We start from the raw sequence: 57,671 nt of genomic DNA, 5'->3' as shown, positions 1-57,671 counted from the left end.
AGGGAAGTCCCGTGAGAAATCCCGGAACACCCAGCAGAAGCGCTGCAGCAGCTAGAAATGCAGAAACGGTCAAAACTGCTGAAGAAATAAAAAGAGCAGAAGAAACTAAAAAATAAGAATTAAGAAAAACAATCAAATTTATTTAACCTCAATTATGAAAAAATTAAGTGTATTATTTGCAGCAGTAACGATGTTTTTGGCTGTAGGAGTTGCAAAAGCTCAAAAGATAGCGTCTATGGATTATGAAGCTGTCCTTGCTGTAATGCCGGAAACTAAAAAAATGACTGCCGATTTAGATACTTTCAGCAAAACTAAAGGCGATGAGCTTCAGAAGCAGGCAGAAGCATTCCAAAAGGAAGTGCAGCAATATCAGCAGGTTGATGGGCCAAAAATGACAGAGGCACAAAGAACCGCTAAAGAAGGAGAGTTGCAGAAAAAAAGCCAAAATTTGCAACAGCTTCAGCAAACCGCTCAGCAAGATCTGGCTCAAAGAAGAGATACTGCGGTGAAACCCATCATCGAAAAACTAAACAATGCGGTGAATAAAGTGGCCAAAGCAAACGGTTACGACTTCATCATCGATTCCAGCGCATTGATCTACAAAGGTGGTCCAGATGCCACTCCGCTGGTGAAAAAAGAATTGGGACTTTAAGAAAATATTTCAGTCGCAGAAACCATCCTGAATCCGGGATGGTTTTTTTAATTTTGTAAAATGGAAAAAGAACTCTCATCATTAGTAAAAGTGCGCTTCAGTGATTGTGATCCCATCGGTCACCTCAACAACGTGAAATATTTGGAATACATGCTCAACGCAAGAGAAGACCATGTGGAAGACGGTTATGGCTTCACTTACGAAGAATATACCCGGAAAACTGGTTGCACATGGATCACCATTCAAAATGAAATCGCCTATCTGAAGGAAGTGCACTACAATGCAAAAGTGGTCATTTCAAGCAAAACCATTGCAATCAGTGATCGCCTTTCAAAAGTGGAAATCTTAATGAAAAGTGAAGACGGAAAAACCATCCACTGTATTTTGTGGCTCACCGTAATTTATTTTGACTTGAAAACCCGGAAATCCGCAGTCCAGCCGGAAGCCACTCAGGAGTTATTCAGAAAATTCCTGGTCGATTTGCAGGAAAAGGATTTTCAAAGCAGGGTGGCCACTTTAAGAAAACAGAATAAAGCCCTTTAACAATGATGAAAAACCTAAAATTAAAAAAGATTCTGGTCATTGGAGGAAACGGTCAGTTGGCCAACTGTTTTCGTAAAATCGCGCCCGAATTTGAAGACCGCTACGAATTCAATTTTACCGATTCACAGAATTTAGATATCACCGATTCTGCAAATGTTTCCGATTTTTTTTATGATTATCAACCGGATTTCTGCATCAATGCATCCGCATACACCGCGGTGGATTTAGCCGAATCCGAAGCGGAAAAAGCATTTGCGGTAAATGCGGACGGAGTAGCCAATTTAGCCGAAGCGTGTGAAGAAAACAATTGCATATTGATCCATATTTCGACCGATTATGTGTTTGATGGCGAAACCAATATCTCCTACTCGGAAGACGATTTCACCAATCCGCAAGGGGTTTATGGAGCCTCCAAATTGAAGGGCGAAGAACTTGCGCTGGACATTCATCCAAAAACGATCATCGTCAGAACTTCATGGCTCTATTCGGAATTCAACAAGAATTTTGTGAAAACCATGCTGCATCTGTTTTCAACAAAGGACGAGCTGGGAATTGTTTCTGACCAATTTGGTCAACCAACCAATGCCAATGATTTGGCAGAAGCCGTAATGAAAATGATCGAAACTGAAAGGAAGACTTTTGGGATTTTCCATTTTTCGAATGAACCCGAAACATCCTGGTTTGGATTTGCCTCCAAAATTGCTGAATTTTCAGGTTCCAAAATTAAGCTGAAAGCCATCACCACCGCTCAGTTTCCAACCGCCGCAAAAAGGCCAAATCGAAGCACGATGTCTTTGGATAAAATTGAAAAATATTACGGAATTGAACCAAAACACTGGGAAAATTCCCTGGAAGAATGTATCGAAATCTTAACAAAAAACAATTCATGAAAAAGTTCACGTTCTTGTTTTTCATGATGAGCGCAGTTTGGGGTTTTGCGCAAAATGTCATTTTAAACAAAGTTGAAAAAACCCACTCCAATTCAGACCGGTTTTTCTACAAAATTGATCCTGAAATCATCTCTGCCGAATATCTCGGTGAACTTGAAGTTCAGGGTTTCTCTGGAAACGATGCCGAAGTTTTCGGCAAAGTCTATAAAAAGGCGAAAGAAATAGGTGCGAACGCATTTTCATGGAAACCGTTCGAATCTGTGGATGAAATGAATCAAAAGTTTGATCCGGTGCATTACAGATTAAACCTGTATTACGTTGCACAGGGCAATCTTCCCAAAGAAGACAACGTCATTTACCTGATTGCTTCGGCGGTAAAAAAACAAACGATTTCCATTGATGGGAAGAAGGTGGATTTGGAACCCAGAACTTTCCGAAAATTGGACCTGGAATCGGCAGGAATTACCACTATTTCTACCCGAAAATTTTTGGGATCCACCATCAAAGTTTCTGCCCAGCAAAACCAGCCGGTTCAGTATTTTCAGTTGTCGGCATTTTCAGTGAATAATAATCCGTACGGAACAGCGGGAATCAATTTGAAATCGGGCGATATCATCAAACTAGAACAATCTTTTGGCCAGTTTTTGACCACGATTTATGACTTTTCGGAATAATGGTTATTAAGTGAATTTGAATTTTTTATATAAAGAATTATGAAAGTAGATATTTTAGCGATCGGTGCCCATCCAGACGATGTGGAATTAGGCTGCGGCGGAACCTTGGCAAAACTTATTTCTGAAGGAAAAACAGTGGCAATCGTGGATTTAACGCAGGGAGAACTGGGAACGCGGGGAACCAATTTTACCAGGGCCGAAGAGTCTGCGCAAGCGTCAAAAATCCTGGGAATTTCCGCCAGAGAAAACCTTAAGATGAAAGATGGATTCCTCTTGAACAACGAGGAACACCAAATGCAGATTGTGAAGATGATCCGGAAATATCAACCTGCGATTATTTTCGCAAACGCGATTGACGACCGACACCCGGACCACGCAAAAGCTGCCAAACTGGTTTCTGATGCCTGTTTCCTTTCAGGTTTGGTAAAGATAGAGACCGTTTCGGAAGGAGAAAATCAAAAGCCGTGGCGTCCAAAACAGGTTTTCCACTACATCCAATGGAAGCATATAGAGCCCGATTTTGTGGTGGATATTTCAGATTTCATGGATAAGAAAATCGAAGTTTGTCTTGCCTACAAAACCCAATTCTATGATCCTAAATCTAAAGAACCGATGACTCCGATAGCGACTAAGGATTTCCTGGAAAGTCTGACTTACAGGGCACAAGATTTAGGGCGGCTTTCTGGGGTGGGATTTGCTGAAGGATTCACTACCGAGAAACTTTTGGCGCTAAAAAATTTCGAGGGAATAATTTTGTAGTCTTCGCAAAATTAGTATATTTGCAAACCAAAACGGTGATTGTAGCTCAGTTGGTTAGAGCGTCGGATTGTGGTTCCGAAGGTCGTGGGTTCGAGACCCATCATTCACCCAAATTAAAAACGCGCTGAAATTCAGTGCGTTTTTTTTTTTTGGTGTGTGGTCTCCACAAAAAAACATCCGTTTCGGGATGTTTTTCATTTTATTGAATTTCGTCGTCCGATTCAATGGTGAATGAACGTGATTTGTAGTCCTTGTCATGCTTTTCAGAAATCACATCTTCCCCTTTTTGGCTGATGATGAAATCTGTGGATTCTTTGAACATTTCTTCAAAACTCTTGAAATCTTCTTTGTAGAGATAGATTTTGTGTTTTTCGAAAGTGGCCTCCCCATTCTCGCTGAAATTCTTCTTACTTTCGGTTATGGTCAGGTAGTAATCTCCCGCTTTGGTTTCGCGCACATCAAAGAAATACGTTCTTCTGCCTGCTTTCAACACCTTTGTGAAAATTTCGTTTTCGTGGCGTTCCTTGTAATCACTCATTTTTCGATATATTTTGAAATCTTGTGAAACAAATATATAAGATTTCTTTTAATTGCAAAATAATTTTTAACTTTTTGTTAAGAAAATTTAAAAATCAATGCGAATTTTAAAGACTAAGCCGATGCGGTATTCTCTATTTTGGTGAGATTCAGGATTTTATCAGCCTTGTTTGCGGTTGATTCACGGTGAGTGATGATGATGGAAGTAGTGCTTTGGAGTTCGTTTTCAATATTTTGAAGGATATTTTCTTCGGTTTCCGTATCCAAAGCAGATAGTGAATCGTCAAAAATCAGAATTCTCGGCTCCTTAATTAAAGCTCTCGCAATTGCGATTCTTTGTTTTTGTCCTCCGGAAAGCATTACGCCTCTTTCACCGACCATGGTTTTGTATTGGTCTTTGAATTCCACGATATTTTTGTCCACATCAGCTTTTTTGGCGTATTCTTCCACCAGTTTCAGATTAGGTTTATCTATGGCGAAGCCGATATTGTTCTCAATCGTATCCGAAAAAAGGAAACTTTCCTGTGGAATGTAACCGATGAATTTCCGGTAGTTTTCCAGATTGTGGTCTTTCAGGTTTTTTCCGTCGATCAGGATTTCACCTTCAGTTGGATCAATCAATCTCGCCAGCAAAAGTGCGATCGTGGATTTTCCACTTCCGGTTTTCCCCATGATGGCTAAAGAAGTTCCGGCCTCGATTTTAAAGCTTAAATTTTCTAAAGCTTTGATTCCGGTATTGGGATAAGTATAGGAGACATTTCTAAATTCGATGTCACCTCGGATCGGATAAATTTCATGATTGGTGTTAATGATTTCGGATTTCATGTCCAAAAATTCATTAATTCTCGCCATGGAAGCATCTGCTCTTTGATTCACTGAAGTCACCCAACCGACCATGGAGAAAGGCCATATCAAAATATTGATGTAAAGGAAAAAGTCGGCGATTTTACCCACAGAAAGTTCATTCGCCATATATCTTTGACCACCAATCAGTAGAATGACCACATTCAGCAAACCGATTACGAAAAGAATGATGGTAAAAAAGTAAGCTTCTGTCTTTGCCAAATCCAGTGCCTTATCCTGATAATCTTTGACCTTGATTCCGTAATTATTTTCAATGTATTTCTCTTTCGCAAAAAACTTAATCACCCGAATTCCGGAAAAACTATCCTGCACAAAAGTCGAAACCGCGGACTGGCTTTTCTGCATAATCTTGGATTTCCGGTTGATGATGGAACTCACCTTATAGATCACAAAAGACAAAATCGGCAATGGAAGAAGGGACCACAATGTCATGGAGACATTCGTGTGGAGCATGTAAATACTGGTGATAATAAGCAAAACCAGCAAATTCACCACATACATCACTCCTGGACCGAGATACATTCTCACCGCCACCACATCTTCACTCAAACGGTTCATCAGATCGCCGATCGTGGTTTTTTTGAAATCCGTCAGCGAAAGTTCCTGGTAATGGTTGTAGATTTTATTTTTGAGTTCGTATTCAATCTTTCTAGATGCCACAATGATGGTTTGCCTCATCATGAAGGTGAAAAAACCAGTGAGTAAAGACGATCCCACGATGATGGCAACATAAATCAAAACCTGCTTGTTGAATCCGATTTTATTGGTTTGCGAGATTGCATCGACCGATTTCCCCACGAACTGAACTTTGTAGATGTTGAAGAAATTACTCGCAACAATAAACAGGAATCCCCAGAACAAAAGAATTCGGTGTTTCCAGAAAAAGGGATTTAGGGTTTTTAGCGCATTCATAATTTGCTTTCGGCAATCATCAGTATTGCGATGCAAAAATAAGAAATGTATTTTGCTTATGGCGAACAGGAATTTCTTTTAGAAGTTTAATTGAAGATTTCTTTAAGTGCATTTATTTCGAAAAATCTGGCTCAACGGTCCTGTTTCAAATTTTTCTTCAGTGGTTAACATGTTTACCGTTTTCCTGCGTTACCTAATCTGTCCGTGCATCTCCACGGATTTTTAATGATTATAGGGTTTGTGATTTTATATTTAATATTCGATATTACGTAATGTGCCGCTCTTTCAACACTGAAGAGCTCCAAATCTTTCTTCCATCTTCCGCTTCCCATATCCCAAGTTTTCTTATCTTTGCAGCCATAAAAAGCTCTTTGAAATGTTAGGAAGAAGACAAATCCGCGAAAAAGTTGTAGAATCGCTATATTCTTACCAGCAAAACCCCCTTAAATATGATGTTTTAGAGAAAAATATGTTCTCGGAAATCGAGAAAATTTATCACCTCTACATTTATCAGCTGAATTTTTTGGTTGCATTGAAAGATTTGGCAGAAAGACAGATTGAAATCGGGAAAAACAAATACCTGAAAACTGAAAACGAAATCAATCCCAACCAAAAGTTCATCAACAATCAGATTCTGAAAAAAATTGAGGAAAATGATGAACGTCTCGATTTCACTTCCAAGCATCAGGAATTGAAATGGGATATCTACGATGATTTATTGGTGAAGACTTTCCAGCGAATGACTTCCGGAAAACGCTACCAGGATTTTATGAAGGAAGAAGGTTACTCATTCGCAGAAGATCAAAAATTCATCGGGAAACTGTTTTTGAGATACATCGCAGAAAACGAAGATTTCCATGACCACCTGGAAGAAAAGGAAATGAGTTGGGCAGATGATTTCCATATTTCAAACTCCATGATCCAGAAGACGATCGGCTATTTCCGCGAAGATGAACCCAGCCACACTTTGATCAAGATGATTAAAGATGACGAAGACCGCGAATTTGCATCCAACCTTCTGAGACAAACTTTAAACCATTGGGAAGAAAGCGAAAAGAAACTGGAAACCAAACTCGAGAACTGGGATATGGACCGGATTTCTCTGATGGATAAAATCATTTTGATCGCCGCGATTACTGAAATCGATTTTTTCCCACTAACTCCTGGAAGAGTAATTATCAACGAATATATCGAGATTTCCAAAGTCTTCTCAACCGACCGCTCCAATATTTTTATCAATGGAATTTTAGACAAATACACCAAAGAAGTCAACAGAAATTAAGGAATGGACTAAAAGAAGGACAGTAAATAGACTTGTTTGCTGTTTTACAGGCCATCCATATTTTGAAAACATTACAAAAAATAATAATGAAAAATTTAATTAAAGTATTACCGCTCATCGCAGCACTGACTTTAACAGGCTGCAAAAAAGACCAAAAAGCCGATCAACTCATAGAAGACACCAATCTGGTGGAAGCTCCTGCTGCAGCCACACAAGAGGAAATGGTGAAAGAGGCACAATCTAATCCGCTCACCACGCTGGCTTTGTCAGAATCCAATTTCGAATTCGGAAAAGTGAAAAAAGGAGAGCATGTGCAGCACGTTTACGAAGTGACCAATACCGGAAAGAATCCGCTGATCATCTCACAGGTAAAGCCGGGATGTGGATGCACTGTACCAGATTATACGCATGAGCCGATCCTTCCTGGACAAAAAGGATCAATTACCCTGAAATTCGACTCCTCTAATTTTGATGGCTTAGTCAGTAAACAGGCAGAAGTTTATGCCAACGTGGAAAAAGCACCGATCGTAATTACTTTTTCGGCAGATGTGCAGCCTAAATAAACCAAATAAAATTTCATAATGATAACAATATTTTTACAGGCAGCAGGAGCGCCAGAAAGCTCCATGATGCCTACACTTTTGATGATGGGCGCCATGTTCGTGGGATTCTATTTTCTGATGATCCGTCCACAGATGAAGAAGGCGAAGCAAGAAAAAAACTTCCAGGAATCACTGAAAGTGGGAACCAGAGTGGTTACCACCTCCGGAATGCACGGAAGAATCTCACAAATCCAAGATGATGGAGTTATAATTGAAACGCTTTCAGGAAAATTAAAATTCGAAAAAGCAGCAATTTCCAGAGAATTTACACAGCAGAGATTTCCGGATAATAGTGAGGAAGAAAAGAAGTAAAAACTTCAAAATGATATTTAAAAGCAATCGGTTTCGGTTGCTTTTTTGTTTTCATAGGTTCGCAGATTATGGCGGTCACCAGTTCATGAGTGATATGTTCAGAATCCACATGACTTTGAGATTTGCGGGAAACTCGAAACGTCATTTCTGCAGTTAATTCATATTACGAAAAAATCAAAATCAGCAAACTCGCCACAAAAATCCTGAAAATCGTGACCAAAGGATAAACCTGCGCGTAACTCTGGATCGGAATATCGGAATCCAAATAATTAGTGCTGAAAGAAAGCGCCGCCGGATCAGTATAGCTTCCGCTCATTATTCCCGCCAGTTGAAGGAAATTGATCTTCATCAAAAACCTTCCTACGATGACCATCGCGACCAAAGGAATGAACGTAATCGCGGAACCGAAAAGCAGCCAATTCCAGCCGTTGTACTTGATGAAGTTTTCGTAGAAACCTTCACCTGCATGAATTCCGACCGCCGCAAAGAACAGGCAGATTCCGAAATCTTTCATGAAGTAAATCGCACCATTATTGATGTAAGAATGAATGAAAGATATGCCGCCGTATCTGGAAATCAAAAGCGCCACAATCAAAGGTCCCGCTGCAAAACCCAGTTTGATGGGAACCGGAAGACTTGGAATAACAATGGGAATAGAACCTAAAAGCACCCCCAAAAACAGCCCGCCAAAAAGTGACAGAAAATCCGGCTCCAGCAATTTCTTTTCGGAGTTTCCGATAATTTTCTCTACTTCCGCAATCGCCTCGTCAGAACCAATCACCCGCAATTTGTCGCCATAGTACAATTCTAATGACGGTCTCGGTAAAATTTCTCTGCCCGCTCGGAAAACCCGTGTTACCTTTAAATCATAGGTGTTGAACAAATCGAGTTCAGCCAGATTTTTATGGATAGCAGAATCTTTGGTGACGAAAATATTTTTTTTGCGCAAGTCTGAATCCGATTCAATGAACAAATCGGTTGAAGGACGCCCCACTTTTTCAATAAATTCGTCCACCTCTTTTTCAATTCCCACCAACATCAGAACGTCTCTCTCCCGAAGTTCCATGTCCAAAGTAGGGGATTTCACCGCTTCACTTCCGCTGTGTTTCAGTCTGGAAATCACGATTTCCTTTCCCAATTCCTTCATCACCTGGTGAATCGTTTTTCCAAAAAATTCAGGATTGGTAACGCGCATTTTTTTATGGATCAAAGGCAGTTCGCGATTGATTTTCGATATCCTGAACTGCCGCATTTCGGTATCGTTATGGATTTTGAGCAAAAACTTGGAAAAGATAATGGTGCCTATAATCCCGAAAACTCCGAGCGGATAGGTGATCGCATAACCGATGGTCGGATCGTTGAAATCCCTTTCAGGAAAGGAGTTTTTAATTTCCTCAATGGTGTTTTTAGCTGCTCCCAATCCTGGAGTGTTGGTCACAGAACCACTCATGATCCCCACCAAATCTTCGATTTTCAAACCGGTGAACTGATACAGGATGACCGTGACAACTCCACCCAAAAGAACAGTGGAAACGGCGAGAATATTAAACTTCAACCCCTCATTTCTAAAGGACGAAAAGAATGACGGACCTACTTGTAATCCAATTCCGTAAACAAATAAAATCAACCCGAAATCCCTGATGAAATCCAAAATCTGCTGATTGATTCGATAGCCAAAATGACCTAAAAGCAATCCGGTAAACATCACCGCAGAAACGCCGAATGTGATTTTTCCCAATTTCAATCTGCCGAAGAAAATCCCCATTCCGATCGCAAGCATAATCGCCACGATGGATTGCGTAACGGTGGGGTTTTCAGCCGGAAGCAGTAATATTTTTAGCCAGTCGAACATAGCGGATATTTTATACAAAATTAAGGTTAAAAGCGATGATTGCGTGTGAACCGAAAGTGAAGTTTGTCAGTTTGGATGTTTTACTTTTTTAAAAGCTGAAGTCCGATTCCACAATTCAGGCAGTCTTTCCTCTGGCAATAGTTTTTGTGGTGAAACAGCAACGCCTGACTTTCTAACGCGCTTTCTACGGGAATTTTTAATGATTTCCAACCTTCGATCACGGTGTTTTTTTCGGGGGAGATATTTCGGTAAAAATCCAGTATTTCATCGTTGATGTTTTCATTAAAATTTTTGTGGTAAGTGTATTTTACGGGTAAAATTGCGTTGATTAAAACCAGATCAACGAAATCTTTAGTTAAAGCCTTTTCGCCTTCTACAGGGGAAATTTTCCCAAAATTAAATCGGTTGTTCCAATACTCGCTTGCTTTTACATTTTCGAAAATTTCATAAATCTGAGTTATTTTCTTCGCAGAAATTAATTTGGAAAACAGGTTTTGATTCAAATGATACAGTGAAGCTAACTGCGATAACCTTATCGTAGGGAAATTCGGAGGTCGAAGTTTTGAAAACTTGGGGTTAAAGGTGATTTGCGGCAGATTAAATTTAGCGCTCAAAAAATCGAATTCCCTTTTCCAGACCTTCATTTGTTCGTCTTCGGGATTTTTCAACCAACCGCTCATCCCGAAAAACAATGCTTCAAGTTGGGTTAAATTCTGCCGGATCTTATTGACGGTGATGAAATCCAGACTTTCCGCTATCTGTTTGAAAATGGGTGCATTAACTTTTAAACCAAACGCATAAGCAAGATTTTGAAACAGAACCGCTTCGTAATTATTTTGGTTCAGTTTTAGGGATTCCTCGATCTCGGTGGATTTTTCATCAAGTTTTTTCAGCAGGGATTCTTCCCAGAAATGAAACGGAATTTTTTCCGGGACAAAAATCCTTTCACATGCGATGAACTGGTTTTCTTTGAGCATCGACTCATATTTCCAAAGCAGGGATTCGTCGATGTATTCTTTCAGTTCCAGGGTTGGAATATTTTTCTGTTTCAATTCCGCAATTTCCACATCGTTGATGAAAACTGCATGAAGTATGAGGTTTTCAAACTCTGGATTTCCGGAATGTTGGTGAAAAATCCAGTCTGAAGACTTTACATGCAATTCTATGTTTCCTGCTAAAACTAAATCTTTCGTTTTAATTTTACCTAAAAGGAAATCCGGTCCGGAATCAAAATTCCACTTCCCGAAATTGAGGATTTGCAGCTCATTTCCTTCCACGTCCTTAAAATCAAAATTTTTAAAAATCTTGAAATTCCATAGGTATTGAATCAACTTTTCGTTCACTGCGAAAAAATTTACTTTAAAGATAATGAATTATATGAAAATGAAAATGCCGCAAAATGCACTAATTTTCATTGGTGGATTCGCGGCAATGCTCCGAATAAAGAGTAATCTGAAACGATTACGTTTGTGCTTTGAAATGTTTTAAGGTTTCTTCATACATCTTTTCATAATGGGGCAAAATGTTTTTCAGGTCAAATTTTAGCGCCTGTTCTTTGGCGTTGTGTTTCATTTTTGCCAGGAGTTTTTCGTTACCCAATAGTTTGATGGTGTAGTTGCTCATCGCTTCCACATTTCCAATTTCTGCCAGATAGCCGGTTTCACCTTGAATATTGACTTCCGGGATTCCACCTGCATTGGAAGAAATAACAGGCGTGCTTGCAGCCATAGCTTCCAGTGCCGCCAAACCGAAACTTTCCTGCTCGGAAGGAAGTAGGAAAACATCTGAAAGCTGCAGAATTCTGTACAGGTCGTTCACTTTTCCGAGCAAGCGGATTTTGCCGATGAGGTCTGGATTTTCTTCCATAAACGCGTTGACCTTTTCCATATCTGGACCTTCGCCGATGATGATGAGTTTGGATTTTATTCTGGAATTTACATTCTTAAAGATCTGCAAAACATCTTCCACACGCTTTACGGGGCGAAGATTCGAAACGTGGATCAGGATTTTTTCATCTTCGTTGGCAAACTGATTTCTTTGGCAGCAGTCGATATTGTTGAAATCATTGTTGTCTATGAAGTTCGTGATTACCTGTATTTCTTTTTTAATGTTAAAGAATTTCAGGGTGTCCGCCTTTAAACTCTCGGAAACGGAAGTCACCGTGTCACTCTGGTTGATGGAGAATTCCACCGCATGCTTGTAACTGGGATGTTGGCCGACCAAAGTGATGTCTGTTCCGTGTAGCGTGGTGACCAAAGGAATATCTTTTCCTTCCTCCTTCAGCATTTGTTTCGCCGTGAATGCCGCATACGCATACGGAATCGCATAATGTGCGTGGAGCAAATCCAGTTTATAGAGATTCACGACGCGGTAAATCATCGAGCTCAACGCGATATCATACGGTTGATATTGAAAGAGTGGGTAAGTCTGGACATTGACTTTATGGAAAAAAATATTGGGATTCGTAATGTCTAGACGTGCAGGAAGCGCAGAACTGATGAAGTGAACCTCATAACCTTTGTTGGCAAGCGACATTCCGAGTTCTGTGGCTACGATTCCGCTTCCGCCGTAGGTTGGGTAACAGAGTATTCCGATTTTCATGAGTATGTTTTCTTAAACTAAATTATTAATTAAAAATGGTGTTATTCCATATTGTGTACCAACCATTTGTCCTTTTAGTGGTGGATTTATCTTCTTCAGCATTATTTCTTTTTTGCATCCAAATCAATTCCCATTCCCGCTTTCAGTTGATCATTCACCAAAACAGGCAGTCTTCCCCAGATTTTAGTTTTTCCGTTCAGCGCATTTGCAGTTGAAATCATCGAATCCTCGTTGTTTTCATAAGCTACTAAAACCGTTGAAACATTGGAGATATCCACGTCTTTCAAAGCGTAAGCGGAACCGAAAACGTTTAGAATCACATTTTGATTTTTACTTAAATCAGCTAAAATCTTTTTTGAGGAATCGGAGATTTTATAGGGTTTATAGGCTGAAGAATTATCTTTATGTAAACCCACGATTACTTTAGAATTCGTAGGAATTGTTGAGATTTCTTCCGGCTTTTTGATGATGACGGTGGCCCCCAAATTCATTTGGTCTAAAAAAGTTTGATAAGGTGCTTCTTCGAGTGGGACAAAGTAGTAGGTTTCTTTGCAGCTCAAAGGCAAAAGTTTCTTTTCGTCCTTCAGCAAAGTCAAAGCGTTCGAATACATTTTCTGCACAATTTTCTTGTGGGAATCATTGTTCAGATCGTAATTGATATTTTCCGGATTTCTCGGTTGGTATTCATTTAAGCCTAAAAAGTATTTGGTCAAAAGAATTTTCTTCACACTTTCTTCCACTCGGTTTGGGGAAATTTCATTTTTGTCGATGGCCATTTGAATCAACCGTTTTCCTTCCTTCACCCCATCCGAAAAAAGCATGATGTCGTTTCCTGCCTTGAAAGCGAGTGCATCCAGTTCTCCCGGTTTATAGCGTTTTGCGACCGCGCCCATGTTCAAAGCATCGGTGATGATGAGGCCTTTAAACCCAAGTTTTTCCTTCAGCAAACCAGTGATGACATTTTTTGAAATAGAAGCCGGAATATTTTTGCCGGATTCTAAAGCGGGAACGTATAAATGTGCCACCATCACTCCGCCGATTCCTTTGTCCATCAATGCTTTGAATGGAGCGATTTCCACTGAGTTCAAGCGATTTAGATCGTGGGAAACCACCGGCAAATCCAGATGGGAATCGGTATCGGTATCGCCATGTCCCGGGAAATGCTTGATCGCCGCTAAAATCTGATGATCCTGTAAACCTTCGGAATAGGCGAGTGCGGAAGTTACCACATTCGAAACTTCTGAACCGAAACTTCTGTTTCCGATAATGGGATTATTCGGATTCGTGTTCACATCAACAACAGGTGCGAAATCCCAATTGATGCCCATTCTGTGGCAATCTTCTGCAATTTTTGCGGACATTTCCTTGATTAAACTTTTATCCTGAATCGCTCCCAAAGTCATCGCCCAGGGAAATTTATGCGCCGTAGCAATTCTTTGGAAAAGTCCCCATTCCGCATCCATACCGATCATTAACGGAACTTTTGATTTCGATTGGAATTCATTCACCAAGTCAATTTCTCGCGCCGCATCATCCTGCATCAGAATCAAACCTCCTATTTTTTCATTCGTTACAATATTTCTGACGTTCTCTATATAATCTTCGCCTTTGTTCGTATAAAGCGCAATAATGAAAAGCTGTCCCAGTTTTTCATCCTGAGAAAGTGAGTTGTAGGTTTTTTCTACCCAATCGTTTGCTTTCTTTAAATCTGATTTAGAAAGGTTTTTTGGTTGATATTGAGCACTGATTTTAAGGCAAAAAGAGAGGAATATAAATAAGGTGATTTTACTTTTTAAATTTTTCATTATCTAAGTTTAGAGCATCGAACAAAAATACAATTTTTAAAATTCAATTGGCTGCAAATCGTGGCATACATCTTGACTTATTCACTATAAACAATGAAAAATTTTAAACAATGAGAAAATATCTTTTACTTTTCGGAATGGCAATCGCAACAGTGGGAACACTTTCCAGCTGTGTGGATAGAACAACAACCGTGGCGCCGCCGCAGCAAGATAATGACACCTATCCAATCATGGGAGATGTTTCGGGTAGCTTTAATGCGGCAAACCAGTACACAATCAGTGTGGGAATCACCAATGCCGCGACCAATGTGGTGCTGGTTTATAGGAGATACAATACCGGAAGTTCCGGTGCTCCGGTTTGGCAAATCCTACCGGATACGGTGAATTTGACCAATAATCGTTCTATTAAATACAGTTTTCTTTTCGACACTAAAAATGTGGAAATTTATGCGGACACTAATTTTGATCCCGCGACAATGACCTCCGCCGAAGCTAATTCTTACATGAATAACCAGACTTTCAGGATTGTTCTGATTCCGGCATCACAGGGGAAAAATGCAAATTTGGACTATAGCGATTACAACAGTGTCATTAAGTTTTATCATATTGACGAGTCAAAAGTGAAAAGTTTCTAATCACTGAAAGCCATTCCTGCAACCACAAAACCTGGAGGTTTTCCTTCAGGTTTGTTCCGTTGATAATGGGACTTTGCATAAAAATCAGTAATTTTACTTTCTCTTTAAAATGAAAAATTATGAGCGTACATATCGCAGCAAAAAAAGGTGAAATTGCCAAAACGGTTTTGCAACCTGGAGATCCACTTCGCGCAAAGTTTATTGCAGATAATTATTTGTCTGAAGTGAAGTTGGTCAGTAAAACCAGAAATATTTATTATTACACGGGGCTTTTTAAGGGAAAGGAAATTTCGGTGGGAGCAAGTGGAATGGGGATTCCAAGTATTGGGATTTATTCTTATGAACTCTATTCGGAATTTGATGTGGAAACCATCATCAGAATTGGAACTTGCGGCGCATATACCAATGAGCTGAAATTGTTTGACGTTTTGAATGTGCAAAATGCGGCGAGCGAATCCACCTATGCAAAATTCGCTTGGGGAATCGAAGGAGAACTCATTGAGAACCAGGGAAAATCCTTTGAAAAAATCAATGAAACGGCAAATGAACTTGCGATAAACATCAAGTCGGTGAATATTCACACGAGCGATATTTTTTACCGGAAAGATCCGGCAATTCCCGCGGTGGCTGAAAAATACAATTGTCCTGCCGTTGAAATGGAAGCTTTTGCTTTATTTGCCAACGCCAAATATCTTGGCAAAAACGCCTCCACGATTCTCACTGTTTCAGACATCATTCCCACGCGCGAACAGATTTCTGCAGATGAAAGGGAAACTGCGCTTAGAAAAATGATGGAACTCGCTCTGGAATCAGCATTGAAGCTTTAATCCGCTATTTCGGTTGAGGGATTGTCGAAATTTTTATTGTCCTCATCGATTAAAAGGTGCCCGAAGAAATTTTTCTTCACCTCCAAATAACCTTTGCTTTCCTCTGTAGAATGAATCTGCAGAGGAATTCTTTTATTGAGGTGAATATTGCTACTTTGTACTCCTTGCAGTTTTTCGGGATTGTTGGTCAGAAGGTTGATGTCTTTGACGCCTAAGATATTTAAAATCTCTATGGCTTCATTGAAATCCCGGTCATCTGCCGGAAGTCCCAGTTTCACATTGGCTTCCACGGTATCAAAACCTTTTTCCTGAAGGGAGTATGCGCGAAGTTTGTTGATGATTCCAATGTTTCTTCCTTCCTGCCTCAAATAGACGATGATTCCTCCGTGCTCCTCAATGTATTTCATGGCGGTATCTAGTTGCTGCCCACATTCGCATTTTCTGGAATGGAAGACTTCGCCAGTGATACATTCCGAATGGATTCGGACATTTACAGGTTTGGTGAAATCGGTATGTTGAGCCACAATCGCCATATGTGGCATCCAATCGGATTCATTTTCTGCAAAGGCGATGATTCTGAAAGACCCATAATCTGTAGGTACATTGGCTTCAGCTTGGATTTGTAACATGAAGGTTCTTAATTTTTACTCGAAGGTAGTGAATCTTTTGGAAAGTTGCTTGCCAAAAGTGAAATGTTGGTCTTAATGCTTACCAGATACCGGTTAAGTACCTGATCTTCATCGTGTTTAAGATGTTTTCTAAGACTTTGAATTTTTTTGTAGGCCTGTTCGTATTTCCGCTGAGATCTGTCCATGCCATTGATATTGTAGGCTTCCATCGCATCAAGATAATCCTTAAGGTGAAATTTTAGATTTGCGATTTCCTTGTTCACCGCTTCATTTCTGAATTTTGGAAATGTAGCTATCAAATTAGAAATCGCTGAGGAATAGACAATGATGTTTTTCTTGGTATCGTAACTGGCTTTAACCGTTTTGCTTTGTCCCTGATTGGTAAGGGAAGATTCGGTTACCGGAGAAAGATTTACCTTTTCTATTGAGCAAGAAACAGCAAGAAATATGATGAAAGAGAAACCTACGTTGAACTTAGCCATTTTTCTGATTTTGATAAAGGACCGGGTTAAGACTTTCATCGTTATACATCTTCATCTGTTTGTATACTTTCATCTTAACTTTACCGCTCTCAATATCAAAAATCAACTGGTTTACCGCTTCACAGAGATCCTTTTTCTGCTCGAGCAAGACATTCAGCTTTTCTGTGCATTTTACTCTGTGTTCTTCAGTGGCGGACTCTCTATTGGCTTCTAGTGCCATGTGATAAACTTTCAGCGCCAAAATCGATAACCGGTCAACTGCCCAAGCTGGAGTTTCCGTGTTGATTTTTGCATCGGAATTTGGAGTGATATTAATGTGTTTTTGTAAGAACCAGCTGTCGATAAACTCCACTAAATCAGTTCTTTTCTGATTAGAAGAGTCTATCCTTCTTTTAATTTTTAAAGCTTCAACCGGATTGATATTTTCATCACGAATAATATCTTCCAAATGCCATTGAACGGTGTCAATCCAATTCTTTGCATACAAAAGGTGTTCCAAACTCCCATTTTCAAAAGGATTGTTTACCTCGGAGTCCACATCATCTTTCACATGATAGTCCGAAATCGACTGATCAAAAATCTTCCAAGCTTTTTCGCAAAAATCCATGCTCGAAATTTTTTAGTTGGTTTTTTCTGAATTAGACTTCGGCTCGTCTGCCGGTTTCTTGTCTTCTTCTTTTACCGCATCCTTAAATTCTTTGATTCCGGAACCTAGACCGCGCATCATTTCAGGGATTTTCTTTCCACCGAAAAGTACGAGCAAAAGCAGTGCGACAATCAAAAGGTGTTGCCAAGAAAGCGCTAATATTGTTAGTGTAAACATTGTTGAAATTTTCTGTAAAGTTAAAGTTATTTTTTAATTTACCCAACCCATCGGATCAACCGGGTTACTTCCGTACCAAATCTGGAAATCAAGGGTATAAGTACTGTCGTAATCTTCCGCAACGGTCCCGATAGAAGTTCCCGCCGCAACATTTTGATTTGCGGAAACCATTGTGGAAGCTAGATTTGCATAAATGCTGAAATAATCACCGTGTTTTACGATCACGGTTTTGGATCCATCACCGGAAGCAACCACCCTAGAAACGGTTCCAGGAGCGATGCATTTCGCCACAGTTCCTTTGGCTACTGCAATTTTCACTCCATTGTTTTCCTCCACGATATTCTTGAAAACCGGATGCGGCTGCCTTCCGAAACGGTGGGTAATCGTACCCGAAACCGGCATGCTCATTCTGCCTTTATTGGCGGCGAAATTGCTTCCCACTGCGGAGTTCACCCCGAAATTGGTCATTACTTTGGTTTCGGCGGCTTTCTTTTCGTCTTCATTTTTCTTGGCCAAATTTGCTTCTGCTGCACCTGCTGCTGCTGCTTTATTTGCTGCGGCTTTTGCGTTTGCTGCGGCGTCTGCAGCTTCTTTTGCCGCGGCTAATCTTCGCGCTTCAGCCTTTTCAGCGTCTGCAGCTTTTCTGGAGTCTTCTGTTTTTTTGGCATCTGCGGCAGCAGCAATTCTGGCTTTTTCTGCTTCCTCAGCGGCTTTCTTGTCTGCGATATCTTTTAATCTCCTTGCTTCTTCATCAGCTTTTTTCTTTTCTAGAGCCAAAGCTTCCAATCTCGCCTTGTTTTCCGCCTCAATCCTTGCTTTTTCTTTCTCGGCGGCTATTTTGGCTAAACGGATTTTTTCTGCTTCTTCCTTTTTTCTGGCCTCTTCATTGGCTTTGGCAATTCTGATTTCCTCGGCAATAATTGATCGGATCTGCCCTTCAAGTTTTTTGGATTCCGCTTGTTTTTGTTTCAATTCCGCGGTTAGCTGCACTTCATTTTTCTTGAATTCTTCCAAAAGTGCTTCTTTCTGCTTTCTTTCAGCCTCTATGGTGAGCAAGTCTTTTTGCTGGTTGGTGAGGATGGTTTCCTTATCCTTCACAGATTTTTGTCTTAGTGCGATGAACTGCTTTAACTTTTCGGCGGCATCAGAAATTTCTGCAGCTTTTTTATCCTGGTAATCCGCATAATCTTTTAAATACTGAACTCTTCGCAGCGCTTCACCAAGATTTTTGGAGGATAAGATAAAGGTCACTTTGTTTTGTACCCCTTTGTTTTTGTAGGCTTTAACTAAAACTTCCGCATAATTTTTTCTTAAGACCGCAAGTTCCCGATTCTGGCGGTTAATTTCCAGCTGACGAAGATAAATATCGTCTTCAATCAGCCTTTTTTCTTTCTGGGTATTGGAATAAACCTTTTCGCGAAGCTGAATTTTTTTGTTCACATCGTTCAGATAGGCAATGGATAGTTTTGATTGTTGCTGAGTTTTTGCCAGATTGGAGTTGATTGCGGCGATTTGTTTTTTCAATTCCGCATTTTGCTTTTGAAGTTGTTCCTTTTTCTGGGCAGACAAAATTCCGAACATGAAAATTCCCATTAAAAAGCCTATTTTCTTAATCATCTAATCTCAGTTTTCGTGTAATTATTTGGGACGGAATAAGGGGTGTCCATTCTAGAACTGTCAAATTTCGTATTTTCCATTAAAATCTGACTTGTTTTTGCACCTTTTATAATTATTTTAACATTTTTTGGCATTTTCATATTTTCAAAATACTCATAGTCTGCATACGTGATCTCTAGATTGTCGCCCGTCTTGGTTTCATTCAGGTTGACCCTCATCAAATCGAAATCGGCTGAATAATCCAGGGAAACTGCATATTCCGAGATTTTATCTTTGTTTTCAATCCTAAGATTTTTCGTGGAACTCAAGTTGTAGCCCTGCGCATTTTTGGTGAGCACGAAATCTTTCTCATTTACTGGAATAAACGTTCTTCCCAGCAATAAATTTTGCAGTGAATTAAAGTCAATGAAATTCACATTCATCAGGTTGTTCAGATAGGTGAAATCGGATTCGATATAAGTTCTGTTCCACTTTTCATAACCGCGGATTCCTTCCGGAGTTGCAATTCCACGACCGACATTAAGAATGATGGCAACCATATTCATCCAAACTTTTTGGCCGTTTTCAATATAGATGGTTGCGTCTAAAGTTGGGATGAAATTTCCCGTTTCCACGCTGACTCTGGAGTTGATTTTCACCTGCTGGAAATCCGGTTTTGCTTTGATTTTGTTAAAGAATTCAGTGGTGGAACTGATCGGCGTAGTGGTACTGATTGGTGCTTGGACCGCGGATTTCGTCTTACATGAGAGTACGAATGTCAATGTCAACAGCGCTAAAATATATTTCTTCATTTTTCTTGCGATAAAGGTTGTGGCCAAAAGTTTTGCAATATTAACGCCAAACCACACAAATTGTTTTGTGTGGCCTGGCTTGAGATTTTTGTTTTAAGTTTTTGGAAATGGTCGGAAGCTAATTTCTTTTTAATCGACATCTTTCGAGAGGAAATCCAAAACGGAGAAATCACCCAGGGAAATTTCTCTTGCAACCCCGAAATATTTTGCGGAACTGCCGATCATGGAATTGCTCAGGTTACCGTGGTCGATTACCGTGTTTTCCTGGATCAGGGAATTATCGATATTGGAATTGATGATCGCCGTGTTGTTGCCAATCGAAACATAAGGTCCGATTTTAGAGTTTGAAATAGTTACTTTCTCACCGATGAAACATGGCGGAATGATGAGAGAATTCTCAATTTTTGCGGATGCGGGAAATTGGGAGAATCCTTCTTTTTCGTAGTTTAGAACTTTTCCGTTGGTTTCCACCGTGGCGTTCTTATTTCCGCAGTCCATCCAGTCATCGACTTTCCCCAGAGAGAATTTTGCGCCTTTTTGTCGAAGGTTTTCAAGTGCGGTAGTCAATTGGTACTCACCGCCTTCCTTGATGTTGTTGTTCATGATGAAGTTGATTTCATCCATCAGTTTTTCTGCAGAATGGAAGTAGTAAATCCCAATAATTGCCAAATCCGAAACAAAAGTTTTTGGTTTTTCCACGAAATCGGTGATAAAACCATAATCGTCTAATTTCACCACTCCAAATGCGGTGGGATCTTCCACTTTTTTCACCCAGATTACGCCATCAGAATTTTTATCCAGTTGGAAATCTGCTTTAAATAAAGTATCCGCAAAAGCTACTACCACATCTCCCTGCATTGATTTTTCCGCGCATTTGATCGCGTGTGCAGTTCCGAGCGGTTCATCCTGAACGTAGATACTTCCTTTTGCGCCTAATTTTTCGGCAATTTTCAGCAAAGATTCTTCTACTTCAGCGCCGAAATCACCGATGATGAAAGCGATTTCGTCAATTTTTTCTCCGGCTACTTTCGCGATGTCTTCCACCAATCTTTGCACAATTGGTTTTCCGGCAATCGGGATTAGTGGTTTTGGAACAGTTAATGTGTGTGGTCTTAAACGGGAACCTCTTCCCGCCATCGGAACGATGATCTTCATGGTTTTTTTAACTTTTTTTAAATTGTTGGTATATTCTGAAATTATTTTGAAGTACTTCCAAAACCGCCTTCGCCTCTTTCGGTTTCGTTCAGTTCTGAAACTTCTTCCCAGATTGCACTTTCATGTTTGGCGATGACCATTTGAGCGATTCTGTCGCCGTCATTGATGGTGAAATCCTCTTTTGACAAATTTACTAAAATCACCCCGATTTCGCCGCGGTAATCTGCATCCACAGTTCCTGGAGCATTCAGGACGGTAATTCCGTTTTTAATGGCCAATCCACTTCTGGGGCGAATTTGTGCTTCATGATTTTCCGGAAGTTCAATGAAAAGTCCGGTCGGAATTAATTTTCTCTCCAATGTTTTGATCGTGATGCTTTCGTCAAGATTTGCATAGAGATCCATTCCTGCAGAACTTGCGGTTTGGTATTTTGGCAAAGCGTGTTTGCTTTTATTGATAATTCTAATTTTCATGCTAACTGTTTCTTAATTTGCGCAAGTTGTCTTTTTCCAGGTAAATAACCAGGGCTAAAAATACGATTAATAATGTGTTTCCTAAAAATAAATTTCCATCAAATACATAATAGGACAAAACGGAAAACAAAATGCTCAACCCCAAATAACCCAAAATTTTCCTGATGTTATAAGAAACCGGATAATAATATTGCCCCAGAAAATAGGACACCGTCATCATGGAAAAATAGCTTAAAAAAGTAGCCCAGGTTGAAGCCCAATATCCATATTTAGGAATAAAATAGAAGTTCACCAAAATGGTGACCAACGCCCCTAAAACCGAAAGATAGGCTCCATAAATCGTTTTATCTGAAAGTTTGTACCAAACCGACATGTTGAGATATATTCCCAGGAAAACAGCGGCCATCAAAACGATTGGCACTATGGGAATTCCTTCATTATAAGCCGGATTTGAAAGGTAAAGTTTACCAAGCCAATCCAGATTTGCGCAAAGAGCGAGTAAGGTCACACTGTTGATAATCACAAACATGTCCATCAGTTTCGCATAGGAACGGCCGGAGTTTTCATTTTTCGCATGAGCGAAGAAAAAGGGTTCGATGCCCAAAAGGTAGGCCTGTCTAAATAAAGTCAAAAAAGTAACAATTTTGCAAACCGCACCATAAATCGCCATTTGCTCGGTATTGATGCCGTCTGGAAGCAGGTATTTTAGAAACTGTCTGTCCATGGTTTCGTTGATGACGCCAGCTAAACCGGCGATGGTGATTGGCCAGGAATACGCCATCATCTTTTTCCATAAATCCCAGCTGAATGCATGGAGACGAACCGATTTTAATTCCGAAAACAGCAGCAAGAAAGTAACGGCGCTCGCCACGAGGTTTGCCACGAAAACATACCCAATTCCAAAGTCTTTGTCATAGCTGAATCCAAATATTCCTTTTTGGCCGAGTGTGGGTAAAATCACGATGAATAAAACAACCAGCAGGAAATTGATGATTCCATTAATGATCTTGATGGCGGCATATTTTTTTGGACGTCCCGTTTTCCTTAAAATCACGAACGGCATGGTGGAAAGACCGTCTAATCCGAGAACGAACAGCATCATCGTCAAAAGGTCAACCTGGTCGGGAGTCTTGAAGGCGATTGCCAGATCCTGCCGGAAAATGTAGCAGAAGAGCATGAAAAGAAACGAAGCTCCCACCACGCTGATTGTGGAGGTAGAAATCAGTTTTCGGCTGTCGTTTTCTTTTTCGGCGAAACGGAAAAAAGTCGTCTCCATACCGTGAGACAAAAGCACAATGATGATTCCCGCCACCGAATAGAAGTCGATAAAAGGAGCCAGTGCTTGCGGGCCAAAAGCATGGGTTACAAAAGGACTTATTATGAAAGGAAATAACCGGATTATCACCGTGCTTAATCCATAAATTGCAGTTTGTCCGAGTAATTTCTTATACAATTGCTAAATATTTTTCGCAAAGGTAATTATTAGTTTTATTTCCTCACCAAACGATTGGGGAGTTTGCTTTGGTGAGTGGTGGTTTTTATGACTAAATTTACACTGAAATAAATCCAAAGTTAGAATTCATGAAAACCCTTATAAAAAATGCCACCATTGTGAATGAGGATCAATATTTTAAAAGTGATCTGCTCATCGAAAACGACATCATTTCAAAAATCGGGACTTCTATTTCCGATGTAGGAGTCGACAAAGTGATTGATGCCACCGGAAAACATCTTTTGCCGGGAATTATTGATGACCAGGTGCATTTTCGGGAGCCGGGACTCACCATCAAAGGCGATATCGAAAGTGAATCCAGAGCTGCGATTGCGGGCGGAATTACCAGTTTTATTGAACAGCCGAATACTGTTCCCAATGCGGTTACTCAGGAAATTTTGGAGGAAAAATACAAAATTGCGGAGGAAAAATCTTTTGCCAATTACTCCTTCACCATGGGCGGGACCAATGACAATCTGGAAGAAGTTTTGAAAACCAATCCGCGAAATGTAGCCGGAATTAAGCTTTTTCTGGGATCATCCACCGGAAATATGTTGGTGGACAATCCGGAAACCCTGGAGAAAATATTTAGCGAGTGCAAAATGTTGATTTGCGTCCATTGCGAGGATGAAGGAACAATCAGAAGAAATACCGAAATTTATAGGGAAAAGTATGGCGATGATATTCCGATGAAATACCACCACTTGATCAGAAGTGAAGAAGCGTGTTATTTGTCATCGTCAAAAGCGGTTGAACTTGCCCAAAAAACGGGAGCGCGACTTCATATTTTCCATGTTTCTACTGCGAAAGAACTGGAACTCTTTAGAAATGATATTCCCTTAAGCGAGAAAAAAATCACTGCGGAAGTCTGCATCCATCATTTGACTTTCACGAATGAGGATTATGAAAAGAAAGGAACTTTGATCAAATGGAATCCCGCCATTAAAACAGAAAAAGATAAAGAAGCACTTTGGAAAGCGGTTCTGGATGGTAGAATTGATGTGATTGCCACGGACCACGCGCCGCATACTTTGGAAGAAAAACAAAACGTTTACACCAAAGCACCTTCCGGAGCTCCCATGGTGCAGCATGCATTGGTGGTGATGTTGGAAAATCACAGAAAGCGGCACATCACCCTTGAAAAAATCGTGAATAAAATGTGCCATAATCCGGCCATTCTTTTTGAAATTGAAAAACGGGGCTTCATCCGAGAAGGTTACAAAGCCGATTTGGTTTTGGTGGATTTGAATGCCGAATGGACGGTTTCCAAAGAGAATATCCTTTACAAGTGCGGTTGGAGTCCACTGGAAGGAACCACATTTCATTCAGAAGTCACCCACACTTTTGTGAATGGTTTTCTGGCTTATGAAAATGGGAATATTTCCGCGGAAAAACATGGGGAAAGATTGTTGTTTGACCGGTGATTTCCGTAACAGGACCACTAATTTGCAGTTGGTTTTAGGGGCTGTTTTCCTTGCGGATTTGTCACAGATTTAGCAGGAGCTCAGGACTTTTACTAGGACTTTGCTCATGTCCAAATAGAATTGGTTTATATTTTTGAATCTAGAAATCAAACCATAAAGCCTGTGAAAGCTATTATTTTGGGATTGGTTTTCAGTAATGCTTTCTTACGTTATTGCACTATGGTTTTTTGTTAAAGGAATGATTTCCAGTTCGGTAAAATTATGATATCTTTGGAATCCGTTGTCGATAATGGTAAAATGGAAGTGAGGAACTGCTTTGACATAAAATCGGATTTTAGTGAAGTTTCCGCTGGTGAAACATTTCGGCAAAAATTTAGACACATAAATAAATATCAACTCCAATTAAATTATGATCAGGAAAAAATTATTGATGCTTTCTGCTGTAGCAATCATGTTTTCTGCAAACGCGCAGGAATACCAATGGAAAGAAGCTAAAAGCGGAGGTTACACCTACAGGTATGTGACCAATGATCCCACTCAGGCACGTTTCTACACGCTGAAAAACGGACTTACCGTAATTCTGAGTCCCACCAAGAAAGACCCGAGAATTCAGGCTTTTGTGGCGACAAAGGCAGGAAGCAAGACCGATCCTTCCACGAATACCGGTTTGGCGCATTATCTGGAGCACATGCTTTTCAAAGGTACAGATCAATACGGATCGCTCGATTGGGCTAAAGAAAAACCGGAACTCGACAAAATAGATGCGCTTTACGAGCAGTATAACAAATCGAAAAATGAAAACGAGAGGAAGGCAATCTACAAAAAGATCGACTCGGTTTCCGGAGTCGCATCCAAATACGCCATCGCCAACGAATACGACAAAATGATGACTGCGATGGGTGCTCAAGGGACCAATGCATGGACAAGTTTTGAAGAAACGGTTTATACCGATGATGTGCCTTCAAGCTCTTTGGATAAATATCTCGCCGTTCAGGGTGAACGATTCAGAAACCCGGTTCTTAGGATTTTCCATACCGAGTTGGAAGCGGTTTATGAAGAAAAAAACCGGTCTTTGGACAGCGATGGAAGCAAAGTTTTCGAGACCCTGTTTTCAAATCTTTTCAAAAATCACAATTACGGAAAGCAAACGACCATCGGTACGATTGAACATCTGAAAAATCCGTCCCTTGTAGAAATCCGTAAATATTTCAATACCTATTACGTCCCCAATAATATGGGGGTGATCATGTCTGGAGATTTTGATCCGGATCAGGCCATTGCAAAAATCGACAAAACGTTCTCTTATATGCAAAGCAAGCCGGTTCCGAAATACACTTTTCAACCGGAAGAACCGATCACGGCTCCAATTGTAAAAGAGGTGATTGGTCCGGATGCTGAAAATATCGGCATTGCATTTAGACTTCCTGGAAACAAGGATAAAGACGTGCTTCTGGCGGATTTGGTAGGGGAGATCTTAACGAACGGAAAAGCAGGATTGCTGGATTTGAACCTGGTGAAGCAGCAGAAATTATTGAGAGCCAGCGCGTTCACTTTTACCCTTCAGGATTATGGAGTTCTTTGGCTGAATGCGGCTCCAACTACAGGACAAAGTTTGGAGGAGGTGCAAAAATTGGTGCTTAATGAAATCGAAAATCTTAAAAAAGGAAATTTTGATGCCGATCTTTTGCCATCGATTGTAAACAACATTAAGAAGCAAAAAATCCAATCTACTGAAAAATATGGCGACCGTGCTAGACTTCTGCAAAGCGCTTTCAATGACGAAATTGATTGGAAGGACCAGGTGGCTTATGTAAACGACCTTTCCAAAATCAAAAAAGAAGACGTGGTTGCCTTTGCCAATAAATATTTGGGAAATAATTATGTTGCAGTTTTAAAAAGAAAGGGCGAGAACAAAGATTCCCAGAAAATTGACAAACCTGCCATTACTCCGGTAGAAACCAATGCAGACAAGCAATCCGCTTTTGTAAAGTCGGTGAATGATTTACCGGCAACTGCCTCAGAGCCGGTTTTCCTGGATTTTGATAAAGACATTCAAAAATCCAAATTAGGACAAGCGGAAGTTCTTTATGTTCCCAATAAAGACAACCAGCTTTACAGATTACGCTATCGATACAAAATCGGTACAGGAAACGATTTGAAGCAGTCTTTGGCGGCGCAGTATCTTCAGTTTTTGGGAACCGACAAAAAATCTTCGGAACAGATTTCGAAGGATTTCTACAAAATTGCTTCCAGTTTCAGTGTTGCAGCGGGAGAGGAATATACTACAGTTACAATTGAAGGTCTTCAGGAAAATTTCGACCAGGCTGTGAAATTGTATGAAGATTTGATACTAAATGCAAGACCAGACGAAACTGCACTTGCTGCTTTGAAAGCGAGAATCTCCAAAGCAAGAAAAGATGCAAAAGCCAACAAAGGCGCCATTCTGCAAGGTTTGACGAGTTATGCGCTTTACGGTCCCAAAAACAAATTCAACAACACATTTTCTGATGCCGAGTTAAACGCAATTACCGCACAGGAATTGGTGGACAAGATGAAAAACCTCAACAATTATGAGCAAACCGTCATTTATTATGGTCCGGAATCATTGAAAAATCTCACTGCGAAATTGGAGAAAGTCCACAAAGTTCCTGCAAATTTTGTGCAACCGAGTCCGCTGAAAACGTTTGCGCAAATTCCACAAACCAAAAATCAGGTTCTATTCACGGACTATGATATGGTTCAGGCTGAAACGAGATGGATCAGGAACACTTCCAAATATGATGCGGCAAACACGCCGATTGTTAATGTTTTCAACAACTATTTCGGCGGTGGAATGGGATCGATTGTCTTCCAGACTATTCGAGAGAGTAAAGCATTGGCATACAGTACGTACGGATTTTATGTGCAACCAACAAAGCAAACCGATGAATATTATATGATGAGCTATGTCGGAAGTCAGGCAGATAAATTCAATGAAGCCACTGTGGCGATGAACGAGCTTCTTACCAAAATGCCAGAACTTCCGGTAAATTTGGAATTGGCGAAATCTTCTGTGAAGAAAGATATCCAAACCGAGCGAATTATGCAGGACGACATTATTTTCAGTTACTTGACTGCGAAACAACTTGGATTGAAGGACGACATTCGTAAACAAGTTTATAGCAGTGTAGATAAAATTTCAATGGATGACCTGAAGAAGTTCCACGCCACAAATATTTCCGGAAAACCTTATACCTATGCCTTGGTTGCATCAGAAAAAAAGGTAAATATGGACGATATGAAGAAATTGGGCGAAGTGAAGAAAATTTCTTTGGAAGAACTTTTTGGCTACTAATTCCCAGAAAAATCATTTTGAACTGCTCCAGAAATTGGGGCAGTTTTTTTTGAACCTGGTCGCAAATCCCAAAAGGTTATTTAATTTAAAGATTCAAATCCAAAAGATGATCGGGATTTCCTGGTGTAATATGTTTTGCATTAAAGAAAATTATTTGCATCCATTGTTTATCCGTAACTTTAAACCTGAAATCTACCTGTCGGCAGACAGGCTTTAAACCTCAACTAAAAATGAAGTACACAGAAGGAATGCTCCGGGAAGGAGCGCTAAAAGATAAAGTCGCCATCGTAACCGGAGGCGGAAGTGGATTGGGAAAAGCCATGACCAAATATTTTCTCGAACTCGGCGCTAAAGTGGTGATTACTTCCAGAAATCTGGAAAAATTGCAAACTACTGCGAAGGAACTGGAAGAACAAACCGGCGGAAAAGTACTTTGCGTTTCATGCGACGTGAGAAACTGGGACGAAGTGGAAGCCATGAAAGATTCGGTGATCAAAGAATATGGAAAAATCGATATTTTGCTGAACAATGCCGCCGGAAATTTCATTGCGCCTACTGAAAGACTGACTCATTCCGCATTCGATTCAATTCTGGATATCGTTTTGAAGGGAACAAAGAACTGTACACTTTCCATCGGGAAATATTGGATTGAAAATAAAATTCCGGGAACAGTGCTCAACATTGTCACTACCTATTCTTGGACCGGATCTGCTTATGTAGTTCCATCCGCTTGTGCGAAAGCCGGAGTTCTTGCTATGACCAGAAGTTTAGCGGTGGAATGGGCGAAATACAATATTCGTTTTAATGCGATTGCGCCGGGTCCGTTCCCTACGAAAGGTGCCTGGGAAAGACTTTTGCCTGGAGATTTGGCAGAAAAATTCGATATGCGGAAAAAGGTGCCATTGAGAAGGGTTGGCGAACATCAGGAACTGGCAAACCTAGCTGCTTATTTGGTTTCCGACTATTCGGCTTACATGAATGGCGAAGTGGTAACCATTGATGGAGGGGAATGGCTACAAGGAGCGGGGGAATTCAATATGTTGGAGCAAATTCCTCAGGAAATGTGGGACATGCTGGAAGCGATGATTAAGGCGAAGAAATCAAATTGAGAAATATTTATGCCAAAAAAATAAAAAACGCCCTGAAAATCAGAGCGTTTGATCAAAATTTGTAGACCCACAGGGAGTATTTGTTTAAACCAATAAAGCAATGTACGTCATCATTTTATTGACAGTAAGTAAGTTAGCTAATTTTATAAAAGGATAAGGCATCGTATAAACTATTAAACAATCCCCGATTTAGTCCCTGATTTTAGAAGTAGGGACTAAAAATTTATACTTCAATTTTCTTCGTAATACGTATTTTTTCCTATCCTTTATTGCATATCTGGGCTAGTATGAGCAAAATAAAGTGCAACCGGTCTCTATTTTACCTGTTGCACTCCACTAATGAAGACTTATCAATAACTTGTTTAATAAATTCAGCGTAAGTTCCGCACCCCAGCTCATATCGCTGTCGTAGTGTGTGGATATACCAAAATTCTTTGTAACGATGTATTTGAGGCCAGCCATATTCCTTATCAGTATTCACCATGAATGCCCCGCGCAAACGCGGCGTTGGCGGAATATCTTCACGCTTTAATTGGAATCTTACAATACCGTCTGTAAATATTTCTGCCTGCAAATCTACCAACAGCGGAAGTTTGTACATGATACCAGCACTGAAAGTTTTTCTCTCATTTTTAGTGCTTGCCTGCCCAAATAAGTTTTCTCGATATTCTCCCTGTCAAATTTTCCAACAATTACTAAAATAAGAATTTATAATAAGTGATAAATTTTTTACTCGATGCGTTCGTTAAAATTTCATCCGTTGTATCCTTACAGCGTTTAAAATTGCCAATAAGGCCACACCAACATCTGCGAAAACAGCTTCCCACATTGTTGCCAAACCTCCTGCTCCTAAAACTAAAACAACGGCTTTTACGGCAAATGCCAGAATGATATTCTGCCAAACAATTTTTTTGGTCTGCTTTCCAATATTAATAGCCATTGCAATCTTAGAGGGTTTATCATCTTGGATGACGACATCTGCGGTTTCAATTGTAGCATCGCTTCCCAGGCCGCCCATCGCGATACCCACATCACTCAAAGCAACTACCGGTGCGTCATTTACGCCATCACCTACAAATGCTACAGATTGGTTTCTGGCTTTTATTTCCTTCACTTTATTGACCTTATCTTCCGGTAGCATGTCTCCAAAATAATCTGTAATACCAATCTGTTTTGCGACTTCTTCTACTACAGTGGTTTTATCACCACTCAACATGGTTACTTTTACTCCTAATTTCTTTAATGCATCCACTGTCGATTGTGCATCTTCTTTAATTTTATCGGAAATGGTGATATAGCCCGCAAATTTACCTCCATAAGCCACAGCAATAAGGGTATCTGCAACCGATTTGTGATCCACTGTATAGGGAACGGAAAATTTATCCATGAGTTTAAAATTACCAGCAAGGAAATCTTTTCCATTAATAGTTGCTTTCAGGCCATGCCCTGAAATTTCCTCCACATTTTCCATACTTACAGCATGATCAATCTCACCAGCGTATTCGTGGACTGCTGTAGCAATTGGATGTGTAGACTTGCTTTCAATAACATTCAGATATTTGAGTATTTCCTTTTCATCAAATCCAGGTTCTATGAAGAGTTTCTGGACTTTGAACACTCCTTCCGTCATGGTTCCCGTTTTGTCCATTACGACATTTTTAATCTCAGCCAAAGTATCCAGGAAATTGCTTCCTTTAAAAAGAATACCATTCCGACTTCCGGCACCAATTCCACCAAAGTAACCTAACGGAATCGAAATCACTAAGGCGCAAGGACAGGAAATAACCAAGAATATTAATGCTCTGTAAAGCCAAGTTCGAAATTCATAATCCTGTACAAAGAAATAAGGCAGCAAACATATTGCTATGGCAAGAAATACAACAATTGGAGTATAAACTTTTGCAAATTTTCTGATGAAAAGCTCGGTTTTGGCTTTCTGTGCCGTTGCGTTCTGCACCAGTTCCAAGATTTTTGAAAGTTTGGAATCATTATAAGCAGTGTTGATCTGAACTAAGGAAACGGAATTTACATTAATCATCCCGGCGAGAACGACCTCGCCTTTCTTTTTAGTATCTGGCTTACTTTCACCCGTTAATGCCGCTGTATTGAAGGAAGCTGAATCAGAAACAAGTTCGCCATCCAGAGCCAGTTTTTCCCCTGGTTTCAATTGGATGATCTGCCCAATTACCGCTGATTCTGCTTTGATGGTTTTTGGAACGTTGCCCTCTAAAATAGTGACTTCATCTGGTCGTTGATCCAGCAGGGAAGCAATGTTCATTTTGGCTCGCTGCACAGCCAGCGTCTGAAAAATTTCACCCACTGCATAGAAGAGCATTACCGCAACGCCTTCGGGATATTCGCCAATGGCAAAAGCGCCGATTGTTGCGATACTCATCAGAAAGAATTCTGAAAAGAAATCGTTAAAACGAATACTTTGTACCGCCTCTTTTATAACGGGTAATCCGACGGGAATATATGCCAAACTGTAAAGCGCAATTCGGATCCAACCCTCAAACCCTGCGGGCTTGAGCAAATGGTCCAGCGCGAGGCCAACTATAAGTAATACGAACGAAATTATTGCAGGCAAGAATAACTGAAGGGTTGATTTATCGGTATTATCATGGCTGTGACCATGATCGTCTTCTGCGCCACCGCTGTCATGATTATGACCATCATCGGCAGAATGTACATTTTTTTTATCCGTTGGTTTCTTTTGAATATTGTACGCCTTATCGGTAGTCGCACAACAAGATTCTTCTAGTAAGTTTTCCGCTCCTGCATCTTTATATATTTTACCTTCCTGAGGAGTGCAGCAGAGCTGATTGCCGTTTTCGTCGTAGATGTGGATATGTGGTTTTTTATCTCTCATTATATTATCGATTTATTAAATATGTTTTAAAAATTTTATATTGTTTGGGAAAAGGGGCATTTAAAGTTTGCGCAAATTAATTATTTAGAGGATGCAACAGAAGTGCATTTATTGACCGCTGCATTTTTCACAGATTCCCTTTACCACTAAATTCGCATCCTCTGAGATATAACCTTCGGGCAGATTAATAGTTGGTATTTTATATTCCGTCAGACAAATGGTTTCATTACAAATATTGCAATGAAAATGCAAGTGCAAATCTTGGTTGATTGCACAATTACATCCCGGTTCACATAGTGCATATTTAAATATTCCCGTACCATCTTCTACTTGATGCACAATTCCTTTTTCTTCAAAGGTTTTTAGTGTTCTAAATAGTGTCGTTCTTTCCGCTTTTGCAAAGTTATTTTCAATATCTGTGAGTGCTACAGCGACCTTAGTTTTCGCCATAAATTGATAGATCAAAAGTCGCATTGCCGTTGGTCGAATGCCATTCTTAGTTAATTTTTCCTCTATTGCGTTCATTCTAAAATTTATTAAAAATAACTACTAGATATTAATGCTTTATGAAAATTATTAAATATCATCCTCTATGCGTACATTCCTAAAATCATAAATAATAAAAATCCACCAAAAAATGCGGCAGTATGCCAAACGGTTTCCCTTTCTTCGTGTGCTTCCTTCAGTAATTCTTCGGTAACTAAAAATAGTAAGGCTGCAAGGCCAAAAGACAACACGATTTCCATCGCACCGTGGCTCAAATTATTAAGAAGTGTAGCCCCCAGAAGCGAACTTATAAAGAATAGTGAGGCTAAAATTCCGATCCAAAATATTTTTTTCCCATTAGAGAAATTTTTGCTCCCTAATTCGGAAGCCGTAGCGATACCTAAGGATAACAACTCTAAACTTAAAGCAATTGCCAATAGTATTCCCGCTGTATTACCTACATGAAAAGCAATACCCAGAAGTAAACCATCGATAAAAATATCTACGCCAATCGCTATTAATAAACCCCACGGAATATTGCCAGAGGAATTTTCTATTGTGTCACTTTTGGATGTTAATTTTTTTACAAAAATCATCAGTAAAAAACCCAGTGCAAAGCCAATAATGGTTTGCACTGCTTTATGGATTTTTATTACGTCAGGTAAAATTTCTACTGCGACTACAGAAAAAACTACGCCTGCTGCGAAATGAAGTATTAAACTCCGCACATTACCCGATGGCTGTTTAAAGATGGCAATTCCACCTCCTATCAGCATAGTGGCGACAGGAATAAGTGCGAATAATAAAATGTTTGAAAGGCTGATCATTTCCTTATTTTTTTAGATTTTTATTATCATTCCTCTTCTTCCATATTATTCATTTTGGAAAGCAGATCATAGGCACCTTTTAAAACCACTTTACTGGATTCATTAAATTTTTCAGGCAAAGTAACTGCTGTGAAACCATTTTCGCTTACACCTGTTTGCACCTCTACTTTGCGAAAGATATATTGTTTTTCTTTTTCTGTCCCATCTTTGTCTTTAGATTTTTCTACTGTTTTCTCTAAAATAAAAATAAAATTTTTACCTCCCGATCCTACAATTGCAGCATCTGGCAATGCGGGTGTTTGTGCAGAACCAAGTTCTATAATGGCATTTACAAACATTCCGGGTAAAATATTTTGAGAGACGTTTTGAATTCGCGCTAAAACATCTACAGTTCTGTCGGTGTGTATGTCTTTTCCTATTAAATAAACTTTTGCAATCTTTTCTTCGCTATCACCTGTAGCCTGAAAGCGAATGGTTTGCCCTTCTTTTATTTTTGCAATATCTTTTTCAAAAACTTGCACTTTGACCATCATATTACTTGTATTTGCAAGGTCTGCCACCACCTCATTAGTCCCAACGTATTTGCCGATATTAGTATAAACTTTCGTTACATATCCACTTTGTGGTGCATAAATATTTGCACGGGAAGAGATATTTCCTTTTGCAACAGATGCTGGATTAATATTGGCAACTTGTAATCTCGCTCTTAGTCCGGCAACTCTTGCTGCCATACTATTGTACTCGCTTTGTGCACGTTGTAGAGATTTTCGGGCTGCAATATTTTCTTTTACTAATTCTTTTTGCCGTGCGAGATCTTGTCTTAAATAGGACATCTGGCTATTGCTTTCCATGTAGTCCTGCTGAATTTGTAGAAATTCTGGGTTTTCTATGGTTGCTACTACTGTTCCTTTTCCAATGTATTTTCCTTCAATCACATTCATTGATTTTACATGACCTCCAAAAGAAGAGGTGATGCTCGTCAAATTTTGTGGTGGAACTTCAATGGCACCAGAGGCTTTTATGTAATTGGATAAATTGGTATTGGTAATGTTTCCCAATTCCATACCGACACTTTTATACTGTGCTTCACTGAATTCTACACTATTTGCATCGTGTGGAACTTCTACATTTGCAGTTACAGTAGTTTCTTCCTTTTTATCGGAATTACAAGCTGATAACAAAAAACTTAAGACGATGATATATAAATATTTTGATTTATTCATGATTTTTGAACTTTGATTATTTATTATAAACCAGAAATTAATTCTAATTCTATGGCTATTTGATTGTATTGATTTAAACTTTCGATGTACTGTTTTTGAACTTCTACTGCATTATTAATGGATTGACTCACTTGATAATAGTCCATTTCACCCACCTCAAAGGCGCGCTGTGATTTGGAAATGAGCAACTTTGCTTGTGGCAATGCTGTTTCTCGGTAAAAGTCAATCTGTATTTGCAATCGTTTTAGATCAGAAAGCAATGTAGAACCTCGCTGGGAAAGACTGAAAGAAAATGCATCTACCTGTGCTTCCTGCAACTCCTGATGAATTTCGGCGGCTTTTATTTTTGCCTTCTGCGCCTTTGCAAAAATAGGTATGCTTATTCCCAGTTCTACACCTTGAAATCTTTTACCAACTCCATAAAACTTCGAGACCCCATTTTTCTCAAAATTACCCACTAAAGATTGATTAAAATAACCCACACTAAAATCTGGCAGCAGTTTACTTTTTTCAACCCTTATTTCTTCTTTAGCAACTTCTATTTGGCTCTTCAAAGCAAGCAAGTCTGGATTTTTATTAAACATTTTTCCATCTGCAGAAAGATCTAAAAACTTTTCGGTAAGAGTATTATCCGCGATATCTTCGATGGTTTGGTTTGCGGTATATCTTTTCAATTGCTCCAAATGAATTTTTATATATTCTTCAGTCTGCAATTTTTGAGAAATTGCTTCCTGCAATCTAGTGTTCGCATTGTATTTTTCTAAAATATTAGTTTCTCCAGTTCTAAATCTTATATCTGCAGCACGAAGTATTTTCTCATAGAGCGTAATTAAATCTTCATTCAGCTTTTTCTGCTCTTTTCTGTAAAGTAAACTGTAGTATATACTTTTTACCTGATACGTAATCTGATTTTTATAGATACCTGCCTGCATTCGCGATGCATTTATATTAGCATCTGCAAGCTCTGTCAATCTTTTCAAATAAATCGGATTCGGAATGTTTTGGCTAATGGTAATATTATTATCGTAAGCAATAAGACTATTGTACTGTCCAAAAGTTAGGTTAATGTTGGTTTTGCCATAATCTCTGACCGATCCTTTTAATGCAGATTGGTATTCTTCACCCAATCGAGCAATTCTGGTATTTGGATTGGATCCTATTGAGGCGGTAACTGCAGAATTCAAATCAATTATATTTAAAGATGCAGATGAATTCGTAATGACTTGTCCTTTTACTCCATTATTTAATCCCGAAAAAAGAAATAAGAGAATTACAGTTGTTGTGCCCACAATTTTTGATTTTTTCCTTTTCCACCCAGAAGGTTTTATATTCTCAGCGTATGCGTAAAGCACTGGTAAAAGCACCAATGTTAGAAAAGTTGCAGTAATTAATCCGCCAATAACAACTGTTGCCAATGGTTTCTGCACTTCTCCTCCTGCTCCAGTTGCGAGTGCCATTGGTAAAAACCCTAATGAAGCAACTGTAGCTGTCATTAAAACAGGTCTCAATCTTATAGCTGTTCCTGCCAGAATTCTCTGTTTTACATCTTTCATACCTTGTTTTTTAAGTTGATTGAATTCCGTTATTAAAACGATTCCATTTAAAACTGCGACACCAAATAAAGCGATGAAACCTACACCCGCAGAAATACTAAAAGGTAAACCTCTTAACCAAAGGGCAAATATTCCGCCTATGGCTGACATTGGTATTGCGGTAAAAATTAATAAAGAATACTTTATAGAGCCAAATGCGAAATAGAGTAGTAAGAGAATTAAGCCCAACGCGACAGGTACAGCAATTGACAATCTTTTATTGGCTTCTTCAAGATTTTTAAATTGACCACCGTAGGTTATAAAATATCCAGTCGGCATTTTTATTTTTTGGTCAATCTTCGCCTGAACATCTTTTACTACCGAGGCGATATCTTTGCCCCTAACATTGAAGCCAACAATAATTCGTCTTTTGGCATCTTCACGTTGTATTTGGTTAGGTGCAAGTTGATAACTGATGTCTGCGAGCTGCTCCAAAGGAACTTGATTTCCAGTGCTGGATGTTACAAAAAGTCTTTTTACATCTTCTATACTTTGTCTTTCGTCATGTTCTAATCTTACAACGAGATCAAAACGTTTTTCACCTTCGAAAACAGTACCTGCAATACCACCAGCAAATGCGGTATTTATCGCGTTATTTATTTCTTCAACATTAAATCCATATCGCGCAATATTATCTCTGTTCAATTTTATGGAAATTTGCGGCAAACCACTTACCTGTTCTATATACAAATCTTCCGCACCATCAATTGATGGGATTAGCGCACCGATTTTCTTTGCTAAATCTGAAAGTGTTTCTAAATCATCACCAAAAATCTTGATTCCCACATCTTGTCTTACTCCAGAAATTAATTCGTTGGTTCGCAGTTGTATGGGTTGAGAAAAACCGAAAGTTACACCCGGAACCTGCTCTAAAGTTTTCTGCATTTTCTCCGCTAATTCTTCGCGTGTATCTGCACTAGTCCATTCATTTTTAGGTTTTAATAAAATAGTAATATCTGTAGCCTCTATCGGCATTGGATCTGTAGGGATTTCAGATGCGCCAATTTTTCCCACCACTTCTTTTACTTCCGGATAAGTTTTCATTAATAAACTGGATGCCTGTTCTATTTTTTCTACAGTTTGATCCAAGGAACTTCCCACAAGCAATCTTGTTTCCACTGCAAAATCACCTTCTTCCAATGTTGGCAAAAACTCACCTCCTAGAGAATTAAAAATGACTACCGACACTCCTAGTAGTGCAATTGCAATAATGAGAACAGCCTTCTTAAATCGAAGCGCACCATTAATTAAAGGATTATAAGCGCGCTGAAATTTATCCATCATTTTATCAGAGAAGTTCTTTTTATGAGTAATATTTTTACTTAATAAAAGTGAACTGATCATCGGAACGTAAGTAAGCGAAAGAATCAATGCTCCAAATATTGCGAAGGAAACTGTTTGTGCCATCGGGCGGAACATTTTGCCTTCAATTCCTACCAAAGCTAATATTGGCAAATAAACAATTAGAATAATTAATTGACCGAATGCTGCCGAGTTCATCATTTTCTTGGCAGAACCTGAAACCTGTGTATCCATTTCTGCCTGCGAAATTTTTCCTGCTTTTTGCCTTGCTAACTGATGCATGGTTGCTTCCACAATAATCACTGCTCCGTCCACAATCAATCCAAAATCTATGGCTCCAAGACTCATTAAGTTTCCAGATACGCCAAAAACTTTCATCATGGAGACCGCAAAGAGCATTGCTAAAGGTATTACGGAAGCCACAATTAAGCCTGATCGAATATTACCAAGGAAAAGAACAAGGACTAATATTACGATTAAAGCACCTTCTACTAAATTCTTTTGAACAGTACTCATAGCCCTATCCACAAATTCACTTCTATCTAAAAAGGGTTCTATTTCAACACCTTCGGGTAAAGTTTTCCGTATTTGGTCAATTTTTTCCTTTACTCTTCCCACTACTTCAGAAGCATTGCTCCCTTTCAACAACAAAACTATTCCTCCCACAGCTTCCTTGTCGTTTCGGGTAAGTGCGCCGTAGCGTGTTGCAGTTCCAAACTGAACTTTTGCGACATCTCTAATGGTAATAGGTAAACCATTTTCAGAATTTTTGACCACAATCCGTTCGATATCGGCAAGACTTGTAATTAAACCTTCGCTTCTAATAAAATAGGCATTTGGTTTTTTATCAATATATGATCCGCCGGTATTCTGATTATTTTTTTCAAGCGCTGTGAAAACATCAGATATAGATAAGTTGTAACTCCTTAATTGATTTATATTTAAGGCTATTTCATATTGCTTTAGGAAACCACCAAAACTATTTACTTCGGCAATTCCCGGTGTGCCCAAAAGTTGTTTTCTAATAATCCAATCCTGAATTGTACGCAATTTTGTAGCATCATATTTATCCTCAAAACCTGGTTTAGCATGTACGGTATATTGGTAAATTTCGCCTAAACCAGTAGAAACTGGCGCCATTTCAGGATTGCCAAGACCAGCAGGAATAGAACTTTTGGCTTCGGGAAGCCGTTCTGAAACTTGTTGACGAGCCCAGTAAATATCTATGTCGTCATGAAAAATAATGGTTACAACAGATAAACCAAAACGAGAGATAGACCGCACTTCCTGAATTTCAGGAATAGTGGACATAGTTTGTTCAATAGGGTAAGAGATGAACTGTTCTATTTCTTGGGTTGCCAATGATGGACTTAATGTTATGACCTGCACCTGATTATTTGTAATATCCGGGACGGCATCTATAGGAAGAGTTCGAAGGGACATAACGCCCCATATAATTAAAGCTATGGTGAATATTCCCACCACCAGCTTATTCTTGATAGAAAATTCAATAATGTTATTTAGCATTGGAAAAATAAATTAGATTAAAACGTAAAAAAGACGGCACTTTGCGATGAAAATGCAGTTTTACAAAAAAGACATGCTTTTTTGCTTAATTTATTAACCTAATTGAGGGGGTTGCCAAATGCCGGAAGGAATCCCCGGATTGAATAAAGAATGATAAGAACTAATTTTTTTGGAGTAGAATATTGCTTCTTTTGGTAAGAAAAACCATTCTATTGAAACTATACTTAACTGAGCACCGCAACAACTGCATGTGCAAAATGGTGAACAATAATCTGCATGTTTCTGTTTTTCGGATTTTTTGTCGTGTTGAACTGTCGTATGTGTACCCTTAGTCGATGCCGAAACATCACTGCAAGGAGCAGTGAGCAGAAATGCACAGAATATTGCAAATATGAATGACAGAGATCGCACGGTGCAAATATAGGAAAAAATTGAAAAAGACATTTCTTTCGTACATTGTTTTTTAACAATTATGCAATTGGCAGATATCTTTCCTATTTATATAATTGGCTGTTACGGATACAGAAATGAGTATAAACCTATAAGCAACAAAAAGGCACATTACTGCACCTTTCTGTTCTTTTAATATCTGAACGAAACCTTACTTTTAATAAGTTAGTGTAAATCCTGCTCCCCATCCCATATCACTGTCATAGTGGGTCGAAAGCGAGAAATTCCTGGTTAAAATATATTTTAGACCCGCCATATATTCCTTATCGGTATTTACCATAAATGCACCGCGCATTCTAGGTGACAACGGAATATCTTCTCTGGACAACTGTAACCTTACATTTCCGTCCGTAAAAATCTCGGTTTGGAAATTAACGAGCATTGGCAGGGTGTAAACAAAACCAGCAGAAAATTTGGCTCTTTCGTTTTTGGTGTTTTTCTGTCCGAACATGTTTTTTTCAATTTCGTGACTGCCCATTGTTCTGTATCGGTAATCAAAGCCAACGAACGGCATGAACCACTGCATTCGGTCTACATATCTTCCGATATGTGTTTCTACTTCGTAGCCATGTTCACCGTTATAGCCCAAACGCCATTCGGTTCCTATATTCCATCTGGTATTGTGAACCATCACCTGGCCATCATTACCATTAGACGCAAAATCATTTTCTGCAAATAAGTGAAGCATGTTGCTTTCGCGCTGAAGCTTTTTGTAGGCGGCATTTTTATCAGGCAGTTCAGGATTCTGATAGTCGCCAACGGCAAAAACACGGTTCATTCCTGCCATCATGTGGTATAGGATATGGCAGTGGAAAAACCAATCTCCGTCTTCTTTTGCTTCAAATTCAATGATATCGCTTTCCATCGGCATGATATCCAATACATTTTTCAGTGGAGACTGTACTCCATTGTCATTGATTACACGGAAATCGAAACCATGAAGGTGCATCGGATGCCTCATCATGGAATTATTAACGAGTTTGAGGCGTAAAACTTCTCCTTTTTTTACCAGTATTTTATCACTTTCGGCCAGGACCTTGTTATCCATACTCCAAACGTAACGGTTCATATTTCCCGTGAGGGTAAAAGTCATTTCGCGAACCGGCGCTTTTTTAGGGAGTGAGGTGTCATAAGGAGATTTTAACATATTGTAGTTGAGCGTGGTGATTTCCGAACTGCTCATGTTGTGCACGGAATGATCGTCGACCATCTGCATTTCTGAATGATCTTCGGCTTTGCCGTCTCCCGTAACTTCCGGATACATCACACTGTTCATATCCATTTTCTGCAGGCTCATGTTCATGCCCATATCCTTCATATTTCCGTTCATATCCATCATATCGTTCATCATTTTCATTCCTTCGAAATACTTCAGTTTCGGTAGGGGTGCAACCAGCTCTTTTTTACCTTCACCGAGAAAAACAGACACCGATTTTGTACGGTCTTCGGGGGTTGCCATAAACTCGTAAGAAAGATCCTTTTGAGGAATGGTAACCACCACATCGTAGGTTTCTGAAACCCCAACTATTAAACGATCTACATCCACGGGAACAACATCGTTTCCATCGTTTGCCACGACAGTGATTTTGCCGCCTGCATAGGTAAGCCAAAAGTAAGAGGAAGCTCCTGCATTAGAAATTCTCAACCGAACTTTATCACCTGTTTTAAACTGTGACAGTTGCTGATCCCAGGTTCCATTAATTAAAAAGCGGTCGTAATATACATCACTAACGTCCATTGCAAGCATTCTTTTCCATTCGTTGGTGAGCTTTGTTTTGAAATGACCTTCTTTAATGGCTTCGGAATAACTTTGTGTAGTATGTTTTTTGATGGCAAACCAATCATTTGCGTTTCGTAACATTCGTTGAACATTGTTAGGATTTATGTTTGTCCATTCACTTAATATCAGGTTTACAGTGGGAAGATCATCAATTCCTTTCCGGTAGGTGGGATCTTCATTCCGTTTTTCCAGAATAAGAGATCCGTACATCCCAATCTGTTCCTGAAGGCCGGAATGCGAATGGTACCAATGCGTTCCGCTCTGGATAATCGGAAAAGAATAGGTATAGATAGAATGGGGCGGAATTGGTTTTTGGGTAAGCCATGGAACGCCATCTTCTTTATTCGGCAAATGCAGGCCGTGCCAGTGGAGGGAAGTTTCTTCATCCATTAAATTATGAACCACAATTTCTGCGATATCTCCTTCAGTAAAGTTCAGCGTAGGCATGGGAATCTGTCCATTAACTGCGATTGCTCTTTTTTGTTTTCCGGCATAATTCACGAGCGTATCTTTTACATACAGGTGATAGGTTTTCTTTTTTCCGTCAGTATATTTAATTTTTGGAAGCGGCAAAACAGGTTTTGTTGAATCCATACTTTCCATATTCATTTTGCTGTGATCCATTTTTGAATGATCTTCCTTAAGCACCAGGTTCATTCCACATTTCGGACATTTGCCCGGTTGATCTGAACTCACTTCGGGGTGCATCGGACAGGTATATTTTTTTTGCGTAGCTTCATGCTGATGATTATCTGAAGTGGGATCTGCCTGTTTATTGACTGGGGCAGTGTGCTGCTCACTTTCGTTTTTTGGGACGAGGTTCATCCCGCATTTCGGACACTTTCCGGGTTTATCAGAAACCACTTCGGGGTGCATCGGACAGGTAAACGTTTTGTGCACCATTTCTTTCTGAGCGGCGTCCGTCCTAGGCTCCACGTGTTGATGCACGGGTACTGAATCGGTTGCTTTTGCAGCAGCTTTAACGTTGGGTGCCGTAGGTTTTTTGACCGCCGCTTTCGGCTTAGCTGCAGGTTTCGCCACTGCTTTTGCAGGAATGGCCTTAGCTTTCGGAGGTGTCACCTTTTTTACTGCTGCCTTTTTGGCGGGAGCGGGAGCCGGTTGTGGTTTCTTCACCACGGGTGCTGGCTTCGCCTGTGGCTTTTTTACGGCAACGGTTTTCTTCACCAGACTCATTCCGCATATAGGGCAGTTACCGGGTGCTGATTTCACGACCTGCGGATGCATCGGGCAGGTGTACACAGTTTTGGTGCTCTGTGAATAACTGTTTATGGACATTGCCATAAATAGAAAGAGCGAAAATATATATTTCATCTTGTGATTATTTAATTTTTAACAAACTTGCATTAAGTGCGACCACGATGGTGCTGACACTCATCAGCACTGCGCCCATGGCGGGACTCAGGACAAATGTGGGATACAGAACACCTGCAGCAAGTGGAATAGCCACGACGTTGTAGCCCACTGCCCATACGAGATTCTGAATCATTTTGCTGTAGGTTTTCTTTCCAAAATCTATCATTTTCACGACGTCACGAGGGTCACTGTTGACCAGAATAATATCTGCGGTTTCGGCAGCAACATCAGTTCCACTGCCAACTGCAATGCCTACATCTGCTGCTGCCAAAGCCGGTGCATCATTTACGCCGTCTCCTGTCATGGCAACGATTTCTCCTTTGTCCTGGAATTCTTTTACTTTTTCCTGTTTGTGGTGCGGAAGTACATTGGCCAAATATCCATCCATCCCTAACTGCTTCGACACCGCTGCCGCTACCTTTTCGTTATCGCCTGTAAGCAGGAATGATTTAATGTTCATGCTGCGTAATTGGTCAATGGCTTCTTTTGCGCCTTCGCGAATTGTATCTGCTAAAGAAACAATACCCACGGGCACGTCATCAATCAGAATAAAGTTCACTGTTTCTGCATCCTGGTTGATTTCTTCCGGAATGGCAGGTACCTGTTTATTGTTTTGAACAAAATAATTAGGACCGGCCGCGACTACCGATTTACCACTTACCATTCCTGTAACTCCAATTCCCTGCATGTAGCGGAAATTGTCTGACTTCCATAAGTCCAGTTTTTTTTCGGCGAGGGTCTGCATGATTCCCTTTGCAATATGATGTTCGGAATTCTGCTGCACTGCCGCTACATACTGGAGTAAATCGTTTGCCGAATAGTGTTCCGTTAGAGGAATGATTTTCTGCACGGTGTGGGAACCTTTCGTAAGGGTGCCGGTTTTATCGAAAATTATGGTGGATAAGTTCCTGGTTGTTTCAAAAGCTGTACGGTTTCTGATGAGTAAACCATTTGTAGCTGAAAGCGTAGTGGAAATGGCCACAACCAAAGGAATTGCCACTCCTAAAGCATGAGGGCAGGCCGTTACCATTACCGTTACCATCCGTTCCAGAGCAAAAGCCAAATCTCCCATGGTGATGTACCAGTAAGCGAAAGTTCCTACTCCCACCACAATTGCTACTATAGTAAGCCATTTGGCTACTTTATCCGCCAGATTCTGAGTGTTCGACTTTGCTGCCTGCGCATCCTGAACCAAATTTATGACCTTATTGAGGTACGAATCCTTTCCAACCCCTGTTGCTTTTATCTTTAAAGCCCCGTCTCCGTTAATAGCCCCTGCGATTACCTTTCCGCCGGACTCTTTTCTTACAGGAACACTTTCTCCGGTAAGCATACTTTCATTCAAATAGGAACTGCCCTCGACAATCAGACCGTCTGCGGCGACTTTTTCGCCCGGTCTTATGATTACGGTATCTCCGTTTTTCAGCTGTTCCAGTTTTATTTTAACCGGACTTCCGTTCTGCTCGACGGTGACGTCATTTGGTAGTAAGGCAACTAGAGATTGCAACGCTTTTGAAGCAGCCATCTGTGAACGCATCTCGAGCCAATGGCCAAGCAGCATGATGACGATTAAGGTGGCGAGCTCCCAAAAGAAATCCATGCCCGGCAGCCCGAATACGACTGCAACGGAATAGACATAAGCTACAGTAATAGCCAAAGCAACGAGCGTCATCATCCCAATAGCTCCGGCTTTCACTTCACCCAAAAACCCTTTTAAAAAAGGCATTCCACCGTAGAAATAAATAATACTTCCTAAAACCAACAGCACGTATTTATCGCCTTGAAAAACTATGGTGAAACCAAGCCACTGCTGAATCATATGTGAAAGCAGCAGCACCGGAACAGAAAGCACCAGTGTAATCCAGAATCTCTTCAGGAAATCCGGTGTATGATGACCCGCATGTTTGTCAAATCCCGCCCCAGAACCTTCTAATTCTGTGTGATGATCATGATTCTGATGATGTTGGCCGTGCTGCTCTTTTACAGCCTGAGCCGTTCCTCCCAATGGAATTAAGTTCATTCCGCAGAGCGGACATTTCCCCGGTTCGTCCTTCAATATCTGGGGATGCATGGGACAGGTGTATTTTTTCATAATTTAATTTTTTTGCGTTCAATTCTGCTATTTGAGATTACTTCCGGGTTTGAAGTTCCTTAATTTTCGCCCTCATGACAGCAATTTCTTCCTCCTGTGCTTTGATAATTTCCTCGCCCAATTTTCTGACTTCCGGATCAACTAAATTACTTTCTTCAACCATCAAGATTGCACCGGCGTGATGCGGGATCATTGACTTTAAGAACTGCATATCTCCAACGGCGGTCTGCTGCCGAATGCCAGACCAAAACAGCACCATCGACAACACACCGACACCTATCAGGACTTTGTTGAATTTTTTATTGGGATACATCTTTCCCATTAACAGCAGTTCGATGATCAACATAGGAGAAGCCATGAGCCCGGCCATATAAAACTGATTGATATTGGGAATTACGTTGGCTAACCGATCGACCATCGCATACATTAAAATAAACATCGATACAAAGGAAATCAGAAGCATCCAAAAAAGTTTTTTGTATGCGCCGCTATGACCCATTTGCCCATCTTCTTTTTTTGAATCCGTATTCTGTGTAGAATGAGTTTCCCCCGAGGCGTCATGGTTCCGAGAAACTTTGTGGCTGTGTTGTGAATTTTCCATATTTTGCGTTTTTAAAAGTTAGTTAAGTTTATTAAAAAAATCGAGCAGCTCCTTTTTGTCCTTTGTTGATAAGTTGAAACCTCCGTGCATCATGCGGTACGATTTCAAGGGCATTTCGTCTTTTTCAATCTGGCTGATGATGCTTTTTATTTTCGCTTTTTTACGTCTTTTTGAATAATCATTGAACTCATCAAAATTGAGTTCTTCTTTGCCTTCTTTAATATGCTGAGCCATAAACGATGCTCCTGGCTGCAATTCCGAATACCACGGATAGCGGGTGTTATTGGAATGACAGTCATAACACGAAACTTTAAGTATTGCAGCCACGTTGGCGGGCACCTTTTCGGTTCTTTCAAAACTTTGACCTGCCGGAACGGTGGAGACATTACGCTCCACCGGTATGAAGTGAATGGCTAATACAACCGCCACCACGATCACCGACAGCCAACCTATGATATTCAATTTTCTCATATTACATGGTGCTCATATCGTGACCCGCCATTGGATCGACTCCTTTCTTGAATATGTATTCACTGTTTAGCAGGTAGGCCCCCGAAACCACTACTTCGTCACCTGCTTTAATTCCAGAGGTGATTTCAATTCTGTCTTCATATTCCAGACCCGTTTCCACCATTCTGTTTACGAAGGTATTCTTCGCGGTTTTCACCCAGACCGTGGAGGATTTACCATCCCTGATTACCGCATCCACAGGCATTGAAAGACCATCGCGGGATTTGTTTTCCACCAGAACATATACCGGCATTCCGGGTTTCAGCAGGTTTCCTTTGTTGGGCACGGAAATGCGAACCAGATTTATCCTGCTGGAGGCGCTTATTTCAGGGTTTGTAAAATCGATCTTCCCATTAATCTTCAAATTATCCATATCCGGTATATACACCGTGACTTTGCTGTCTTTCTGAAGGAGTGACATTTGAGAAGAATAAACCTGCGCCTCCGCCCACAGCGATGAAAGATCTGCCAGATTCACGATGGTGCCACCTTCGGCAAGATAATCGCCTTCGGCAATGCTGAGATCGGTGATGTACCCGGCTGCATTGCTGAACACGGTAGTGGTAGGCGTAGCTTTTCCTGATTTTTCCAATTGTTTGATCTGGTTTTCCGACATTCCCCATAAATAAAGCTTGTTACGGGAACTTTGGAGCAACTGATCGAAATCAATGGATGTATTGCCGACGAAAAGTTTTCGTCTTTCCAGTGCCAGCAGATATTCCTGCTTTGCATTGTTGAGTTCTTCACTGTAAATATCGACCAGCGGCGCCCCCTTCGGAACAAAATCGCCAATGTTTTTATAATACAAACGTTCAACTCTGCCCATTACTCTGGAACTGACCGCCTGCATCTGGTACTGGTTAAAATTGAGTGTTCCGGTAAGCGTGAGTTTATCGGCCATGGAACCGTCAGAAAGCGCGAGTGTCTTTATATTTCCTAATTTAATCTGTTCGTCATTCAGGATGAGTTCATTGGGATCCGCGTTCTTTTTCTTCTCCACCGGTACCAAATCCATGTGACAAATGGGACATTTTCCCGGTTTGTCAGATACCACCTGTGGGTGCATGGAACAGGTGTAATAGATATCGTGACCCGCATGAGGATCTTCTTCCTTTTTACAGGAGTAAAGAAAAACCAGCAAGGCCAACATTAAAATATTGAATTTCATCTTATCAATTTTTATCTGTTAATTTTTATGAAACTTTCGCTGTCCATAAGGTACTGTGCGTTTTCCGCAACACCATCTTCAGGAAGCAAACCACTTATGATCTGAATTTTATCCCCTACCACAGCGCCAGTAACAACTTTATGGGCAATAAAACCGCCCTCTACTTTTTTGAACGCGATTTTATCAATGCCCAATGAAACCACCGCTGATTTCGGAAGCCAGTCTGCCATTCTATTGTGGCTCATAATCTCCGTTTTAACCTGACTTCCAACAGGAATTTTTGCGGTGGAATTATCAAAATAGACGCGCGCCGTTACGGTTTTGCTGCCCTGCCTGAAAAAGGGTTCAATAAAACCTATGGTTCCTTTGAAGCGGCTGTTCGGATTGGATTCCGGAATGACCATTACAGACTGTCCTTTGCTGACCAAGCCAATATCTTCAGAAAAAATATTGATCAGGGCCCAGGTTCTGTTGGGATTATAGACACTGAAAATATTCTGTCCTTTCTGCAGGTACATTCCTTCCTTCAGCGGTAATTCAGCGGTCACCGCACTGGTAGCCTCCATTTCCGGTGCGGGTTGCTGTGCGGGTCCCATGCTTCCTGCCGCTCCTGCTTGCTGAATATGTCCGCTGTAATTGCTGAAAACCGGAATTGTGAGATCAGGTTTTCCTCTCTGGATAACTTTCTGAATCTGTGAAGCAGGCATTCCCAAAAGAAGTAGTTTCTGCCGTGAGGCATCGATCATTGTTTTGTTTGAGCGGTCATTTTTCAGAACAAAGAGCAGGTTTTGCTGCGCGGTTAACAGTTCCGGGCTGTATATATCTAAAATACGCTGCCCTTTGGACACTTTCTGGTATTTGTACCGCACATAGAGTTTTTCGATCCTTCCAGCTACGCGGGACGAAATACTGCCAATCTGCCGCGTGTCGTATTCCACCGTCCCTAAAGCATCAACGGTGGTGGGAATATTTTCCTTTTTTAAATTTACGACCGGCAATTCCGAGACGACAAATTCATTGGTGGGTTTCAGCAAATCGTCGAGTTTAATCCCTTCTTCCTTTTTAGCAGGAGCATCTTTCAGGACCAGATCCATACCGCATTTGGGACACTGACCGGGTTTGTCTGAGATTATTTCCGGATGCATCGGACAAGTGTAGGTGTGCATTGCCGCCTCTGCTGTGTGCTTATCTTCCCAGAACTTCACTTTATCACAGGCCGTTAAAGCCAACAAAAGCATGGTGTACATTATTAGCTTTCTCATCTTCTTTCAATTAAGCGGTCAATTTCAGTTTGCGTCTGCAGTGCTTTGGTAAGGATATCGAAATATTCCAACTGGGTCATATTCAGCTGTTCCCAGGCATCATACAACATGAAGAGTTCTTCCGTATTCTGCTCGTAGCCCAACTGCATGGATTTGTAGTTGTTTTTTAAGGCCGGAATGATGGTGTCTTCATAGAGTTTGAGCTGATTTTTATTCAGATCCAGTTCATTGCGCATTCCGTAGGCCATTCCACTGTATTCGTTTACCATCATTTCTTTCTGTGCCTGCAAGGCTTCTTCTTTCAGTTTCAGGCTTTCAATATTGGCTTTACTCATGCCTGAAGCCCAGGACACGAAAGGCAGCTTTGCCATCAGCATAAGGGAAAACTGCATGGGTTGGCCGCCGAAACCGAACATGTTTTCGAACTTCACTCCGTATTCCGGCTTTAGATTCTGTTTTTCCAGATCCTGTTTCAGTTTGGCAATATTAATTTCCTTATCAATGCCGCGAAGATCACTTCTGTTCTGATAAAAGAGATCCTGACCAAAAGTATCGAGAGAATAGTCATTCAGGTTGTATTCCGGTTCAATCTCCAGCGGTGCGAGCGCGTCTCTTCCCATGAGGGCATTTAGACGAATCCGGTTCACCCTAAGGTCGTTCTCGTACATGAGCTGCATGTTTTTGGAACTGCCAAGCGCAGCTTTCGCTTTGTAATAGGCTGATATTTTACCGAGTCCGTTTTTGTACCGGATCTCGGCGTTTCTGATCATGAAATCCAGCATCTTTTCGTTTTCCTTTACGACCTTCAGCTTTTTATCCAGGACGATTGAACTGTAATATAGTTTTTTCGCATCCTGAAAGTTTTCATTGAGGTTGGCATAGAGTTTTTCCTTTTCTACAGAAGACATTGCCTTCATCAGATTTTCGTTGGCATCAAGTTTCCTTCTGTTGGGAAACATCTGCTCCACAGAAACTGCTACGGAACCCATGCCGAGCATGTCGCCATCGCGTTGCCAGAGTTGTGGATTATAAGGTGTCATAAACAACCCGGCTCCAACGGTTGGTGGCATCCAGTTTCTTGCGCCTTTGGCTGCAGCGTCCATTGACCGGACTTCCGCATTATACATTTTAACCACAGGATTGTTGGCTGCAATACTGTCCATTACAGCCGGCAACGGCATCCGCTGAGCATAACTGGTGGTGCAAAGCAAAGCAAGTACTGCTGTTATTATGAATTTTTTCATTTTGTAATCATTTAAGGATTAATGGGAAGCGTCGAGCACGTCGATTTTCCCCAGTTTGTTCAGTTCCCACTCTTTTCTGCATATAAAAGATAACAGGTGTTACCAAAAGGATGTGAATTGCCGAAGTAAAAACGCCACCGACCATGGGTAATACGATTGGTTTCATCATATCACTTCCCACGCCGTGGCTCCAAAGGATGGGTACAAGTCCGAAGAGGGTGACACACACGGTCATAATTTTAGGTCTTAATCTTTTGGCTGCACCATTGATTACATATTCACGAAGTTCTTCATTGGTAATGGTCTCCCGTGAGTTTCCATTTTTGGCAATAAGCTGAATCATGGCATCGTTCAGGTAAATGACCATCACAATTCCGGTTTCTACCGCAAGTCCGAACAGTGCAATAAAGCCGACTGCTACAGCTACAGAGAGATTGACGCCCCAAATCGAAATCATAAAGACACCGCCGATTAAGGCAAAAGGAATACTGATGAGATTAAAGAAAGCTTCACGGTAAGAATTGAATGCAAAGTACATGGAAAGAAAGATCACGATTAATACGAGGGGCATAATCATCTTTAAGGTCTGCTCGCCGCGAATCAGGTTTTCATACTGGCCGCTCCATTCCACGAAATAGCCTTTGGGCATTTTGGTGACCATGCTGTTGAGTTTTTTCTGTGCTTCTTCTACGGTGCTGCCCAAATCCCGGTCACGCACGTTGAACAGAACGGTTCCGCGCAACATTGCGTTTTCCGAATTGATCATTGGAGGACCTTCAGTCAGGCGAACGTCGGCCACTGCACTCAGGGGGATGGAACCAAATTCCATCGTTTGCATTGGGAGTCTTCTCAGAGATTCCAAATTATTTCTGAAATCCTGGCCGTATCTGGCGTTTACCGAAAAGCGCTGTCGGCCTTCCACGGTGGTGGTGAGTTTCATTCCGCCGAGGGCACTTTCCACCACGGCATTTACGTCATCCACACTTAGGCCGTATCTTCCTATTTCTTCGCGTTTCACTTCAATATCCACATATTTTCCGCCGGTAATCGGTTCTACGTACATGTCTTTTATTCCTTCAATACCGGTGAGTTCCTTTTTTATTTTTTCGGAAAGGACCGCGATACTATCCAGATTCTGTCCATACACCTTCACCCCAACGTCAGTTCTAATCCCTGTGGAAAGCATATTGATCCGGTTGGAAATCGGCATAGTCCAGCCATTAGTTACGCCCGGAATCTGCAGTTTGGCATTCAATTCATTAATAAGATCATCTTTTGTAAGGCCGTCGCGCCATTCGTCCTGAGGCTTCAACAAAATAATGGTTTCAATCATTGAAATGGGTGAATTATCTGTCGCTGTGTTGGCTCTTCCTGCTTTTCCGAGGACATGATCCACTTCGGGGACTCCTTTAATGATTTTATCCTGTACCTGCAGTAATCTTTTAGCTTCGGAGTTGGAAATATCAGGCAAAGTGACCGGCATAAAGAGCAAAGATCCTTCATCTAAGGGCGGCATAAACTCACGGCCGAGGTTCATAATTAAAGGGATGCTGATGAGAAGGGCAAGAATATTGATTCCGAGGGTCGTTTTTTTCCATTCCATGCACCAGCGAATGATGGGTTCGTACACCCGCTCCAGGCCCCTGTTTATTGGGTTTTTATTATCGTCCTTAAATTTACCCTTCATAAAAAAGGAGATCAGCACCGGTGCAAGGGTAAGCACCAGGATTGCATCAACGATCAGGATAAAGGTTTTGGTAAACGCCAGGGGGTGAAAAAGTTTACCTTCCTGACCTGTCAACATAAATACGGGGAGAAAAGAAACCACGATAATCACCGTAGAAAAAAATACGCCTCTGGATACCTGTAAGGATGATTTTTCGATAATCTTCATCCGAATGTCTTCGGGAATTTTAACGTAACTGTCTTTCTCCTTATCTTTCTTTCTGAATATATTTTTTAACCAGTTGGTTTTCATTGTTATGGGTTTTTATTTTGATGATGGTTCTGCCAATCGGAGAGATTTTTATACGCATTTTCAGACATGATAATTCCGTTATCTACGATCACCCCGATTGCCAGTGCAATTCCGGTAAGCGACATGATATTGGATGAAAGTCCAAACGCATTGAGCAGAATAAAGCTGATGGCAATGGTGACCGGAATCTGAATAATGATACTGAATGCACTTCGCCAGTGAAAGAGGAACAGAATAACAATGATGGCGACCACGATGATCTCTTCGATCAGCTTGGTTTTAATATTGTCGATTGCCCCTTCAATCAGAGTACTGCGGTCGTACGATGTTTTGAAAGTGACGCCTTCGGGCAGGCCTTTTTCTACATCCTTCATTTTCTCTTTCACATCGTTGATGACCTTATCCGCATTTTCGCCATACCGTGCCACCACGATACCGCCCACGACTTCGCCTTCACCGTCTGCATCAAAAATACCCAGACGCAGATCACCACCCATCTGTACAGAGCCAATATCTTTGACCCGCACGGGAATACCGTTGTAATTTCCCAAAGCAATTTCTTCGATATCGGCTACGTTCTTGATGTAACCCAGACCGCGAATGATGTAGGCCATATCGGCCATCTCAAATTTACGTCCGCCCACATCATTATTGTTGGCTTTCACTTTGTTCATCACATCCATCAGGGAGACGTTATAGTATTGCAGTTTTACTGGATCTACAATGAGTTGATACTGTTTTTCGAAACCGCCAAAGGAGGCCACTTCCGCCACACCGGGAACCGTCTGAAGCGCAAACTTTACATACCAGTCCTGGAGGGCGCGCTGGTCTCCCAAATCCATTTTGGGTGCATCGAAATGGTACCAGAAGACGTGACCTACACCGGTGCCATCCGGTCCGAGAGTAGGCGTAACGTCTTGCGGGAGTAAACGCTGGGCATAGTTGAGCCGTTCCATTACCCGCGTTCTGGCCCAATAGATGTCCACATTATCTTCGAAAATGACATATACGAAACTCATCCCAAACATGGAAGAAGCCCGGATGTTCTTAATTTTAGGAATGCCCTGAAGGTTGCTGACCAGTGGGAAAGTAACCTGATCTTCAATAATCTGGGGGCTTCTGCCCATCCATTCTGTAAAAACGATGACCTGATTCTCACTCAGATCGGGGATCGCATCGATGGGATTGTCCCTTACCGCAAAAATACCCCAGATAAAAAGGCCGGTTGCAATTAGCAAAACGAAATACCTGTTGCGGAGGGACAGTTTAATTAAATTTTGAATCATGGTTCAGTATGTTTTCACTTAATCTTTTCCTGAACCTCGCCACACGACAGCATTTCTTTGCCGTAATAGGGATTCTTCACCTCACGTGAATCGCTAAGCCAGAATGCTCCTTTGTTGTCATTAAACATTGGGCAGAATATTTTGTACACCGGTTTTGGAGTTCCGAAATCCTTCAGTAGGTCGTAAAAATCTGCACTCATTATGTCCAGGTGTTCGCGCTGATGATCAATTTTTCCGGCATTATCTGCAATGTGCTCGGCGTGTTCCCGGATGCTTGATTCGAGGTCAGCAAATTCTTTCTTCTGTTCAGCGGAAAACCCGCTCTTTTCTATTTTAGGAAAGGAGGCCAGGATCCCTTTTGCTGCACTTACCGCTTCTTTATCATCATCTCCGGACAAAGCGAATGTAAGGTGGGTGTAATGGGAAAAAAGTTCCGAAAGATCAGCGGAAGTTTTTTTTGCGTCGATTACGGTTACCTTTGCGTCCATAGGCATATTGTCCATCGCTACACTGTCGGACATTGTGCTCATGTCATGCTGCATGGATGTTTCAGTGGTGCTTTTCTGTTCTTTATTTTCTTTACAAGAAGTGAATGCAAATGTGCCGATGGCCAAAAGGCTGAATAATACTGTTTTCATTTTTTTATAAGTTTAAAGGTTATTTATTTTTTATTGAAAAAGGCTTCGTAGTTTGCTTTATTTTCGAAGTACACGACGTTATCATTCTTATCGGAGATTGCAATAATAGCGGTTGCTTTATCGATGAGTTGATGAGATATAGGATCGTAGGCCATGCGTGCGTTTTCTTCCTGCGGGATTCTGAGCTTGCAGTTTTCGCAGCAGCCGTAATACGTCTTACCATCATGTTTTACTTCGAGCTGTTTTTTGCCCATGTAGGCATTGTTTACCATACAAACCTGGTCGTGGGGAACAATGTCGCCCGTCTTAAACTGTGCATTGGTAATTTGGGTATTTTCTGCTTTTGTATTGGTGCAGGAAACGAGGAATACTGCTATAAAAGCGAGTATTCCCAAAAGAATATTCTTCATTAAATTTTAGATTATAGGTTAATTTTTGAGCCTCCGTGTTTAGAAACTGCTTACGAAGATCCTAATCTTCAAGGTGTCCTTGCTCAAAAAAGAAAATTCTTTTGTGAAATTTACTCTTAAAGGAGAAGTGGCAGTTCGAAGGGAAATACAGCGCCGTTAAATAATCAGGGATAAAGTGCCAAAACACTTCACGACCGGACATAATACGGGATGTAATAGAAGGTATTAACCTATTTTGGGCGGTTCCCAAATGGTATGGAATCCACCTGAGTACAGGGGATTCTGATAATAGAAATTAGAATTTTTGTCATAGTAACCGGACATTCCATTTTTAGAATCCTCTAAAAATTTATTGTCCGCAAAAACAGTGTACTGAGCAGAACTGCAAAGGTTGCCGCTGCAGTTTCCTGAGCATCCTTCCGTTTGACAATTGTGAGATTGGGGGTGACAGCACTCATCTTTGCAATCGCCGCTGTCGCAAGACGGATGAAATTTCGCGAATGACTGTTTAATGAAAGTTTCGGCATGAGCCTCTGATTTCAAAATCTGCTTGTTCTTTTTACTGCAGGCTAAGGAAATCCCCGGCGCCAGAAATAACGCGAGTGTGAGGGAAAGCAATAAAGTTTTTAAATTTCCTTGCATTATAAAGTAAAACAGTACAAATATAGGAAATTATTTTTAACTTAATTGAAGATTGTGATGAAAAAGCGGACCGCAGCCCGCTAAATTTAATTTCATCTTCTGAATCCTTACTGCATTGCAAAAATTTTCGCGGTGATAAGTTAGAAAAAGTATTTTGGTAAGCCATTATTTATTATTAATCATGTGCTTCGCGAAAGACGTTCTTGTAGTGTTATTCCACAGAGAGACCTCACAGATCACATAATTATCTACCGGAAACAAAATCAGATTAAATCAGATTACAGCATATTAAACTTTGCCATCGCATTTATTTTAGTTTGATCTGCAATATCAATATAGGGCTTCATTGCAGAATAATCACTGTGACCTGTCCACTTCATCACGACCTGCGGTGGAATTCCTAAAGCCAAAGCGTTGCAGATAAAAGTTCGTCTCCCGGCGTGAGAGCTCATAAGCGCGTATTTTGGGGAAACTTCATCGAATTTCTGATTACCTTTATAGTAGGTTTCGCGAATCGGTTCATCAATTTCTGCCAATTCCGTTAGTTCCCGTAAATATTCATTCATTTTTTGATTGCTAATCACTGGCAAAGCTTTAGATTTTTCATATACTTCATCTTTATATTTTTCAAGTATTGCTCTGCTGTGATCATTAAGTTCAATAATTAAACTATCAGAAGTTTTAACTGTTATTATTTCGATGGAATTATCTTTAATGTCACTTCGTTTTAAATTTTCTACATCCGAATATCTCAAACCGGTAAAACATTGGAACATAAAAACATCTCTCACCCTTTCTAAATATTTTTTCTCTTTTGGAATGTCAAAATTCTTCAATTTACTTAGCTCGGGTTGAGTAAGAAAAATTATCTTTTTCTGAATAGTTTTGAGCTTCGGTTTAAAAAGTTCAAATGCTTTGTTTTCATTAAAACCTTTTTTAGTCGCCCATCTTAAAAACCACCGGAGGAACGAAAAATTTTTTAAGGCTGTGGAGTTTTGGAGTTTTAGATCATCTTGTAAAAAATATTGGTATTTTATTAATTTGTTTTCATCCAGGGATTTAAAACTTAGATTTTCATCAAATGTTTTCAAATGCTTTTTGAAAGTTTTCATTTTTGCCTGTGTCTTAATAGACCATAGATTCAGCAAAGACTCTTCTTTCGTAAAAACATCAAATAGTTCAAACAAAGTTTTATCTAGTTCAATCAGAACTACGGCTTTTTTGCCTATTTCAAGATTAAACAAGTTTTTAAAGTTCTCTTTTTCAGGTGGAAAAAACGGTCAAATTGACCACCTGATTTCGGAGCAAAGTGACCAGTGAATTTCGGTTTAAATTGACCACCGAGATTCGGAGCAAATTGACCACCTGATTTTCTTTCCATTTTCATTCATTTTAGCTTGTCTTTTTTCATGATGTTAAGCTCATAAATTCGCTGTAAAAAAGCAGCGGATAATGGCAAACCACTTAACAGACATGAACAAGATCAGAAAAGCAATCAAAATGCACCATTCGGGCAAGAGCAAGCTGTTTATCAGCAACTATCTTTCCCTATCTCGCAACACCGTCAAGAAGTACATTTCCCTTTTAAAAGGGTTAGGTCTTGGACCTGAAGATATTGCCGAGAAGAGCGACTCGGAACTCGAACTTCTATTTTCGCAGGGGAAAAACGAGCCCGTAAGCCCTAAAGTTCGGATTTTGCACGAATATTTTCCGGGAATGGAAAGAGAACTGAAGAAGGTCGGTGTCACCGTGCGCATGATGTGGGAGGAGTATATCTCCCAGCATAAAGACGGTTTTCAGGAGTCCCAGTTTCGGCACTATTACCGGATTTGGAGCAAACAGGTGAACCCTGTGATGCGTATGCAGCACAAGAGCGGCGACAAGATGTATGTGGACTACGCCGGGCAAACCCTTTTGGTGTACGACCGCACCACGGGTGAATCCCGCGAGATACAGTTCTTCGTCGCCATCCTTGGCGCAAGCCAGTACACCTATGCGGAAGCCTCACCGAGCCAGAAGAAGGAGGATTTTGTACGTTCGGTGGAGAACGCGATGATCCATTTTGAAGGTGTTCCGGCGGCCATTGTTCCTGACAACCTTAAATCAGCCGTAGTAAAGAGCAACCGCTACGAACCTACCATCAACGAGACTTTGGCAGATCTGGCGGAACATTACGACACCTCCATTCTTCCTGCAAGAGTTTACAAACCAAGGGATAAATCTCTGGTAGAGGGTGCGGTAAAGATCCTTTACCGGAGGATTTACGCCTATCTCAAGGACAGGAAGTTCTACAGCCTTGGGGAACTCAATACCGAGATATGGCGGCTTCTGGCCATCCATAATGAACGAAAACTGACCAATCGTCCCTATTCACGGAAGGATCTTTTTCTGGAGGACGAAAAGCCTGTGCTTCGGCCGCTGCCTGCGACACGCTTCGAGATTAAATACCAGTGCGTTGCCACCGTCATGAAAAACGGACATGTGCTGCTGGGGCATGACAAGGCTTACTACAGCGTGCCATACCCTTACATCCGCAAGAAAGTCAAGATACTGTACACCTCAAGCACTGTGGAAATTTACCACAAATACAACAGGATAGCCCTTCACAAACGCAGTTACAAGCCCTTCTCTTATACTACCGAGCCCGCCCATCTGGCCAGCACGCACCGCTTCGTGTCGGAATGGAGTGCGTCCCGGTTTTTGGACTGGGCAGGCGGGATCGATCCGGCAGTAGGCGATTATATCCTGCAAATCATTGAGAGCAGAAACCATCCGGAACAGGCCTACAAGAGTTGTATGGGAATACTGAGCTTCGAGAAAAGGGTGGGCAGAGAACGCCTGATCAACGCCTGCAAGCGCGGTCAAGAGTTCGAAAACTTCAGCTACAAAGCCATCGAACGGATTTTGGAGAACAACCTGGACCAGCGCAGCCCTGAGGAAGAACAGCACAGCGGAGATCAGCTTCCCGAGCATGCCAATATCCGCGGAAAACATTATTACAACTGATGGTAAACAGAAACCAAGAGAAAAGAGAAAAGAATCAAGAAACAAACAAAAACAACAATCAAAAACCATCCAAATTATGAACGAACCCACCCTTACCAAAATGAAACAGATGCAGCTCCACGGCATGCACAGCTCCTTCCAAGCCGCGGTTGAAAGCTGAAAAACAGACCATTACACCATCGATGAGTTTGTCTCGATGCTTGTAGACGCCGAATGGGACGAAAGACACAACAGACGCATCGAGAGAAGCATTAAGAACGCCAGGTTCCACTACAAATCCAGCATCGAGGAAATCAGCTTCGAGAGTTCCCGAAACCTCGACCGTACC

Annotated in this window: 50 protein-coding genes, 1 tRNA gene and 1 pseudogene (1 of these 52 running past the window's edge); 17 read left to right on the top strand and 35 right to left on the bottom strand. The window is 40.7% G+C overall.

Translation table 11 applies throughout. The features are described 5' to 3' along the window. The 7 genes from ACM44_RS07685 to ACM44_RS07655 form a co-directional block, all read left to right on the top strand. Nucleotides 1-116, top strand: the final stretch of a protein-coding gene (locus tag ACM44_RS07685; RefSeq protein WP_083993672.1) for an OmpH family outer membrane protein. Its footprint begins 544 nt before the window's first position; 116 of the gene's 660 nt are visible here — the last part of the coding sequence; its start codon lies off the left edge, out of view; the stop codon is at nucleotides 114-116. Between the two features lie 38 nt (nucleotides 117-154). Beyond that, entirely contained in the window at nucleotides 155-652 is a 498-nt protein-coding gene (locus tag ACM44_RS07680) for an OmpH family outer membrane protein (protein WP_048499444.1), read from the top strand. 60 nt (nucleotides 653-712) lie between these two features. Then, nucleotides 713-1,195 carry an acyl-CoA thioesterase gene (locus tag ACM44_RS07675; RefSeq protein WP_048499443.1) on the top strand — a complete coding sequence of 161 codons (483 nt, stop codon included), beginning with the start codon at nucleotides 713-715 and terminating at the stop codon, nucleotides 1,193-1,195. A gap of 2 nt (nucleotides 1,196-1,197) precedes the next feature. Beyond that, nucleotides 1,198-2,085: a dTDP-4-dehydrorhamnose reductase gene (gene rfbD, locus ACM44_RS07670; protein WP_241477156.1), complete on the top strand. Its 888-nt coding sequence runs from the start codon at nucleotides 1,198-1,200 to the stop codon at nucleotides 2,083-2,085. Beyond that, complete coding sequence (locus ACM44_RS07665) at nucleotides 2,082-2,759, top strand: hypothetical protein (protein ID WP_048499503.1); 678 nt, start codon at nucleotides 2,082-2,084, stop codon at nucleotides 2,757-2,759. The genes rfbD and ACM44_RS07665 overlap by 4 nt, the downstream gene beginning before the upstream one ends. Nucleotides 2,760-2,798: 39 nt before the next feature. Then, complete coding sequence (gene bshB1 / locus ACM44_RS07660) at nucleotides 2,799-3,518, top strand: bacillithiol biosynthesis deacetylase BshB1 (protein WP_048499442.1); 720 nt, start codon at nucleotides 2,799-2,801, stop codon at nucleotides 3,516-3,518. A 34-nt stretch (nucleotides 3,519-3,552) separates the two neighbouring features. Continuing rightward, a tRNA-His gene (locus ACM44_RS07655) sits at nucleotides 3,553-3,628 on the top strand. A gap of 89 nt (nucleotides 3,629-3,717) precedes the next feature. On the opposite strand, the gene ACM44_RS07650 is transcribed toward ACM44_RS07655, so the two are convergent. Further along, entirely contained in the window at nucleotides 3,718-4,056 is a 339-nt protein-coding gene (locus tag ACM44_RS07650; RefSeq protein ID WP_048499441.1) for a DUF3276 family protein, read from the bottom strand. A gap of 113 nt (nucleotides 4,057-4,169) precedes the next feature. Then, on the bottom strand, nucleotides 4,170-5,831 hold the full coding sequence (locus ACM44_RS07645) for an ABC transporter ATP-binding protein (RefSeq protein ID WP_048499440.1): 1,662 nt from the start codon (nucleotides 5,829-5,831) through the stop codon (nucleotides 4,170-4,172). A 376-nt stretch (nucleotides 5,832-6,207) separates the two neighbouring features. On the opposite strand from ACM44_RS07645, the gene nusB reads away from it, so the two are divergent. The 3 genes from nusB to yajC all read left to right on the top strand — a co-directional run bounded on the left by nusB (nucleotide 6,208) and on the right by yajC (nucleotide 8,027). Then, a complete protein-coding gene (nusB, locus tag ACM44_RS07640; protein WP_048499439.1) occupies nucleotides 6,208-7,113 on the top strand; it encodes a transcription antitermination factor NusB in 906 nt (301 codons plus the stop codon). A gap of 86 nt (nucleotides 7,114-7,199) precedes the next feature. Further along, on the top strand, nucleotides 7,200-7,676 hold the full coding sequence (locus tag ACM44_RS07635; RefSeq protein WP_048499438.1) for a DUF1573 domain-containing protein: 477 nt from the start codon (nucleotides 7,200-7,202) through the stop codon (nucleotides 7,674-7,676). A gap of 18 nt (nucleotides 7,677-7,694) precedes the next feature. Next, nucleotides 7,695-8,027 carry a preprotein translocase subunit YajC gene (gene yajC, locus ACM44_RS07630; protein WP_048499437.1) on the top strand — a complete coding sequence of 111 codons (333 nt, stop codon included), beginning with the start codon at nucleotides 7,695-7,697 and terminating at the stop codon, nucleotides 8,025-8,027. A gap of 163 nt (nucleotides 8,028-8,190) precedes the next feature. Here yajC and ACM44_RS07625 read toward each other — a convergent pair whose 3' ends face one another. The 4 genes from ACM44_RS07625 to ACM44_RS07610 all read right to left on the bottom strand — a co-directional run bounded on the left by ACM44_RS07625 (nucleotide 8,191) and on the right by ACM44_RS07610 (nucleotide 14,285). Next, a complete protein-coding gene (locus ACM44_RS07625) occupies nucleotides 8,191-9,879 on the bottom strand; it encodes a putative transporter (protein ID WP_048499436.1) in 1,689 nt (562 codons plus the stop codon). 80 nt (nucleotides 9,880-9,959) lie between these two features. Then, the gene (locus ACM44_RS07620; RefSeq protein ID WP_048499435.1) at nucleotides 9,960-11,222 is read right to left on the bottom strand and encodes a DUF2851 family protein; all 1,263 of its coding nucleotides are present in this window, start codon (nucleotides 11,220-11,222) and stop codon (nucleotides 9,960-9,962) included. A gap of 118 nt (nucleotides 11,223-11,340) precedes the next feature. Further along, entirely contained in the window at nucleotides 11,341-12,480 is a 1,140-nt protein-coding gene (gene bshA / locus ACM44_RS07615; RefSeq protein WP_048499434.1) for an N-acetyl-alpha-D-glucosaminyl L-malate synthase BshA, read from the bottom strand. Between the two features lie 101 nt (nucleotides 12,481-12,581). Beyond that, entirely contained in the window at nucleotides 12,582-14,285 is a 1,704-nt protein-coding gene (locus tag ACM44_RS07610; protein WP_083993671.1) for a glycoside hydrolase family 3 protein, read from the bottom strand. A 110-nt stretch (nucleotides 14,286-14,395) separates the two neighbouring features. Between ACM44_RS07610 and ACM44_RS07605 the strand changes: the two genes are divergently transcribed. Then, the gene (locus ACM44_RS07605; RefSeq protein WP_048499433.1) at nucleotides 14,396-14,920 is read left to right on the top strand and encodes a hypothetical protein; all 525 of its coding nucleotides are present in this window, start codon (nucleotides 14,396-14,398) and stop codon (nucleotides 14,918-14,920) included. Between the two features lie 119 nt (nucleotides 14,921-15,039). Next, on the top strand, nucleotides 15,040-15,747 hold the full coding sequence (gene deoD, locus ACM44_RS07600; protein ID WP_048499432.1) for a purine-nucleoside phosphorylase: 708 nt from the start codon (nucleotides 15,040-15,042) through the stop codon (nucleotides 15,745-15,747). Here deoD and ribA read toward each other — a convergent pair. The 9 genes from ribA to ACM44_RS07555 form a co-directional block, all read right to left on the bottom strand. Beyond that, nucleotides 15,744-16,376 carry a GTP cyclohydrolase II gene (gene ribA / locus ACM44_RS07595; RefSeq protein ID WP_048499431.1) on the bottom strand — a complete coding sequence of 211 codons (633 nt, stop codon included), beginning with the start codon at nucleotides 16,374-16,376 and terminating at the stop codon, nucleotides 15,744-15,746. The two genes, deoD and ribA, sit on opposite strands and share 4 nt — an antisense overlap. 8 nt (nucleotides 16,377-16,384) lie before the next feature. Further along, the gene (locus tag ACM44_RS07590) at nucleotides 16,385-16,858 is read right to left on the bottom strand and encodes a hypothetical protein (protein WP_048499430.1); all 474 of its coding nucleotides are present in this window, start codon (nucleotides 16,856-16,858) and stop codon (nucleotides 16,385-16,387) included. Next, nucleotides 16,851-17,465 carry a DUF4254 domain-containing protein gene (locus tag ACM44_RS07585; RefSeq protein ID WP_048499429.1) on the bottom strand — a complete coding sequence of 205 codons (615 nt, stop codon included), beginning with the start codon at nucleotides 17,463-17,465 and terminating at the stop codon, nucleotides 16,851-16,853. Before ACM44_RS07585 ends, ACM44_RS07590 begins: the two co-directional genes overlap by 8 nt. A 12-nt stretch (nucleotides 17,466-17,477) precedes the next feature. Further along, nucleotides 17,478-17,681: a twin-arginine translocase TatA/TatE family subunit gene (locus tag ACM44_RS07580; protein WP_048499428.1), complete on the bottom strand. Its 204-nt coding sequence runs from the start codon at nucleotides 17,679-17,681 to the stop codon at nucleotides 17,478-17,480. Between the two features lie 33 nt (nucleotides 17,682-17,714). Continuing rightward, on the bottom strand, nucleotides 17,715-19,298 hold the full coding sequence (locus ACM44_RS07575; RefSeq protein ID WP_048499427.1) for a murein hydrolase activator EnvC family protein: 1,584 nt from the start codon (nucleotides 19,296-19,298) through the stop codon (nucleotides 17,715-17,717). Next, the gene (locus tag ACM44_RS07570) at nucleotides 19,295-20,089 is read right to left on the bottom strand and encodes a DUF4292 domain-containing protein (protein WP_048499426.1); all 795 of its coding nucleotides are present in this window, start codon (nucleotides 20,087-20,089) and stop codon (nucleotides 19,295-19,297) included. Before ACM44_RS07570 ends, ACM44_RS07575 begins: the two co-directional genes overlap by 4 nt. 129 nt (nucleotides 20,090-20,218) lie before the next feature. Then, the gene (locus ACM44_RS07565) at nucleotides 20,219-21,244 is read right to left on the bottom strand and encodes a sugar phosphate nucleotidyltransferase (RefSeq protein ID WP_048499425.1); all 1,026 of its coding nucleotides are present in this window, start codon (nucleotides 21,242-21,244) and stop codon (nucleotides 20,219-20,221) included. Nucleotides 21,245-21,285: 41 nt separating this feature from the next. Beyond that, nucleotides 21,286-21,717, bottom strand: a complete 432-nt coding sequence (gene dut / locus ACM44_RS07560) for a dUTP diphosphatase (RefSeq protein WP_048499424.1) — start codon at nucleotides 21,715-21,717, stop codon at nucleotides 21,286-21,288. A 1-nt stretch (nucleotide 21,718) separates the two neighbouring features. Beyond that, on the bottom strand, nucleotides 21,719-23,170 hold the full coding sequence (locus ACM44_RS07555; protein WP_048499423.1) for an oligosaccharide flippase family protein: 1,452 nt from the start codon (nucleotides 23,168-23,170) through the stop codon (nucleotides 21,719-21,721). Nucleotides 23,171-23,298: 128 nt separating this feature from the next. Between ACM44_RS07555 and ACM44_RS07550 the strand changes: the two genes are divergently transcribed. From ACM44_RS07550 to ACM44_RS07530, 3 genes are all read left to right on the top strand, one after another. Continuing rightward, nucleotides 23,299-24,633 carry a dihydroorotase gene (locus ACM44_RS07550; protein ID WP_048499422.1) on the top strand — a complete coding sequence of 445 codons (1,335 nt, stop codon included), beginning with the start codon at nucleotides 23,299-23,301 and terminating at the stop codon, nucleotides 24,631-24,633. A 409-nt stretch (nucleotides 24,634-25,042) separates the two neighbouring features. Continuing rightward, the gene (locus ACM44_RS07540) at nucleotides 25,043-27,967 is read left to right on the top strand and encodes a M16 family metallopeptidase (protein WP_048499420.1); all 2,925 of its coding nucleotides are present in this window, start codon (nucleotides 25,043-25,045) and stop codon (nucleotides 27,965-27,967) included. A gap of 230 nt (nucleotides 27,968-28,197) precedes the next feature. Next, nucleotides 28,198-29,076: an SDR family oxidoreductase gene (locus ACM44_RS07530; RefSeq protein ID WP_048499418.1), complete on the top strand. Its 879-nt coding sequence runs from the start codon at nucleotides 28,198-28,200 to the stop codon at nucleotides 29,074-29,076. Between the two features lie 319 nt (nucleotides 29,077-29,395). Here the strand turns inward: ACM44_RS07530 and ACM44_RS07525 are convergent, their stop codons facing one another. The 20 genes from ACM44_RS07525 to ACM44_RS15325 form a co-directional block, all read right to left on the bottom strand. Continuing rightward, a complete protein-coding gene (locus ACM44_RS07525) occupies nucleotides 29,396-29,659 on the bottom strand; it encodes a hypothetical protein (RefSeq protein ID WP_206540190.1) in 264 nt (87 codons plus the stop codon). A gap of 162 nt (nucleotides 29,660-29,821) precedes the next feature. After that, on the bottom strand, nucleotides 29,822-31,945 hold the full coding sequence (locus ACM44_RS07520) for a heavy metal translocating P-type ATPase (RefSeq protein ID WP_083993670.1): 2,124 nt from the start codon (nucleotides 31,943-31,945) through the stop codon (nucleotides 29,822-29,824). Nucleotides 31,946-32,053: 108 nt separating this feature from the next. Beyond that, nucleotides 32,054-32,470, bottom strand: a complete 417-nt coding sequence (locus ACM44_RS07515) for a Fur family transcriptional regulator (protein ID WP_027376051.1) — start codon at nucleotides 32,468-32,470, stop codon at nucleotides 32,054-32,056. 65 nt (nucleotides 32,471-32,535) lie between these two features. Next, the gene (locus tag ACM44_RS07510; protein ID WP_048499417.1) at nucleotides 32,536-33,258 is read right to left on the bottom strand and encodes a ZIP family metal transporter; all 723 of its coding nucleotides are present in this window, start codon (nucleotides 33,256-33,258) and stop codon (nucleotides 32,536-32,538) included. A gap of 26 nt (nucleotides 33,259-33,284) precedes the next feature. Beyond that, on the bottom strand, nucleotides 33,285-34,481 hold the full coding sequence (locus ACM44_RS07505; RefSeq protein WP_048499416.1) for an efflux RND transporter periplasmic adaptor subunit: 1,197 nt from the start codon (nucleotides 34,479-34,481) through the stop codon (nucleotides 33,285-33,287). A 23-nt stretch (nucleotides 34,482-34,504) separates the two neighbouring features. Next, nucleotides 34,505-38,902 (bottom strand): CusA/CzcA family heavy metal efflux RND transporter, encoded by a 4,398-nt coding sequence (locus ACM44_RS07500; protein ID WP_048499415.1) that lies wholly within the window; start codon nucleotides 38,900-38,902, stop codon nucleotides 34,505-34,507. Between the two features lie 93 nt (nucleotides 38,903-38,995). Then, nucleotides 38,996-39,346, bottom strand: coding sequence for a DUF6660 family protein (locus ACM44_RS15960; RefSeq protein ID WP_407637847.1), 351 nt, complete (start codon nucleotides 39,344-39,346; stop codon nucleotides 38,996-38,998). A gap of 163 nt (nucleotides 39,347-39,509) precedes the next feature. After that, on the bottom strand, nucleotides 39,510-42,464 hold the full coding sequence (locus tag ACM44_RS07495; protein ID WP_456064322.1) for a multicopper oxidase domain-containing protein: 2,955 nt from the start codon (nucleotides 42,462-42,464) through the stop codon (nucleotides 39,510-39,512). 7 nt (nucleotides 42,465-42,471) lie between these two features. Beyond that, nucleotides 42,472-44,598, bottom strand: coding sequence for a heavy metal translocating P-type ATPase (locus ACM44_RS07490; RefSeq protein ID WP_027376055.1), 2,127 nt, complete (start codon nucleotides 44,596-44,598; stop codon nucleotides 42,472-42,474). Nucleotides 44,599-44,635: 37 nt separating this feature from the next. After that, nucleotides 44,636-45,199: a DUF305 domain-containing protein gene (locus ACM44_RS07485; protein ID WP_048499414.1), complete on the bottom strand. Its 564-nt coding sequence runs from the start codon at nucleotides 45,197-45,199 to the stop codon at nucleotides 44,636-44,638. Between the two features lie 18 nt (nucleotides 45,200-45,217). Further along, on the bottom strand, nucleotides 45,218-45,670 hold the full coding sequence (locus ACM44_RS07480) for a heme-binding domain-containing protein (RefSeq protein WP_027376057.1): 453 nt from the start codon (nucleotides 45,668-45,670) through the stop codon (nucleotides 45,218-45,220). 1 nt (nucleotide 45,671) lies between these two features. Further along, the gene (locus ACM44_RS07475) at nucleotides 45,672-46,877 is read right to left on the bottom strand and encodes an efflux RND transporter periplasmic adaptor subunit (RefSeq protein ID WP_027376058.1); all 1,206 of its coding nucleotides are present in this window, start codon (nucleotides 46,875-46,877) and stop codon (nucleotides 45,672-45,674) included. A gap of 11 nt (nucleotides 46,878-46,888) precedes the next feature. Next, a complete protein-coding gene (locus ACM44_RS07470) occupies nucleotides 46,889-48,139 on the bottom strand; it encodes an efflux RND transporter periplasmic adaptor subunit (RefSeq protein ID WP_233701962.1) in 1,251 nt (416 codons plus the stop codon). Next, nucleotides 48,136-49,383, bottom strand: coding sequence for a TolC family protein (locus ACM44_RS07465; protein ID WP_048499413.1), 1,248 nt, complete (start codon nucleotides 49,381-49,383; stop codon nucleotides 48,136-48,138). Before ACM44_RS07465 ends, ACM44_RS07470 begins: the two co-directional genes overlap by 4 nt. A gap of 7 nt (nucleotides 49,384-49,390) precedes the next feature. Then, on the bottom strand, nucleotides 49,391-51,361 hold the full coding sequence (locus ACM44_RS15855; RefSeq protein ID WP_262486477.1) for an efflux RND transporter permease subunit: 1,971 nt from the start codon (nucleotides 51,359-51,361) through the stop codon (nucleotides 49,391-49,393). 2 nt (nucleotides 51,362-51,363) lie between these two features. Continuing rightward, nucleotides 51,364-52,647, bottom strand: a complete 1,284-nt coding sequence (locus ACM44_RS15850) for an efflux RND transporter permease subunit (RefSeq protein ID WP_027376062.1) — start codon at nucleotides 52,645-52,647, stop codon at nucleotides 51,364-51,366. Nucleotides 52,648-52,661: 14 nt separating this feature from the next. After that, nucleotides 52,662-53,285 (bottom strand): DUF3347 domain-containing protein, encoded by a 624-nt coding sequence (locus ACM44_RS07450; RefSeq protein ID WP_034690455.1) that lies wholly within the window; start codon nucleotides 53,283-53,285, stop codon nucleotides 52,662-52,664. Between the two features lie 23 nt (nucleotides 53,286-53,308). Further along, entirely contained in the window at nucleotides 53,309-53,695 is a 387-nt protein-coding gene (locus ACM44_RS07445; RefSeq protein ID WP_027376063.1) for a hypothetical protein, read from the bottom strand. 920 nt (nucleotides 53,696-54,615) lie between these two features. Beyond that, complete coding sequence (locus ACM44_RS07435) at nucleotides 54,616-55,581, bottom strand: site-specific integrase (RefSeq protein WP_053215448.1); 966 nt, start codon at nucleotides 55,579-55,581, stop codon at nucleotides 54,616-54,618. Then, nucleotides 55,563-55,718 (bottom strand): hypothetical protein, encoded by a 156-nt coding sequence (locus tag ACM44_RS15325; RefSeq protein WP_160303981.1) that lies wholly within the window; start codon nucleotides 55,716-55,718, stop codon nucleotides 55,563-55,565. The genes ACM44_RS07435 and ACM44_RS15325 overlap by 19 nt, the downstream gene beginning before the upstream one ends. A gap of 71 nt (nucleotides 55,719-55,789) precedes the next feature. Between ACM44_RS15325 and istA the strand changes: the two genes are divergently transcribed. Together istA and ACM44_RS15950 are read left to right on the top strand one after the other, a co-directional pair. Further along, nucleotides 55,790-57,343: an IS21 family transposase gene (gene istA, locus ACM44_RS07430; protein ID WP_048499412.1), complete on the top strand. Its 1,554-nt coding sequence runs from the start codon at nucleotides 55,790-55,792 to the stop codon at nucleotides 57,341-57,343. A 196-nt stretch (nucleotides 57,344-57,539) separates the two neighbouring features. Further along, nucleotides 57,540-57,671, top strand: a pseudogene (locus ACM44_RS15950) (ATP-binding protein); the annotation flags it as partial.

This window comes from Chryseobacterium koreense CCUG 49689, assembly GCF_001045435.1.
Lineage (GTDB): Bacteria > Bacteroidota > Bacteroidia > Flavobacteriales > Weeksellaceae > Kaistella > Kaistella koreensis.
This window is presented reverse-complemented; position numbering and strand designations above follow the sequence as displayed.

What these genes read in the sequence shown, in the direction of transcription:
- ACM44_RS07680 (WP_048499444.1), top strand. Translation starts at nt 155, where the DNA reads ATGAAAAAATTAAGTGTATTATTTGCAGCAGTAACGATGTTTTTGGCT.
- ACM44_RS07675 (WP_048499443.1), top strand. Translation starts at nt 713, where the DNA reads ATGGAAAAAGAACTCTCATCATTAGTAAAAGTGCGCTTCAGTGATTGT.
- rfbD (WP_241477156.1), top strand. Translation starts at nt 1,198, where the DNA reads ATGATGAAAAACCTAAAATTAAAAAAGATTCTGGTCATTGGAGGAAAC.
- ACM44_RS07665 (WP_048499503.1), top strand. Translation starts at nt 2,082, where the DNA reads ATGAAAAAGTTCACGTTCTTGTTTTTCATGATGAGCGCAGTTTGGGGT.
- bshB1 (WP_048499442.1), top strand. Translation starts at nt 2,799, where the DNA reads ATGAAAGTAGATATTTTAGCGATCGGTGCCCATCCAGACGATGTGGAA.
- ACM44_RS07650 (WP_048499441.1), bottom strand. Translation starts at nt 4,056, where the DNA reads ATGAGTGATTACAAGGAACGCCACGAAAACGAAATTTTCACAAAGGTG.
- ACM44_RS07645 (WP_048499440.1), bottom strand. Translation starts at nt 5,831, where the DNA reads ATGAATGCGCTAAAAACCCTAAATCCCTTTTTCTGGAAACACCGAATT.
- nusB (WP_048499439.1), top strand. Translation starts at nt 6,208, where the DNA reads ATGTTAGGAAGAAGACAAATCCGCGAAAAAGTTGTAGAATCGCTATAT.
- ACM44_RS07635 (WP_048499438.1), top strand. Translation starts at nt 7,200, where the DNA reads ATGAAAAATTTAATTAAAGTATTACCGCTCATCGCAGCACTGACTTTA.
- yajC (WP_048499437.1), top strand. Translation starts at nt 7,695, where the DNA reads ATGATAACAATATTTTTACAGGCAGCAGGAGCGCCAGAAAGCTCCATG.
- ACM44_RS07625 (WP_048499436.1), bottom strand. Translation starts at nt 9,879, where the DNA reads ATGTTCGACTGGCTAAAAATATTACTGCTTCCGGCTGAAAACCCCACC.
- bshA (WP_048499434.1), bottom strand. Translation starts at nt 12,480, where the DNA reads ATGAAAATCGGAATACTCTGTTACCCAACCTACGGCGGAAGCGGAATC.
- ACM44_RS07610 (WP_083993671.1), bottom strand. Translation starts at nt 14,285, where the DNA reads ATGAAAAATTTAAAAAGTAAAATCACCTTATTTATATTCCTCTCTTTT.
- ACM44_RS07605 (WP_048499433.1), top strand. Translation starts at nt 14,396, where the DNA reads ATGAGAAAATATCTTTTACTTTTCGGAATGGCAATCGCAACAGTGGGA.
- deoD (WP_048499432.1), top strand. Translation starts at nt 15,040, where the DNA reads ATGAGCGTACATATCGCAGCAAAAAAAGGTGAAATTGCCAAAACGGTT.
- ribA (WP_048499431.1), bottom strand. Translation starts at nt 16,376, where the DNA reads ATGTTACAAATCCAAGCTGAAGCCAATGTACCTACAGATTATGGGTCT.
- ACM44_RS07590 (WP_048499430.1), bottom strand. Translation starts at nt 16,858, where the DNA reads ATGGCTAAGTTCAACGTAGGTTTCTCTTTCATCATATTTCTTGCTGTT.
- ACM44_RS07585 (WP_048499429.1), bottom strand. Translation starts at nt 17,465, where the DNA reads ATGGATTTTTGCGAAAAAGCTTGGAAGATTTTTGATCAGTCGATTTCG.
- ACM44_RS07580 (WP_048499428.1), bottom strand. Translation starts at nt 17,681, where the DNA reads ATGTTTACACTAACAATATTAGCGCTTTCTTGGCAACACCTTTTGATT.
- ACM44_RS07575 (WP_048499427.1), bottom strand. Translation starts at nt 19,298, where the DNA reads ATGATTAAGAAAATAGGCTTTTTAATGGGAATTTTCATGTTCGGAATT.
- ACM44_RS07570 (WP_048499426.1), bottom strand. Translation starts at nt 20,089, where the DNA reads ATGAAGAAATATATTTTAGCGCTGTTGACATTGACATTCGTACTCTCA.
- ACM44_RS07565 (WP_048499425.1), bottom strand. Translation starts at nt 21,244, where the DNA reads ATGAAGATCATCGTTCCGATGGCGGGAAGAGGTTCCCGTTTAAGACCA.
- dut (WP_048499424.1), bottom strand. Translation starts at nt 21,717, where the DNA reads ATGAAAATTAGAATTATCAATAAAAGCAAACACGCTTTGCCAAAATAC.
- ACM44_RS07550 (WP_048499422.1), top strand. Translation starts at nt 23,299, where the DNA reads ATGAAAACCCTTATAAAAAATGCCACCATTGTGAATGAGGATCAATAT.
- ACM44_RS07540 (WP_048499420.1), top strand. Translation starts at nt 25,043, where the DNA reads ATGATCAGGAAAAAATTATTGATGCTTTCTGCTGTAGCAATCATGTTT.
- ACM44_RS07530 (WP_048499418.1), top strand. Translation starts at nt 28,198, where the DNA reads ATGAAGTACACAGAAGGAATGCTCCGGGAAGGAGCGCTAAAAGATAAA.
- ACM44_RS07520 (WP_083993670.1), bottom strand. Translation starts at nt 31,945, where the DNA reads ATGAGAGATAAAAAACCACATATCCACATCTACGACGAAAACGGCAAT.
- ACM44_RS07515 (WP_027376051.1), bottom strand. Translation starts at nt 32,470, where the DNA reads ATGAACGCAATAGAGGAAAAATTAACTAAGAATGGCATTCGACCAACG.
- ACM44_RS07510 (WP_048499417.1), bottom strand. Translation starts at nt 33,258, where the DNA reads ATGATCAGCCTTTCAAACATTTTATTATTCGCACTTATTCCTGTCGCC.
- ACM44_RS07505 (WP_048499416.1), bottom strand. Translation starts at nt 34,481, where the DNA reads ATGAATAAATCAAAATATTTATATATCATCGTCTTAAGTTTTTTGTTA.
- ACM44_RS07500 (WP_048499415.1), bottom strand. Translation starts at nt 38,902, where the DNA reads ATGCTAAATAACATTATTGAATTTTCTATCAAGAATAAGCTGGTGGTG.
- ACM44_RS15960 (WP_407637847.1), bottom strand. Translation starts at nt 39,346, where the DNA reads ATGTCTTTTTCAATTTTTTCCTATATTTGCACCGTGCGATCTCTGTCA.
- ACM44_RS07495 (WP_456064322.1), bottom strand. Translation starts at nt 42,464, where the DNA reads ATGAAATATATATTTTCGCTCTTTCTATTTATGGCAATGTCCATAAAC.
- ACM44_RS07490 (WP_027376055.1), bottom strand. Translation starts at nt 44,598, where the DNA reads ATGAAAAAATACACCTGTCCCATGCATCCCCAGATATTGAAGGACGAA.
- ACM44_RS07485 (WP_048499414.1), bottom strand. Translation starts at nt 45,199, where the DNA reads ATGGAAAATTCACAACACAGCCACAAAGTTTCTCGGAACCATGACGCC.
- ACM44_RS07480 (WP_027376057.1), bottom strand. Translation starts at nt 45,670, where the DNA reads ATGAGAAAATTGAATATCATAGGTTGGCTGTCGGTGATCGTGGTGGCG.
- ACM44_RS07475 (WP_027376058.1), bottom strand. Translation starts at nt 46,877, where the DNA reads ATGAAATTCAATATTTTAATGTTGGCCTTGCTGGTTTTTCTTTACTCC.
- ACM44_RS07470 (WP_233701962.1), bottom strand. Translation starts at nt 48,139, where the DNA reads ATGAGAAAGCTAATAATGTACACCATGCTTTTGTTGGCTTTAACGGCC.
- ACM44_RS07465 (WP_048499413.1), bottom strand. Translation starts at nt 49,383, where the DNA reads ATGAAAAAATTCATAATAACAGCAGTACTTGCTTTGCTTTGCACCACC.
- ACM44_RS15855 (WP_262486477.1), bottom strand. Translation starts at nt 51,361, where the DNA reads ATGAAAACCAACTGGTTAAAAAATATATTCAGAAAGAAAGATAAGGAG.
- ACM44_RS15850 (WP_027376062.1), bottom strand. Translation starts at nt 52,647, where the DNA reads ATGATTCAAAATTTAATTAAACTGTCCCTCCGCAACAGGTATTTCGTT.
- ACM44_RS07450 (WP_034690455.1), bottom strand. Translation starts at nt 53,285, where the DNA reads ATGAAAACAGTATTATTCAGCCTTTTGGCCATCGGCACATTTGCATTC.
- ACM44_RS07445 (WP_027376063.1), bottom strand. Translation starts at nt 53,695, where the DNA reads ATGAAGAATATTCTTTTGGGAATACTCGCTTTTATAGCAGTATTCCTC.
- ACM44_RS15325 (WP_160303981.1), bottom strand. Translation starts at nt 55,718, where the DNA reads ATGGAAAGAAAATCAGGTGGTCAATTTGCTCCGAATCTCGGTGGTCAA.
- istA (WP_048499412.1), top strand. Translation starts at nt 55,790, where the DNA reads ATGGCAAACCACTTAACAGACATGAACAAGATCAGAAAAGCAATCAAA.